Source organism: Saccharothrix sp. ALI-22-I, assembly GCF_001984175.1.
Taxonomy (GTDB): Bacteria; Actinomycetota; Actinomycetes; order Mycobacteriales; family Pseudonocardiaceae; genus Actinosynnema.
Genome location: NZ_MTQP01000067.1, coordinates 169,708 through 226,306, shown reverse-complemented (window position 1 = coordinate 226,306; position 56,599 = coordinate 169,708). Strand labels below are relative to the sequence as shown.

Here is a 56,599-nt window from a genome sequence, read left to right as displayed (position 1 = left end):
TCTTCAACGCGCCGCTGTTCGCCACGTTCATCCTGGCCATGTTCTGGAAGCGGATGTCGGCGGCGGCGGGCTGGTCGGGCCTGGTCGCGGGCACGCTCGGCGCGGTGGCGGTGTTCGTGCTCGCCGAGACCGGCGTGCTCGACCTGCCGGGCCAGGGCGCCAGCTTCCTCGGCGCGGGCGTGGCGTTCGTGGTCGACATCGTGGTCAGCGTGGCGGTCACCTCGTTCACCCGGCCGGTGCCGGAGGAACGGCTGGTCGGGCTGGTCTACAGCCTGACGCCCAAGGAGGACCGGCGGCACTCCACCACGGGCGAGGACGCCGGGTGGTACCGGTCGCCGCTGCTGCTGGGTGTCGGCGTGCTGGTGCTGACCTTCGTGCTCAACATCGTCTTCGGCTGAGGGAGGTCTGGGTCGTCATGGCGCACAAGGCCGGTCTGTTCGACCTGCGACTGGTGATCGCGGTGCTGTTCGGCATCTACGGGGTGGTGTTGGTGGTGGTCGGACTCGGCTTCACCGACGAGTCCGACCTGGGTAAAGCGGACGGGCTCAACATCAACCTGTGGTCCGGTGTCGGCATGATCGCGTTGTCGGCGGTGTTCACCGTGTGGGCGACCGTGCGGCCCGTCATCATGCCCGACGCGTCGGCGCTCGATGAGTCAGAGCGGGATGTGTCGGCGCCGGATGAGAAGGCCTAACGCCTCGGGTAGACCGGGTTGAACGCCTCGACGGTCCAGGCGTCGAGCCAGCGGACGGCGCGTCGGATGCGGTTGCGCATTCGATGTTCCTCTCGTTGGGTTCAGCAGGGTCACCAGGTTCAGCGCGTTGATCTTCTGAATCGTTCCCGAAGGCCGTCGTGAGGACTGACACAGGGTTCCGGCCACGAATGGCTCAGGCGGTCGCTACCGTGCACGTCGTGCCCCGTCTCGTCGCCGTCCTGAGCGCGATCCTCCTGTTGGCCGGCTGCGCCGGGGCGGATCTGACCAAGCAGCGGTTCCCGCGCACCACCATCCCGGCCAACGCGGAGAACGTCGCCGACCCGTCCGGGACGGGTCAGAACACGCCGTCGCCGGACGGCCAGCCGGTCGACCCGGCGTTCGCGCCGGACAAGCTGCGCCTGACCGACCCGTGCGAGCTGCTCGACGAGGACGTGCTCAAGCGGTTGGGCACGCCGGGCGACGAGTCGCGCAGCGGGTTCAGCCGGTGCTCCAACTTCATGAAGGACAAGGCGGGCAAGGACCTCGCGGTCACCGTCGAACTCGGCCAGACCATGACCAGCGAACTCCAGAAAGCAGACCGGCAGCTGGCCGGTCTGCGCAGCTACGAGCAGACCCTGGAGAACAGCGCCTGCTTCGTCTCGGTGATCACCCAGGAGAAGCCGGGCCTGGGCATCACGGTGCAGATCGGCTACAAGGACGGCGACGCGTGCACGCCCGGACGGGTGGTGGCCGAGTCGGTGGTCGAGCAGGTCAAGGCGCGCGCGGCGACCCGGACGCCCGCCAAGGGGTCTTTGATCACGATCGATCCGTGCGCGTTGCCGGACAAGGCGGCGATCGACGCCGGGGCGGGCGCCGATGCCAGGGTGTACCCGTATGGGCTGCACAACTGCGCCTGGGTGGGGGACGACCGCGAGCTGTCGCTGGGCTTCCGTGAGACGTTCATCCCCGAGGACCGCGAGTTCGACGCCAACCAGACCGAGGTCGACCTGGGCGGCGGGGTCAAGGGGTACCAGGTGCAGAGCAGCACGGCGTTCCCGGCGTGTGAGGTGAAGTGGGTGCAGTTGGTCGGCGACGACAACGACGGCGAGCTGGTCGAGGTGAAGTCCGCCGGGCCGAAGACCAGCCAGTTCGACCGGTGCGCGACGGCTGTGACGTTCGCCAGGACGGTGGTCGGGAAGATCCCGAAGAGCTGAACGGGGGCTGACACCACCCCCAGTTGCCATTACTGTCCAGTAACACCCGCGTTGTGCTTGTGCTTGGAGGGCTCGATGACGCAGACCGCTCCCACCACTCCTGCGCGGGCCGACGACGGGCAGCGGCGGTTCGCCTCGCTCGACCCCCGCACGGGTGAAATCATCGCCCACCATCCGGTGGCGTCGGAAGCCGACGTGCGCGAGGCGGTGCGGGTGGCGCGGGACGCGGCGGCGTTCTGGGCCGAGTTGGGCTTTGACGGCAGGCGCGCTCGGCTGGACGCGTGGCGGCGGCTGCTCGTGAAACGGCTGGACGAGTTCCAGGCGCTGATCAGTGCGGAGACCGGCAAGTCCGCTGACGACGCGCGGACCGAGCTGGCGCTGGTCATCGACCACTTGCACTGGGCGGCCAAGCACGCTTCGAAGGTGTTGGGCAAGCGCAAGGTCTCGTCGGGGATGCTGATGTACAACCACGCGGCGACGCTGGAGTACCGGCCGCTGGGTGTGGTTGGCGTGATCGGGCCGTGGAATTATCCGGCGTTTACGCCCATGGGGTCTATTGCGTATGCGTTGGCTGCGGGGAACACGGTGGTGTTCAAGCCGTCCGAGTACACGCCTGGGGTGGGTGTGTTTCTCGGCTCGACGTTTGCCGAGGTAGTGCCTGAGTTCCCGGTGTTGCAGGTGGTTACCGGGTTTGGTGAGACCGGTGCGGCGTTGTGCACTTCGGGAGTCGACAAGCTGGCGTTTACCGGCTCTACGCCTACAGGTAAGAAGATCATGGCGGCGTGTGCGGCTACGTTGACGCCGGTGTTGTTGGAGTGCGGCGGTAAAGATCCGATGATCGTGGCCGAGGACGCCGATGTGCGGGCGGCGGCTGAGGGTGCGGTGTGGGGCGGGATTTTTAACGCCGGGCAGACTTGTGCTGGTGTGGAGCGGGTTTATGTGGCCGACGCGGTTTACGACGAGTTCATTGCGTTGGTGACGGAGAAGGCGGGGAAGTTGCGGCCTGGTGGTGAGGCGACGGCTGATTTTGGGCCGATCACCATGCCCAAGCAGGTGGAGATCATCCAGTCGCACGTTGCCGACGCGTTGGAGCGTGGGGGGCGAGCGGTTGTGGGTGGGCTGGAGTCGATCCGGCCGCCGTATGTGGAGCCGGTGGTGCTGGTGGACGTGCCTGCGGATTCGACGGCGTCTACTGAGGAGACGTTCGGGCCGACGCTGGTGGTCAACCGGGTTGCGGATGCCGATGAGGGGGTTCGGCAGGCCAACTCGCTCGCGTACGGGTTGGGCGCGACGGTGTTCTCGCGCAACCGGGGTGAGGAGCTGGCGGACAAGCTTCGGTGCGGGATGGTGGCGGTTAATGCGGTGCTGGCTTATGCGTCGGTGCCTGGGCTGCCGTTCGGCGGGGTTGGGGACTCCGGGTTTGGGCGGATTCACGGGGATGATGGGCTGCGTGAGTTCACTTACGCGCATTCGGTGACGCGTAAGCGGTTTGGGGCGTTGCTCAATCCGATGACGTATGACCGTGGGTCTCGGACGATTCGGCGCGTTTTGCGGCTGGTTCGTTTTCTTTACGGGCGGTAGCTCAAGTCCGGCTCGATTTGACATGAGGCCCTTACGGCCGGCCTAAGGCACCCGAACCCATGTCAAATCGAGCCTCGTCGGCCCCCGGCGGTTTGGTGTGGGGTGCGGGGGATTTGGTGGACTCGTTGGCCTGCGGCGGTTTGGGTCCGGTGCCAACTTTTTGTCGACGTCAGATGAGTGGCTGGCCTTGGTCAGCTGCTCGTCAGGGTCTGCTCAAGGTCGTTCAAGACCTTCTCGGCGGCCAGTACGCCTAGGCCTAGGAACCAGGTCTCGTCGGCGACGGGCTTGGCGTGGCCGGCCTTGACTGCGCTCAGCGTCTGCCACAGGGGGCCGCCGAGGACCTGGTCTTGGGCGGTCTTGGTCTGGTCGCCGTAGGTGCCGATGAGGATCCAGTCGGCGTCGGCTTGGGCGATCTGTTCGGTGCTGACCTCTACGGCTAGGTCGTCTGCCTGGCTGGCCTGGGGTTGGGGGATGCCTGCGTCGATCAGGATCGTGCCGATGAACGACTTCTTGGCGTAGAGCCTGGTCCTGCCGGGCATGAAGCGGAGCATGGTGACGGTGGGGCGCTTGCCCGCCTTTTGCTCGATGTTCTCGCCGACCTGCTTGGCGTGGGTTTCGTAGTCGGTGATCAGCTTCTCGGCCTCGGCGGTCTTGTCCAGGGCGGCTGCGTTGAGGCGGAAGTTTTCCTTCCAGGTGTAGCCGGGGCGGGCGGCGAAGACGGTGGGGGCGATCTCCGAGAGCTTGGGGTACTGCTGTTCGGCGCGTAGTTGCGAGCCGATGATCAGGTCTGGCTGGAGCTTGGCGATCGTTTCCAGGTTGAGGCTGGTGATGCCGCCTACGTTCTCCGGGGTGCCCGCTTTGTCGCCGACGTAGGACGGCATGGTGGGGGCGCCGTCGGGGAAGGCGACGCCGACTGGCTTGATGCCCAGTGCGACCACGTTGTCCAGTTCGCCGCCGTCTAGGACGACTACGCGTTCCGGGCGTTTTTCGAGGGTTGTTTCGCCCAAGGCGTGCTTGATCGTGCGGGGGAACTGGCCTGGCTTGGCGTCGGTGCCGAAGCCGGCGCTCTTCTCGCCTGCTTGGCCGAACTCGGAGCCGCCTTGGGCGACTGCGGGCTTGTCGGTCGGGGTGTCGGACTGGCCGCAGGCGGTGAGGGTTAGTGCGGCGGTGAGCAGGACCGCGATCCTGGTGGTAGACACTCTGGTGATCCTCCACTACTCCAGGTCACTGACCTGCTGTTATTAGGGTTGCCTCACCATAGCTTCCGCTTTCCGGGTCGATCGTGGAGGAGTAGTAATGGGTGATCAGCGTCGATCGGGAGGTCACCCGTGAAAAAGATCATCAACGACCCGGCGACCGTGGTGGTGGATGCGTTGCGCGGGATGGCGCTCGCGCACGCCGATCTCTTGGACGTCCAGTACGACCCGGCTGTGGTGGTGCGGGCGGACGCGCCGGTGCCGCGCAAGGTGGCCGTGATCTCGGGTGGCGGGTCGGGGCACGAGCCGTTGCACGGGGGGTTCGTGGGACGGGGGATGCTTGATGCCGCCTGTCCGGGTGCGGTGTTCACGTCGCCTACGCCTGATCAGGTGGCGGCGGCCGTTGCGCGTACGGATGGTGGCGCGGGGGCGTTGTTGATCGTGAAGAACTACACCGGTGACGTGCTGAACTTCGAGACTGCGGCTGAGTTGGGTGCTGCGGACGGCGTGGACGTGCGAACGGTTGTGATCGACGACGATGTCGCGGTCAAGGACTCGCTCTACACGGCCGGGCGGCGTGGCGTGGGTGGGACCGTGCTGTTGGAGAAGATCGTCGGTGCCGCGGCTGAACGTGGGGTCGATCTCGACGGGTGTGAGGCGTTGGCGCGGCGGGTTGTCTCGCAGGTGCGGTCTATGGGGTTGGCGTTGACGGCGTGCACGGTGCCGCACGCGGGGGAGCCGTCGTTCACGCTGGGCGACGACGAGATGGAACTGGGCATCGGCATTCACGGCGAGCCTGGGCGGCGGCGGGTGCCGGTGGGGCCGGCGGATGAGTTGGTGCCTGCGTTGCTGGACCCGATCTTGGAGGACATGCCGCTCGGTGAAGGGGGCCGGGTGTTGCTGTTCACGAACGGGATGGGTGGGACGCCGTTGATCGAGTTGTACCTCGCGCACGGCATTGCGGAGACGCTGCTGGCGGAACGGGGGGTTGCGGTGGAACGGCGGCTGGTCGGGCCGTACATCACCAGTCTGGAGATGCAGGGCATGAGCCTGACCGTGCTCAAGCTGGACGACGAGATGGTGGAGTTGTGGGACGCGCCCGTGCACACGCCGGCGCTGCGGTGGGGCGTCTGATGGAGTGCACGGCGGAGTCTGTCGCGGAGGCGCTGCGGGCGGTGGCGGCGGTCGTGGTCGAGCACCGGGACGAGCTGAACCGGCTGGACCGGGCGATCGGTGACGGCGACCACGGCGAGAACATGGCCCGGGGGTTCACCGCGCTGGTGTCCAAATTGGATGATCATGTGCCGTCGTCGCCGGGTGGGGTGCTGAAGTTGGTGGCCACGACGTTGATCTCCACGGTTGGTGGCGCGGCGGGGCCGTTGTACGGGACGGCGTTCCTGCGTGCGGCCACGTCGGTCGGTGACGTCGCGTCGTTGGACGGTGCGGTGGTCGCGGCGGCGTTGCGGGCCGCGTTGGACGGTGTGGTGGCGCGGGGTAAGGCCGAGCTGGGGGACAAGACGATGGTGGACGCGCTGACGCCGGCTGTGGCGATGGCGGAGTCCGTGGCGGTTGGTGGTGGGGTGGCCGAGGTGTTGTCGGCGGCGGCTGACGCGGCCGAGTTGGGGGCCGACTCGACGGTGCCGTTGGTGGCGCGGAAGGGGCGTGCGTCGTACCTGGGTGAGCGCAGTGCGGGGCATCTCGATCCGGGAGCGCGCTCGACGTCGTTGTTGCTGCGGACGTTCGCGGGGCGTGCGCGGTGATCGGGCTCGTGGTGGTGTCGCACAGTCGGCAGTTGGCGTTGGGCGTGGCCGAGTTGGCCGGGCAGATGGCGCCCACGGTGGCGATCGTGCCGTCCGGTGGGGATGGGGAGGGTGGGCTGGGTACAGATTTCCTGGCTGTTGGGGAGGCGATCGCGGAGGCCGATTCGGGTGACGGCGTGGTCGTGTTGTTCGACCTGGGGAGCGCGAAGATGGTTGCCGACATGGCTGCCGAGGAGGCGGACGGGTCGGTGATGGTCGTGGACGCGCCGTTGGTCGAGGGGGCGGTGGCGGCGGCCGTTCGGGCTCAGGGTGGTGCCGGGTTGGCTGAGGTGGCCGCGGCTGCGGCGTCGGCTGCCGGTGTGTCGTCGGATTCTGGCTCGCCGCCTGTGTTGCGGCTGGTGGGGGATTCGGTGCGGGTCGAGGTGGAGTTGACCAACTCGGTCGGGTTGCACGCGCGGCCGGCGGCGTTGGTGGTGCGGGCTTTGGATCCGTTGGACGCCTCGGTGGTGGTGCGGTTCGGCGAGGAAGAAGCGGATGCGAAGAGTGTGCTGGCGTTGATGGGGTTGGGTGCGCCGGGAGGTGCGCGGGTCGAGGTCGTGGCGAGCGGTGCGGACGCTGCGGAAGCCGTGCGGCGGGTGGAGGAGTTGGCCGCGCGGCAGTTCGGTGAATGACCTGCGTCGCTGGACCGATTACTTGCTCGATACCGATGGTGAAGCTCACGCTAACGACGCGTGACCACCGTGGGATAGTCGCGACAAGTTACCGTCTGGTAGCCACTCCGGTGAGTGGGAGGTAAACAGTGACGCGCCAGTTCAGCACGGTCGGAGTCGTCGGTCTCGGCACCATGGGGGCCGGTATCGCCGAGGTCCTCGCCCGGACCGGCATCACTGTCGTGGCGGTGGACGTGGACGAGGCCGGGTTGGCTCGCGGACGCGGCCACCTGCACCACTCGACGGACCGCGCGGTGGCGGGCGGCAAGCTGTCCTCGGAGGAGCGGGACGCCACGTTGGCCCGGATCTCGTACGCCACGTCGTTGGACGCGCTGGCCGGGGTCGACCTGGTGATCGAGGCCGTGCCGGAGCGGATGGAACTCAAGGCCGCCGTGTTCACCGAGCTGGACCGGATCTGCGGGCCGGACACGGTTTTCGCGTCCAACACGTCGTCGCTGTCGATCACCGAGATCGGTGTCCACACCGGACGGCCGGGCAAGGTCGTCGGCATGCACTTCTTCAACCCCACGCCGGTGTTGAAGCTGGTCGAGGTGATCCGGACGGTCGTCACCGAGCCGGACGTGGTGACCGACGTGGTCGCGTTCGCCGAGGGGTTGGGCAAGACGCCCGTCGTCATCGGCGACCGGGCCGGGTTCATCGCCAACGCGCTGTTGTTCGGGTACCTCAACCACGCGGTGCGGATGTACGAATCCCGTTATGCGACAAGGGAAGACCTCGACGCGGCCATGCGCTACGGCTGCGGCTACCCGATGGGTCCGCTGGCGCTGCTCGACCTGATCGGGCTGGACACCGCGTACGAAATCCTCGACACGATGTACCACCAGTCGCGCAACCGGCTGCACGCGCCGGCGCCGTTGCTGAAGCAGATGATCATGGCGGGCTTGTTGGGGCGGAAGAGCGGGCGCGGCTTCTATACGTATGACGGGCCGGACTCGCCGGTCGTGGTGCCGGACGTGCACACGCCTGTTGCTGCTGCGGACGCCGTGTCGGCGCGGGAGATCCAGCGGGTCGGCGTGATCGGCACCGGCACCATGGCCACCGGCATCGTGGAGGTGTTCGCCAAGCGCGGGTACGACGTGGTGCTGCGGGCGCGGTCGGCGGAGAAGGCTTCCGCGGCGGTGGCCAAGGTGCGCAAGTCGTTGGAGAAGGCGGTGTCGCGCGGCAAGCTCTCGGCGGAGGACCGTGACGCGGCGTTGGCCCGCATTGCGCCCGTCGTCGAGTTCTCGGACTTGGCCGACTGCGATCTTGTGGTCGAGGCGGTGGCCGAGGAGCTGTCGATCAAGAAGACCGTGTTCGAGGCGTTGGACGAGGTGTGCAAGCCCGGTGCGGTGCTGGCCACGACGACGTCGTCACTGCCGGTGATCGAGTGTGCCGCCGCGACCGCGCGGCCCGGTGACGTGGTCGGCCTGCACTTCTTCAACCCGGCGCAGGTGATGAAACTGGTCGAGGTCGTGGAGACCATCTCGACGTCGGCCGAGGTCGTCGCCAGCGCCCGTCGTGTGTGCCTGGACCTGGGCAAGGTGCCGGTGCACTGCGGCGACCGGGCCGGGTTCATCGTCAACGCGCTGCTGTTCCCGTACCTGAACGACGCGGTGAAGATGCTGGAGGCGCACTACGCGTCGGCCGACGACATCGACAACGCGATGAAGGTCGGCTGCTCGTTGCCGATGGGGCCGTTCGAGCTGCTTGACGTGGTGGGGCTGGACGTGTCGCTGGCCATCGAGCGGACCCTGTACCTGGAGTTCCGGGAGGCCGGCTTCGCCCCGGCGCCGCTGTTGGAGCACCTGGTGAAGGCCGGGCGTCTGGGCCGCAAGACCGGCAAGGGTTTCCGCGACTACTCGGTCTGACTCGCCGGTTGTTCCCTGGTCGCTCGCCGGTTGCTCGCCGGTTGTGTGGCCTGATGGTGTGGCGGGATTCGGGGTTTGGCATCGTGGACACCATGCGGCGTGTGGCGATCTCGCTCCTGGTGGTGGCGTTCGGTCTGACGAGCGCTTGTGCGTACACGGTCAACGGCACTCCGTTGGCGGAGCAGGTGCTCGACGTCGACCCGCCGTTCACCTCGGTGCAGCCCACACCGACGGGGTCGGCCAAGCCGTCCAACGAGCCGTCCGGGGCGGTCGGTGACGTGTGCGCGTTGATGGGGTGGAAGGACCTGCCCTACGACGTGCCGGACAAGAACGCGAAGCCGACGGACACCGGGTACGACGACACGTTCGACCAGTCGTGCAAGTGGCAGACGTCGGTCGACTCGCTGGACGTGGGCGTGACGCTCCGGTTCCGCGAGGGGCGGGCGATCACGCTGGAGCAGAGCAACGGCGAGTACGACCTGGCGGACCGGAAGGTGAAGTACTTCGACCGGACCACGGACACGTCCGTGCAGCCGTCGTGCGTGCTGGTGATGGACTACGCCGGTGGCGGGATCGGGATCATCGTGATCGACGGCTCGGCCCGCTTCGGCGGCATCTGCGACCAGGGCAAGAAGGTGGCCGAGGTGCTGCTGGAGAAGGAACCGGCCAGCTGACACCGGCCGGGCTGCCCGGTCACCTGCCTCCGGTCGCCGGTCACCGGCGATCGGTGACCGGCGACCGGCGACCGGTGATCGGCCAGGCTGACCCGCGCCTGATACGCGTCCTGCGAGCCGACATCCCGGCCGCCGCTCCCCGGCCCCGAAGCCATGCGCGGCGGCCGGCGACTTGTCCGGCACCAATCCCTGGCCTGTCCGACCTCGCTGATCCGATCTTGGCCCTCTGGGAGCTGACCTCGGCGCTCTTGGAGGGCTTGCCGTCAGCCGTCAGCCGCAGCAGCCGCCGCCGCAGCACCCACCGCCACCGCCGCCACCGGCGGGAGCGTCGGCTTTGCCGCCGAGGCCGGCCATGGAGAGCAGCTTCACGGTGTCGTCGTGGCCGTTCGGGCACGGCGCGGGGGCGGAGGCTTCGCTCATCGACCGCTTCACGTCGAAGGTCGAACCGCACGCCTTGCAACGGAATTCGTAGGTGGGCACGTCGCTCATTCTCCCCGGCGCGGCGGTGCCAGCACCAGCAAGGGCACCCCAACCGCCGATACCGCGGCGAGCAACGTCAACAACGGCAGGCTGTGCACCCAGCCCAGACCCGCGGCGGCCACGTGGGTGCCGGTGAACGTCGCCACCCACGTCCGCGCTCTCGGTCGCAACCACACCGGAGCCAGTGCGGAAGCGGCTGTGACCAGCAACAACATCGTCGTGCCGAGCAGCACGCCCTGGCTGATCCCGGGTGGCTGACCGACCGGCGCATCGCGCTCCTGGAACACCGGCCGCACCCGGCCACCGGGCGGGACATCCGTAGGCGACGGTTCGACCAGCAGCCCGCGCACCACCGGCAGCAGCGTCACCGCTACTTCCGCCATCAGGAGCACGGTTAACAGGACCCGCTGCCACTTGCTCACCCAGTGGACCGTAGGCGATCGCCCTCGGCGAGCCCGGATACCCTCGCTTCCCGTGCCCCGCCGTAACCGCCCGCGACGCCCCGACGAGCCGTCACCCATCGGTGGGCACGGCTGGGCACGCGCCGAGAGCGCCCCGGACGGCGAGTGGCTGGTGCGCACCGTCTCCGGCGCCGCCACCACCAAGACCTACCGCTGCCCGGGCTGCGACCACGAGATCCGCCCCGGCACCGCGCACGTCGTCGCCTGGCCCGCCGCCGACTACGGCTCGGTCGAGGACCGCCGCCACTGGCACCAGGCCTGCTGGTCGTCACGCGGCCGGAGAGGCCCCACGTCCCGTCGTTGGTGACGGTGTGTGCCCTCCCGGCGTGCCGTCCGGGTGTCCGGTGGGTGGCACGATGTCGCCGTGCGCGACGCCCGTGTGGATCAGACCCGTGTGGATCAGGACGGCCCGATCACTGCCAACACCGTGCTCCCAGCGCGCCGGGAAGCGGTGACGTTGCGGACCGAGGACGGGCTCGCGCTGGTCGGCGAGTTGGCGCTGCCGGTCGACCGGCAACCACGGGCCACGCTGGTGCTGCTGCACCCGTTGCCGACGCACGGCGGGATGATGGACTCCCACCTCTACCGCAAGGCGGCGTGGCGGCTGCCCGCGTTGGCCGACCTCGCGGTGTTGCGGTTCAACACGCGCGGCACGGCCAGTGAGGCAGGGCGCAGCGAGGGCGCGTTCGACCACGCCGTCGGCGAGCGGCTGGATGTCGCCGCCGCTCTGGCGTTCACGGCCGAGCGCGGACTGCCCTCGGTGTGGCTCGTGGGCTGGTCGTTCGGCACCGACCTCGCGCTGATGCACGGGTGCGACCCGGTGGTCGAGGGCGCCGTGTTGATCTCACCTCCTCTGCGGTGGAGCGGGACCGAGCACCTGCGTGTCTGGGCGCGTGCGGGCAAACCGGTGGTGTGCCTGGTGCCGGAGTTCGACACCTACCTGCCACCGGCCGAGGCCAGGCGGCGGTTCGGCGCGGACATCCCGACCGCGGACGTGATCGACTTCCCCGGTGCCAAGCACCTCATGGTCGGGCACGCCGACGAGGTGCTGGACGCGATCGTGTCCGCGGCCGTGCCCGAGGTGCCCACGCCGTTGCCGCGCACCTGGTCCGGCCCCCACGAGCGGCATCAGGTGACCATCGTGGCCTCCTGAAGCCGCCAGACCAGCACCGGACCCAGGGCGGTGGTGGTGTCGCCCACGTGCGCGAAGCCCAGCTTCTCCGCTCTCATCCGGTTCCGGGTTGGGGGTCATGGGGGCGAAGGTAGCGAGGGGGTCCGACAATTTCGGGCATGGAATCTGCTCCGCTTGTCCTGCTGCACGCCTTCCCGCTCGACTCGCGCATGTGGGACGGGGTGCGTGACCTGCTGAAACCGATCACACCGGACCAGCGGGGCGGTGATCGTTCACCCGATCTGGTGGCTGTTGCGGATGACGTGTTGAGGCTGCTCGACGAGCGGGGGATCGAGCGGGCGGTGCTCGGCGGGTGCTCGATGGGCGGGTACGTGGCGATGGCCGTGCTGCGGCGTGATCCGTCGCGGGTGGCGGGGCTGGTGCTGGCCGACACGCGGGCCGGGGCGGACACGGACGAGGCGCGGGCGAATCGGTTGGCGATGGCCGCTCGGGTCGAGGCGGAGGGCCTCGGGTGGGTGCCGGACGCCGTGGTGGGTGGGTTGCTCGCGCCCGGGGTGGACGCGGCGGTGGCCGGGCGGGTGCGGGAGTTGATCCTCGGGCAGGACCCGGCTGAGGTGGCGTGGGCGCAGCGGGCGATGGCTGCGCGGCCGGATTCGGCGGAGGTGCTGTCGGGGGTGGATGTGCCCGCGTTGGTGCTGGTGGGGGAGCACGACGCCCTCACACCGCCCGCGCTGGCCCGGGAGTTGGCGGGGGTGCTGTGGCGTGCGGAGTACGTCGAGTTGGCGGGCGCCGGGCACTTGACGCCGTTGGAGGCACCGGAAGCGTTCGCCTCGGCCGTGGCGGACTGGCGGCGGCGCGTCGGGGTGTGACGGCGGCGTGCCGATCGGTCGACTCACGGGGCGGGGGCGCAGGCCTCACGTGTTCTGAGCGTTGAATTCGGCGGTCCTGAACGTAGGACACGCCTGTTCTGAACGTAGGACACGCGCGTTCTGAACGTAGGACACGCCCGACCTGAGGGTTCGACTCTCGGGGTGGGTGGGGTTAGCGCTTGGCTGTTTGGGGTTTGGGGTTGGGGCGGGCGATTTTTTGGGTGGGGGCGTCCGGGGTCGGCTTTTCGGCTTCGGGGGTGGTGGCTGTTGCTCCGGGGGTGGGGGTGGGGGTGGGGGTGGGTTGTGCAGGTGCGGGCTTGGCGGGGGTGGGGCTGGGGGTGGAGGGGGTCTCGGTTTGGGTGGGTTGGGGGGTGGGGGCGTGGGTGGTGGGGGGCTGGGGGCGTTCTTCTTCCAGTGGGTCCAGGAGGGGGGTTACGTCGTGTAGGGCGGTGCGGACGGAGTGCAGCTGCTGGGAGAGGCGGTTGCGGAGTTGCTTGAGGGCGTCTACCTGCTGGGTGGCCTGGGTGACGCGGCGGTTGGATTCCTCCGTGGCCTCGCGCACTCGGCGGTTCGCCTCGTCGGTCGCCTCCTGGACGCGGGCGGTGGCCTCGCTGATGGAGTCGTGACGGCGGCGGTTGGCCTCTTCGGTGGCCTCGCGCACCAGGCGCTGCGCCTCGGCGTTCGACGCGGCCTTCTCCTGGGCGATCTGGGCGTGGACGCGGGCGGCTTCCTCGGCGGCCTCGCGCACGCGCCGGTCGGCCTCGGCCTTCGACGACGCCTCCTGCTCGGCCAGCGTCTTCATCGACTCGACCCGGCGCGCCGCCATCGCGATCTCGAAGTCCTCCTCCACCGTGGTCCGGCGCTGGAGCGACTCCTGGTCCAACCGGGTGGCCTCGGCACGGGCCTCGCCCACGATCCGGTCGGCCTCGGCGCGCGCCTTCTCCAGCACGCCCCGGTGCTCGGCCTCCATGGCGGTGCGCCGCTGGTCGAGTTCGGCGATCAGGTTCTCGTACCGGGTGCGCAGCACCCCCGCGTCGGACTCGGCCTTGGCGCGGATGTGCCCGCCCTCGGCCTCGGCCCGCGCCTTGATCTCGTTCGCCTCGTCCTGGGCGAGCCGCAGCATCCGCTGCAACCGCTCGCTCAGCCCCTCCAACGTCGTGGGCGGCAACGACAGCCGCTCCACCTGGCCGCGCAGCTCGGCGATCTCCGACCGGGCCGCCTCCAGCTGCCGGGCCAGGTCGTTGGTCTGCGACACCGCCGCGTCCCGATCGGCCGCCAGCAGGCGCAGATCGGAGTCCAGCCGTTCCAGGTGGTCCTCGACCTGGGCGCGGTCGTAACCGCGCTTGACGATGTCGAAGCCGGATCCCAGGGGGACGAGGTCACGGTCGTCGGCGAGGCCCATGCCGTGCACGCTACCCGCTCCCGATGTGCGACCGGCACCTGCCGGCCGCACATCGTGGGTGATTTCGCTTTACACGCCCCGGAAACGGTTGATTTCGGTCAGGTGCGCGGCGCGCAGCTCGTGGTCCCGGACACCCAGGCCCTCCGACGGCGCCAGCGCCAGCACGCCGACCTTGCCCTGGTGGGCGTTGCGGTGCACGTCGTACGCCGCCTGCCCGGTGTCCGCCAACGAGTACACCTTGGACAGTGTCGGGTGGATCTTCCCCTTGGCGACCAACCGGTTGGCCTCCCACGCCTCGCGGTAGTTGGCGAAGTGCGAGCCGATGATCCGCTTGAGGTGCATCCACAGGTACCGGTTGTCGTACTGGTGCATGAACCCGCTGGTGGACGCGCACGTGACGATCGTTCCGCCGCGCTTGGTCACGAACACCGACGCGCCGAACGTCTCCCGGCCGGGGTGCTCGAACACGATGTCCGGGTCGTCACCGCCGGTCAGCTCGCGGATCCGCGCGCCGAGCCGCTTCCACTCGCGCGGGTCCTGCTCGTGCTCGTCCTTCCAGAACTTGTAGCCCTCGGCACTGCGGTCGATGATCAGCTCCGCGCCCATCTTGCGGCAGATCTCGGCCTTCTCCGGTGACGACACCACGCACACCGGGGTCGCGCCGCCGTTGAGCGCGAACTGGGTGGCGTACGAGCCCAGACCGCCGGACGCGCCCCAGATCAGCACGGTGTCGCCCTGCTTCATGTTCGCGCCGTTGGTCGACACCAGCTGCCGGTACGCGGTGGAGTTCACCAGCCCGGGCGACGCGGCTTCCTCCCAGGTCAGGTGGTCCGGCATCGGCATCAGCTGGTTGGACTTGACCAGCGCGACCTCGGCCAGCCCGCCGTAGTTGGTCTCGAAACCCCAGATGCGCTGCTCCGGGTCGAGCATGGTGTCGCTGTGCCCGTCGTGGTGCTCCAGTTGCACGTCCAGGCAGTGCGCGACGACCCGGTCACCGGGCTTCCACGCGTTCACACCGGGGCCGGTGCGCAGCACCACGCCCGCCAGGTCGGAGCCGACCACGTGGAACGGCTGGTCGTGCCGGCCGCCGTACTTCTTCAGGAACGCGAACGTCGGCAGCGGCTCGAAGATCGAGGTCCACACGGTGTTGTAGTTGATGGCGCTGGCCATCACCGCGACCAGTGCCTCACCGGGGCCCAGCTCGGGCGTGGCGATCTCGTCGACGTGCAGCGACTTGCGCGGGTCCTTGTCCTTGGTCGGCAGACCTTCGAACATCTTGACCTCGTCGGCGTGCACCGTCACGCCCCGGTAGCTCTCCGGTACGTCGAGTGATCCGATCGCGTCCAATTCGTCCGCGAGGATCGCGTCGAGGATCTTCTGCACGGCGTTCCCTCCCAATGGGGGCTTTCGGGATGGTGGTGTGGCGCTGGATGAGGTCCACGGAGGTTGCCGGAGGTTACCCACGGGTAACCGATTCAGAACGCGTGCTGTGAGACACCGCACTGCCATTTCGCCCGATCGGGTCACTTGGCCTGATCGGGGCGTCTTGACCGGGCGGCCAACCAAGCGCACCATCGACGTTGTCCGAAGTCACAGGACGGAGGTGCAGGTCATGGCAAAGGCGTGGACCAGGTGGCAGGACTGGGCCGAGGTCGTCATCGGCGTCCTCGTGCTGCTCTCGCCCCTGGTGGTGGAAACCACCACGGGGGCCATGTGGACGATGATCGTGCTCGGCGCACTGATCGCCATCGACGGCCTCGTGTCGCTCGCGATGCCCGGGATGGTGTACGGCGAGTGGTTCCAGATGGTCCTGGGCGCGCTGTTGTTCATCTCCCCGTGGGTGATCGGCTACAGCGAGCTGACGGCGGCTTCGTGGGTGTCGTGGGTCGGCGGCGTGCTGACCGTCGCGGCAGGCGCGATGGCGGTGCCGCTGGCGAACGCGGCGCACGGCGGTCGGATCGCCGGAACCGCGTGAGCAAGTGAGACGACCGGGCCCACGGCGGGAGCCGTGGGTCCGATTACACCGATTACACCGAAAGGCACACCATTGGCAGAGGACTCGTCGGCCCGTGAACGCATCCTGCGAGCGGCCGAGGAGTTGTTCGCCCAGTCGGGCTTCGACGCCACGCCCACCTCGCGCATCGCCGAACGGGCCGCGGTGCCCAAGGGGCTCGTGCACTACTACTTCCGCCGCAAGACCGACCTGCTGGCGGCACTCGTGCAGCGCCTGCCGGACGGGACCGTGGACGCGCGCCGGGTCGTGGTGGTGGGCGACATCGCGGAGAGCCTGCGCCGGCTGGTCGCCGCGCTGGACGCCCGGCTCAACGCGTCACCGCTGCTCAGCCACCTGCTGTGGCGTGAGGCGGACACGCACACGGCGGTCCGCGACGCGCTGCACGACCGCTACCAGTCGGTGGCGCGGCAGATCCGCAACGTCATCATCGCCGCCGGTGGGGCGGCGGTGGCGACGAAGGACGTCGACAGCGCCTCCGCGCTGCTCGCGCTCGCGGTCAGCTACCGGCACTCGGTCGCCCGGCACGCGCCGGACGACGACCGGATGGACCTGGAGCTGACCTTCGTGGCCTCCGCGCTCGAACAGCCGGCGTCGGGTCCGGTCGTGTTCGTGCAACCCGCCCACGAACAGCCCGTACAACCTCAGTGAGCAGGTGACGCGGCCGGTTCCACCAGCTCCACCAGCACGCCGCCCGCGTCCTTCGGGTGTACGAAGTTGACCCGGCTGTCGGACGTTCCGCGCCGCGCCTGCTCGTACAGCATCCGCAACCCCTTGGCGCGCAGCGCCTCGGCGGCGGCGTCCACATCGGACACCCGGTAGGCCAGTTGCTGGAGCCCCGGCCCGGACCGGCCGATGAACTTCGCGATGGTCGATTCCGGCGTCAGCGGCGCGAGGAGCTGCACGGCGGTGCCCGTGCCGTCGTCGCCCGGCGCGCGCAGCATCGCCTCCCGGACGCCCTGCTCCTCGTTGACCTCCTCGTGCGCGACTTCCAGGCCGAAGTGCTCGCGGTGGAACGCGATCGCGTCGTCGAGGTCGGGCACGGCGATGCCGACGTGGTCGATGGCGGTGACGAACCCGCGGAGTTCTTCCATGGCAGCAAAGGGTAGTGACCGAATCGGTGCAGGTCCCGCTGTGCGACGCCTCACACGGCTACTCCACGGTAACCGTGGGTATCGTGGCGTGTTAACAACCGCTTACACGCTCACACCGACCGCTTACACCCGCTGTGGAGGCTGCTGTGTCCGGTTCCGTCATCGTCGCCGGGGCCCGAACCCCGATGGGGCGACTGCTCGGATCGTTGAAGGACTTCTCCGGCGCCCAGCTCGGCGGCGTCGCGATCAAGGCGGCCCTCGAACGGGCCGGTGTCGCGCCCGAGCAGGTGCAGTACGTGATCATGGGCCAGGTGCTGACCGCGGGCGCGGGCCAGATCCCGGCGCGCCAGGCCGCGGTGAACGCGGGCATCCCGATGACCGTGCCCGCGTTGACGATCAACAAGGTGTGCCTGTCGGGTATCGACGCCATCGCGTTGGCCGACCAGCTCATCCGGGCGGGTGAGTTCGACATCGTGGTGGCGGGTGGTCAGGAGTCCATGACCCAGGCGCCGCACCTGCTGCCGAAGTCGCGCGGCGGGTTCAAGTACGGCGACGTGTCGATGATCGACCACATGGCCTACGACGGGCTGTTCTGCGCGTTCGACCAGGTCGCGATGGGGTCGTCGACGGAGAAGTTCAACGCCCGGTACGGCCTGACGCGGGAGGAGCAGGACGCGTTCTCGGCTCGTTCGCACCAGTTGGCCGCCAAGGCTGCGGACGATGGTGTGTTCGCCGAGGAGATCGCTCCGGTTTCGATTCCGCAGCGCAAGGGCGACCCGGTGCTGTTCAGCACTGACGAGGGTGTGCGCGGCGACACCACGGTGGAGACGCTGGCCAAGCTGCGACCGGCGTTCGCTTCCGACGGCACGATCACGGCGGGCTCGGCGTCGCAGATTTCTGACGGCGCGGCGGCTGTGGTGGTGATGAGCAAGGCCAAGGCCGAGGAGTTGGGGCTGACCTGGCTCGCGGAGATCGGCGCGCACGGGGTGGTGGCCGGTCCGGACGCCAGCCTGCATGAGCAGCCCGCGAACGCGATCAAGGCGGCGTGCGCGAAGGAGGGCATCGACCCGGCTGAGCTGGATTTGGTCGAGATCAACGAGGCGTTCGCGGCTGTCGGTGTGGTTTCTACGCGTGAACTGGGGATCTCCGAGGACAAGGTCAACGTCAACGGCGGGGCGATTGCTTTGGGGCACCCGATCGGCATGTCGGGTGCTCGTATCGCGCTGCATCTGGCGTTGGAGTTGAAGCGCCGTGGTGGTGGAGTGGGCGCGGCTGCCCTGTGTGGCGGTGGTGGTCAGGGCGATGCGCTGATCGTGCGCGTCCCTAAGGTCTAGCGGTGTGGTTCGCACTGTTGATGTAGCAGAGCTGGTCGACCGCGCGCGTGAGGGACAACCGCGCGCGGTCGGCCGGCTGATTTCGTTGGTGGAGGACGCCAGCCCGCAGTTGCGGGAGGTGGCGGGCGCGTTGGCGCCGTTTTGTGGGAACGCCCAGGTCATCGGGTTGACGGGGGCGCCGGGGGTGGGGAAGTCCACGTCCACGTCTGCGCTGGTTGGGGCTTATCGCGCGCGTGGGAAACGGGTCGGTGTGCTGGCGGTGGACCCGTCGTCACCGTTTTCCGGCGGGGCTCTGCTTGGTGATCGGGTGCGGATGGGGGAGCACGCCACCGATCCCGGTGTGTTCATCCGGTCCATGGCTACGCGTGGTCACTTGGGTGGGTTGTCTTGGGCTACGCCGCAGGCACTGCGTGTGCTCGATGCGGCGGGTTGTGACGTGGTGTTGGTCGAGACGGTCGGGGTGGGGCAGTCCGAGGTCGAGGTGGTGTCGCTGGCCGACACGACGGTGGTGCTGCTCGCGCCTGGGATGGGTGACGGGATACAGGCCGCCAAGGCGGGCATCCTGGAGATCGCGGACGTGTTCGTGGTGAACAAGGCGGACCGTGAGGGTGCCGACCGGACGGCGCGGGAGCTCAAGCACATGATCTCCATGGGGCGGCGGGACCGGGAGGGGGGTGTGTGGCGGCCTCCTGTGGTCAAGACGGTCGCGTCGCGGTCTGAAGGGCTGGACGGGGTTGTGGACGCCATCGACGCGCACCATGCGTGGCTGGTGGAACGCGGTGAGCTGGAACGACGGCGTGCGACTAGGGCTGCGGGCGAGATCGAGGCCATCGCGTTGGAGCGGCTGCGGTCCCGGATCGGCGGATTGGGTGGTGCGTCGGCGCTCGAAACGCTGGCCAAACGGGTCGTGGCGGGGGAGCTGGACCCCTACGCTGCGGCTGATCGACTGGTCGAGGGGGTGAGCGCGTGATGCCAGGGGGTATGGCGCCGGTGGTGGTGGACATCGGGACGCGGGATACGCGTCGGGTGGTCATCGGTGGTGTGGTGTCGGGCGTGCTGGGTGTGTTGGCGCTGGTGGGGGCGGTGAGCGCGTATTCCGATGGCGAGGGTGTCGGCGGGACGATCGCGCTGGTCATCGGGTTGGGGCTCACCGGTATCGCGGTGGGCGCGGTGGTGAACTGGAAGAGGATTTCTCGGCCTCGGAAGCTCGTGTTCGAGGGTCCTGGGGTGCGGTGGGACGACCCGGCTGGTGCGCCTTGGGCGGTGGCGTGGCAGGAGTTGGGTGCGGTGCGGATCTCGCGGACGCGGGAACGGGTTGTGAACCCGGCTGATGCGATCGTGCGCCGGACGATGGTTCGGCTCGATCTGCTGCCTGCCGATCAGCAGGCGTTTCGGGCGCGGCACGCTGACATGGCGCACCTGGTCCGGGAGGACGGCGCCTACCGGCTTCCGCTGGGTGACGCGGCGGCGTTGATTCCGGTGGTCGAGCGGGCGGTGATGGCGTTCGCGCCGCAGCTGTACCGAGGGGTGCAGGACGAGGGCTTCACGGTCGGGTTGTCGTGAACGCGATTGAGATTCCGTTCGGCAACCGGGCTGAGCGACGGGCAGCGTTGGCGATTCAGCTCGGGCTCACCCTTTTTGGTGCCTTGCTGATGTTCCTGTCCTACGCCGATGGTCATGTGGCGGCGATGGTCGTTGGGCCGCTGGTGGCGCTCGGTGGGCTGGTCGGTGGTGGTGTCTGGCGGCGGCGGGCTCGGGTGCGGCGGCTCATCGTGGAACAGGAGGGGTTGCGTTGGGAGGAGAAGGGCGGGTCTTGGGCGGTGCCGTGGTACGAGTTGGCTGCGGTGGCGCTGGCGGTTAGCGGTGGGGACAAGCGGTCGCTGTGGGTGCATTTGGTTCCGGTGGACCCGCAGGCCTTTGCGGCGACCTATCAGAGCGTGCCGTCCACCGTGCACGGTCACTGGATTCAGTTGGTCGACGACAGCGGGGGCGAGTTGTTGGACCTGGGGTTGCGGCGGTTTGCTCCGCAGCTCTACCGGGGGTTCGTGCCGCACTTCAGCGGTGGTTAGGGCGTCGTTGCCAGGTGTGCCTCGTGTTGGGAGACCGCCTTGCGCCACAGGTGGTCGCGGTCTTCGGGTGGGAGCACTAGGCCGTAGACGTCGGCTAGGGCGGCGAACCAGTCGGACGGGTCGTCCAGCAGGGTTTTGGTGGTTGTCTCTTCGATGCGGGACAGGGTCAGGGCGCGTAGGACGTCCCAGCCCTTGCCGTCCGCGCGTAGTGCGCCGAACGTGCGTACGAAGCCTGACTCCGGTGACGTGGAGAGGTCCACGTGTCGGTCGGCGAAGTGGTCCAGGGTGACCGACTGCGGTGCGAAGTCCATGGCCAGGAAGCTGCCTCGGACGTCGTGCGTCAGGCGCCAACCGCCTGGCGCTACCACCGACGGGCGCAGACCGAAGGTGAACGGGCCCTGTTGGTAGGTGCCCTCACGCAGTGGTAGTGGCGAGTGCAGGCCGTCGCCTAGACCGGCGTCCACCAACCAGGCGTCATCGGAGTCCGGTAGGTCGCGCACGGTGAGGACCAGGTGGTTGCGGGTGATGCCCGGGGTGTCGTCCTCCGTCATCTGGACGCCGCCGGGGTGTCTGGTCACGTGGTAGCCGAGGGCGTGCAGCAGTTCGGCGAAGGCGGCGTTGAGGTGGAAGCAGTAGCCGCCGCGGCCGGCCAGCACGCGTGCCACCGAGTCGTGCGGGTCCAGCGAGGTCATCCGGCCTAGTTGGATTTCGACCGTCTCGTATGGCACGCGCTCCACGAACGCTTGGTGCAAGCGGGTCAACGCCTCGGTGCTGGGGCGTTCGGCGCTGGTCAGGCCGAGGCGGCGGAGGAAGGCGTGGACATCAAGCGCGGCCATGTTGAAAATCCCCCGTCCGGGTGGGTCGGCGAAGCCGGGACTTCCGACTCTAGGCAAGAGCGATCACAGAGCCGAACGTTTTAGCCAGCGACTGGGGGACAAAGGGGCACGATGTACGACTCCGCTGGGCTTCAGGTCCTCTCTCGCGAGGAATGTCTGAAGCTGCTCGGCACGGCTGCCATCGGTCGGCTGGTCTACACGGACCGGGCACTGCCGGTGGTGCACCCTGTCGTGTTCGTGCTCGACGGTGAGCGCGTCGTGCTGCGCGTGCCCGAGGGCAGCGCGACCCTCGTCGCCCGGGACACGATCGTCGCGTTCCAGATCGACGACGTCGCGCCCGACCTGTCCCGAGGCTGGACCGTGATGGCGGTCGGGCACGTCACCGAGGTCGAGGAGGAGAGGCAGCTGCAACGGCTGCGTCAGTTGCCGCTGGCCTCGCGCGGGTACGGCGGGCGCGATCGCTACCTGATCGTCGATCTAGAGGTCCTGTCCGGCCGTCGCATCCCGTAGTGGAAGACGTTAACCTCGGATACCTCCGACCCGGAGGGTGGTCTCGGGTGGCTGGATCCCCGGATGCGAACGCCGCGGTGCGGCTGGACGGCCTGGTGCGCGAGCTCACCGACCGGACCGCCGAGGTGATCGTCTCGCAGGAGCGGCTGCACCGGCTGCTGGCCGCGGTCGTGTCGTTGGCGAGCGATTTGTCGCTGCCGGACGTGCTGCGCCGCATCGTGGAGTCCTCGTGCAGCCTGGTCGGCGCCCGTTACGGCGCGCTGGCCGTGGTCGGGCCGAACCGGCAGCTGCTGGAGTTCACCTTCGGCGACGGCCACCACCACACCGACTTCGAGGGGACCACGTTCGACCCGACCGCGCCCGGTTTCCTGGGCGTGCCGGTGCACGTGCGGGGCGAGGTGTTCGGCAACCTCTACCTGACCGACAAGGAGGGCGGCGCCGATTTCACCCTCGCCGACCAGGAGATCGTGGTGGCGGTGGCCGCGGCGGCGGGTATCGCGATCGAGAACGCCCGGCTCTACGAGCAGTCGCGGCAGCGCGAGGTGTGGCTGCGCGCGTCCAACGAGGTGACGAACGCGCTGCTCACCGGCACCCCGGACCGGGACGCGCTGCGCTTGGTCGCGGTGCGCGCCCGCCTGGCCGCGGACGGCGTGAGCGCGCTGCTGGCGTTGCCCGATGTGCAGGGTCAGCTGGCCGTTCGGGTGATGGACGGCGAGCTGCGCGGGTTCAGCGTGTCCCGCGAGGGCGGTGCGGCCCAGGAGGTGTTCGACACCGGCAAGGCCAAAGTGCTCGACGGGCTGCCCGGCCACACCGACCGGATCGGCCCGGTGGTCGTTGTGCCGCTGGCCGCGGGCGATCGGGTGCTGGGTGTGCTGATGGTCGCGCGGGCCCGTGAGCAGCGGGCGTTCGACGCGTCGGACGTGGCGTTGGTCGAGTCGTTCGCCCGGCAGGCCGCGCTGATCCTGGAGTTCACCCGGGCCACCGGCGCGGGGCGGCGGCTGGCAGTGCTGGAGGACCGCGACCGGATCGCCCGCGACCTGCACGACCTGGTCGTGCAGCGGCTGTTCGGCCTGGGCCTGGGGTTGCAGAGCATGAACGGGCTGGTGGAGCAGCCGGTGGTGGCGCAGCGGCTGGCGGATTTCGTCACCGAGGTCGACCAGACCATCCGGGAGATCCGGCGCACCATCTTCTCGTTGCAGGAGCCGCCCGCCGGCGCGGCCGACCTGCGCACGCAGCTGATGAAGGTCGTGCAGGAGTCGTCCCGGCTGCTCGGCTTCGAGCCCGCGTTCGCCATGGACGGGCCGGTCGACTCGGTGGTGCCCGACCACGTGCGGCCGGACCTGTTGGCCACGTTGCGCGAGGCGTTGGCCAATGCCGCCCGGCACGCGTCGGCGAAGAAAGTCGAGGTGGAGGTCGCGGTCGACCGCGCGGCGACGGAACTTCGGCTGGTTGTGCGGGACGACGGTGACGGACTGCCGTCCCGGCGCGATAGGCACACCGGAGGGCTGGTCAACATGGCGGCGCGGGCCGCCAGGTGGGACGGTTCTTGCGAGGTCGACTCGGCCGAGGGGCGGGGCGTGACCGTGACGTGGTGCGTGCCGTTGGTGTAGGCGTAGAGGCAGGGGAGGGCCATGTCCATTTCGGTGTTGCTCGTCGACGACCACGAGATCGTGCGGCGTGGTCTGCAACAGCTGCTGGCGGTGGAGTCCGACATCGACGTGGTCGGTGAGGCGGAGAGCGCGGTCGCGGCCGTGTCCGCCGCCGCGTTCCACCGGCCCGACGTGGCCGTCATCGACGTGCGGCTGCCGGACGGCGACGGCGTCACGGTGTGCCGGGAGATCCGTTCGACGGTCCAGCCGCCGCCCGCGTGCCTGATGCTGACCTCGTACTCGGACGACGAGGCGCTGTTCGGCGCGATCATGGCGGGCGCGGCCGGGTACATGCTCAAGCAGGTCTCCGGCAACGACCTGGTGTCCGCGATCCGCACGCTGGCCGCGGGCGGGTCGCTGCTGCACTCCGGCGTCACCGCGACCGTGCTGCAACGGCTGCGCGGCGGACCGGTCGAGGACCCGCGCTACGCGGCGTTGAGCCCGCAGGAGCGGCGGATCCTCGACCTGATCGCCGAGGGCCTGACCAACCGGCAGATCGCGAACCGGCTGTACCTGGCCGAGAAGACGGTCAAGAACTACGTCTCCTCGCTGCTGCACAAGCTGGGTTTCGACCGGCGGACCGAGGCCGGTGTCTACGCCGCCCGCAGGCGGCAGAACGGTGGGTCCGGGATCTAGCCCGTTACAGCGGCCAACCGACCAGCATCGGAGTGGTCGCGGCGGCGGGCGCGGTCGGGTCCGGTAGTGGCATACCCGGGCAGGTCAGGTCACGCGGCGGTACCTTCCCGTCCACGATGAACGCTTCCACGATGTCGTCCACGCACGGGTTGCCGAAGCCGTAGACGCCGTGGTCGCCCTCGTCGTTCACGGTGAGCAGCCGTGAGCCCTCGAAGTTGCGGTGGGCGCGCTGGGCGCCTTCCAGCGGCGTGGCCGGGTCGCGCACCGACTGGACCATGAGGATCGGCGGCACGCCCTTGCCGGTCGGCTTCTTCAGCTCCAGCGGCGGCCGGTTCCAGAACGCGCACGGCGCGAGGGTCTGGTAGTAGCCGACCAGCGGGTACTGCCGGCCCAGCCGTTCCGCCTCGGCGGCCAGCGTGGCGCGGTTGTGCTTGAACTTCGTGTCGTTGCACGTGACGGCGTACAGCGTGGCGCTCTGCGCGTCCGGGTACTGGGTCAGGGCTTGCGGTGGCTGCGCCAGTGCCGTGACGCCGGAGTCCACCGCCTGGGTGAGCCAGGCGAGCGAGTCCGCCGCGTCCTGGAACAGCAGCTTGCTGTACTGCGCCTGGATCAGCACGAAGTCCAGGCGGACGCCGTCGACCACGCTCCCGTCCGGCAGCGTCAGCGGGTTGGCAGCCAACTTGGCGCGGGTCGTCTCGTAGACCTGCCGGACCTGCTCACCGGTCGTGCCCAGGTGGTAGACGCTGTCGTACTTGGCCGCCCACGGCAGGAAGTCGGTGCGGAACCGGCGTTCGAAGCCGTAGCCGAAGTTGTCGAAGATGTCCTGGAACGTGCTGGTGAAGTCGGTGTTCGAGTCGAGCACGAACTTGTCCACCCGGTTCGGGAAGTAGGTGGCGTAGTAGGCCCCCATCCAGGAGCCGCCCGAGTAGCCGATCCAGCTGATCTTCTCCCGGCCCAGCAGCCCGCGCAGCAGGTCCAGGTCGCGGACGGTCTGCTCGGTGTTCACCACGCGACCGAGCTCGCCGGAGCGGGTCTGGCAGGCGGTGGCCTGGAGCTCGGCGGCGTCGTAGAGCAGTTCGGTGTTGGCCCGACTGCGGTCGCGCGGGTCGGTGATGGAGGACCAGTAGAACCCGCCGCAGGTGACGTTCGTGCTCGCGCCCGTGCCGCGCGGGTCGATGCCGATGATCTCCATGGTGTCGACCAGCTTGGCGCGACCGGTGTAGATCAGCGGCAACGTCCGGCCGGGACCGCCCGGCCCGCCCGGGTTGGTCAGCGCGGAGCCCTTCTTGGCCACGCCGTCCTTCGACTTGAGCCGGCTCACCGCGATGGTGACGGTGCGGCCGTCGTCCGGCTTGCGCCAGTCGAACGGCGCCTGGAACGTGCCGCACTCCAGGTCGGGGTACGGGATGTCGGCGCATGCCGACCAGGTGATGGTCTGGGCCGTGATGGTGTGGTTCAGCCGTGGCTCCGGCTCGGCCTGCGCGTACGTCGGTAACGCGGCGGCGAGCAGGGCAGCGGATACGGCTGAGGCGAGTCTTACTCGCATGGATGTCCCCCTCCGGTCGAGGCCTCTACTCGACCGCGCCCGTAGGCTGGTGGGCAACCGCAGAACGGCCCTGTTCGGCTCTACGAAAGACTTAAGCCACTCGGGCTCGGAGGAAAGTAAGGTCGCTGGAGTGGGGATTTTCCGGAGGAAGCGGCCTGCCGCGGTCGCCCGCGAGGTGGTGCGGGACCACACCTACGACGACGCGATCCTGGACATCGCGGCGGAGGAGATGGACGCGGGCCACCTGAGGGCGGCGACGACGGTGCTCGCGGAGTGCCGTGACCAGCCCGAGTTGCGGGCGCTGCGGGTCGAGGTGCTGGGCGAGCACGCCATCGGCCACGCCGACGAGCTGCTGGAGCTGGCGAAGAACAACACCGACCCCGACCTGTGGCTGCTGGCCGGCACGGCGTTCATCCGGGAGGCGTGGGCGATCCGCGGTTCGGGGCGGGCGGACAGCGTCGGCAAGGACCGGTTCAAGGTCTTCTTCGGCACCCTCCGCAAGGCCGTCGGCCCCCTCCACGAGGCCGCGAAGCTCCTGCCGCGGGACGCGGTGCCGTGGGCGCAGTTGCAGACGGCGGGGCTCGGCTTGCAGGTGGACCGGGACCAGAAGGACGAGGTGTGGCGGGAGATCGTGGCGCGGTGCGCGACGCTGTACCCGGCGCACTGGACCCGGTTGCAGATCCTGGCCACCAAGTGGGGTGGGTCGGCCGAGGAGATGATGGCGTTCGCCCAGGGCAGCGTCGACGCCGCACCGCCCGGCGACCCGGTGGTGGCGATGCTGCCGTTGGCGCATTTCGAGATCTTCCTGGAGCAGTTCGAGGATGCCGTGCAGTCGCGTTCGGCGTTGAAGATCGCGACGCTGAAGATGCGCTACTTCAGCCGGAACCGCGACGAGATCGCCACGGCGGCGGACAAGTGGGACTCCACCCCCACCAAGCCCCATCCCCGCGCCCTGCAAGCGCACAACCTGTTCGCGGCTGCTTTCGCCCTGGCCGACGACGCGCCCCGCGCGAAACGCCACCTGCTCGGCATGCGCGACCACGTGCACGAGGTGCCGTGGGCGTATGTCGCTTATCTGGCCGATGACCTGGAGAAAGAGTATTCCGAGCTGGCGAACAAGTACCTCTAGGTCCGCCGCCGTTCAGGCACCGATCCCCCGCAGGATCGTGTCGGTGAGTTTGTCGACGTAGTCCGGTTCCGCCTCGGCGGCGCGCACGGTGAGCCGCCAGTAGATCGCCGCGGCGAACAGGTCCAGCGCGATCTCCAGGTCGGTGTCCGCACGCAGTTCGCCGCGTTCGACCGCGCGCTGGAACACCGCCGCGGCGCGCTCCCGCCGAGGCTCGCCGATCATGGTCTTCACGATGTCGCCCAGCTCCGGGTTGCGGCCCATCTCGGCCACCAGGTCGGGCAGGATCCGCGAGAAGCGGGGGTGGGTCAGCCAGGCCATGAGCGCGTCCACCGTCTCGCGCAGGTCGCCCCGCAGTGAGCCGGTGTCCGCGGCCGGGGTCCGCGCCACGCTGAACTCGGAGATCACCGAGATCGCCATCTCCTGCTTGGACGGCCAACGGCGGTAGAGCGCGCTCTTGCCGACTCCCGCCCGTTTCGCGACGGCTTCCATCGACAGCCGGGCGTAGCCGTGCTCGGCCAACTCGTCGAGCACGGCTTCGGTGATGGCCTGGGTGACGCCGGGTTGCAGCACGGCTGCGCCGGTGGGCGTGCGGGGGCTCATCCCCGGATCTTAGCGATTGGACGATACGGACCCGTCCCGTGTACGTTTGGACGGGACGGGACCGTATCGTCCAACCTGAGGAGTAGTCCTTGTGAACGCCAGCGAAGTGGTCGACCACGCTCTGGAACTCCTGCTCGCCAAGGACATGGCGGCCTTCGCCGGGCTGTGGGCGGAGACAGGGGTGATCGAGTTCCCGTTCGCGCCGCCCGGCTATCCGCAGCGGGTCGAAGGCCGTACGGCGATCCACGAGTACGTGCGCGGCTACCCGGACCTGCTCGACGTGCGGGAGATCGCCGACCGGGTCGTGCACCGGACCGTGGACCCCGAAGTGGTGATCGTCGAGTTCGAGGCCGCCGGAGTCGTGGTCGCCACCGGGCGGCCGTACCGGCTGCGCTACATCGCCGTCGTCACCGTGCGGGACGGCGAGGTCCGGCACTACCGCGACTACTGGAACCCGCTGGCCGCGGCCGAGGCGATGGGCGGCTCGGACGACCTGAACGCCGCGTTCTCCGGTGGTGCGCATGCCTGACGTCCTGGTTCTCGGCGCGACCGGCACGACCGGTTCGCGAGTCGCCGCTTTCCTGACCCGGCGCGGTGTTGTGACCCGAGTGGCCACCCGCACGCCGACGGCCGCCGGGCACGTGCGGTTCGACTGGGCGGACCGGGAGACCCATGCGCCCGCGTTGCACGGGGTGTCGGCGGTCTACCTCGTCGCGCCGGTCGCGGAGCCCGATCCCGTGCCGTGGGTGGAGCCGTTCCTGGCGGAGGCCGCCCGCCAGGGCGTCCGGCGGGTCGTGCAGCTCAGCTCGTCCGCGGTGCCGGAGGGCGCGCCGGGACTGGGCGCGGTGCACCGCCTGGTCCGCGCCACCACGCCCGAGTGGGCGGTCCTGCGGCCGTCGTGGTTCATGCAGAACTTCACCGGGGAGCACTCCCTCGCGGCGGACGTGCGCGCCGGTGAGATCGTCACCGCGACGGGCGAGGGCCGGGTGGCGTTCGTCGACGCGACGGACATCGCCGCCGTCGCCGGGCACGCGCTGGTCGACGAGGTGTCGCACAACACCGAGCACGTCCTGACCGGTCCCGAGGCGCTGAGCTACAGCGAAGCCGCCGCGATCGTCGCGCGGCGGATCGGCAGGCCGGTGCGCCACCGGGCCGTCACGGCGGCCGAACTGGCGCGGCACCTCACCGAACGCGGAATGTCTGCGGCTTACGCCGAGGTGCTGGCCGCGCTCGACACCGACATCGGCGCGGGGTCGGAAGACCGGGTCACCGACACCGTCGAACGCGTCACCGGCCGCCCGGCCCGTAGTTTCCGGGAGTTCGCCGAGGCGGAGGTCCGGTGACCGCACCCGGTGGCCGGGTCGTAGTGCTTCACCAACTCTCGTGCGTCCAGCAGCGGTAACGGCATGTCTCAGCTCCTGAGGCTCGACACCGATGGCGGCCTGCACCGGATGGCGACGACGTCGCCGGTCACCACGACCTCACCCGCCGCGTGCGGCACGACCACCGTGCTGCCCCGGTGCACCGCGACGGGACCGAGCGTGCCGGCGCCTTCCAGCACCACGAACACGCCGAACGAGGGCTCCAACGCCGCCGTGCCGGACACGTGCAGCCGGTCGGCGCGGAAGAACGGGTCGGCCTGCGCGTCGAACAGGTTCACCGACTCACCGGTCAACGCCCGCGTCCGCCGCACCAGGTCGTCGGCCGACTGGGCGCGGCGCTCCACGCAGTCCAACGCCTTGTCGTAGCCCAGACCCAGGTGCCCGGCCTCGGCGTCGGCCAGAAAACCCCGCCACTCCAACGTGACGGAGAAATCGGTCGGCTGCTGGAGTTCGACGATGAACACGCCCTCCCCGATCGCGTGCGGCACGCCGGCGGGCACGAACACCGTGTCACCGGGTGAGACCTTCACCGGGTTCAACGCGCCCAGCATCGCCGCCGAGTCCTGAGTGGACACCCACGCGGCGACGACGGCGGCGGGCACGTCCTCGCGGAACCCGATGTAGACCGTCGGGGCCGGCCCCGACGTGCCGATCACGATCCACGCCTCGGTCTTCCCGTGCCGGCACGCCAGGTGCGCGGACGCGAACGCGTCGGACGGGTGGCAGTGCACCGGCAACCGCTGCCCCGCGTCGAGCAGCTTCACCAGCAACGCGGTGTCCCCGCCGAACTCCGCCGCGTGCTCCTCGCCCAACCACGACACCGGGTCCGCCGCCACCGCGTCACGCAACCACCGCCCGTCCGGCAGCCGGGTCAACCCGGCCTCGTCCTTGCCGAACTGCGTGGTGGTCGACGCGACCCAGTCCTCCGGTCCCCGATCGGCCTCGTCCTGGGTCCGGAACGCCGCGATAGCCGCCCCGCCCCGGTAGAACTGCCGCGGCTGGTTCGCCTCCAGCGTGATGGGTTCGGTGTCGGTCATGGTCGTACCTCTCCTGATCCGCGGGCCACCAAACGAACCGGCAGGACGACGCGGCGGGGTGGGGAGCCGTCGCCGTCCAGTCGGGCGAAGAGCAGGTCGGCCGCGGCCTTGCCGAGCGCGCTCGCGTCGTGCGCGATCACGGTCACCGGCGGCGACAGCAGGTCGGCCAACTCGAAGTCGTCGAAGCCCACTAAAGCGGGCCGCACGGAAGAACCCGCCAACGCCCGGACCGCGTGCACGGTGATCCGGTTGTTCCCGGTCACCACCGCGGTGGCCGGGTCGGCGGAGTTCTGCAGGCCCTGCAACGCCTTGCGCACCGACTCCTCGTCGTGCGGCCCCATGACCACCAGCGACTCGTGGTAGCCGATGCCGGTCCGCGCGCAGCCCTCGCGGTAGCCGCGGAGGCGTTCGTTGGCGGTGAAGATGTCCGGCGCGTCACCGAGGAACGCGATCCGCCGATGTCCGAACGACGCCAGGTGCGCCACCGCCTCGACGGTGCCGCCGATGTTGTCCACCAGCACGGTGTCCGCCACGGCGTCACCGGCCGGCCGGTCCAGGAACACCACCGGCGTGCCCGCGCGCATCTCCGGCATCAGGTACCCGTGCTGCAACCCGGCGGGCACGATCAGCAGCCCGTCCACCCGCCGTGAGCAGAACTCCAGCGACAGCTCACGTTCCCGCACCGGGTCCTCATCGGACGATCCGGTGATGACCAGCCGCCCGCGCAGCCGCGCGATCTCCTCGACCGCGCGCGTCACGCCCGAGTAGAACGGGTTGCCGACGTCCTCCAGCACCAGGCCGATGGTGCCGGTGGACGAGCCGCGTCGCAGGTTGCGGGCGCTGAGGTTGCGCCGGAAGCCGAGCTGGTCTATTGCCGCGAGCACCCGTTCGGCCGTCGTCGGGTGCACACCGGCCTCGTCGTTCACCACGCGTGAGACGGTCTTGATGCTGACGCCCGCCAGCCGCGCCACGTCGTTCATCGTGGCCCGCCGCACCTTGCGGGCGCCTGCCGCGCCGTTCGGGGACAACGTTGTCATAGTGGCCGAATCACACACCCCGACCCCACGTATGTCAACGACTCGAACTGTCTCAAAACGGACAACCATCGGCCTCGGGGTTGACACCACCCCCGCACTCTCCGCAAGTATGCGATTACGGTTAGTGCGCCGCATGATCCTGGCGTCCCTGGTGGTGGCGGTTATGGTGAGTCCCGTGACGGCAACGGCCCAGCCCGAGCAGTTCGATCCCGTCGAGTCGGTGAACACGTTCATCGGCACCAAGGACGACGGGAACACGTTCCCGGGCGCGTCGATGCCGTTCGGCATGGCGCACTCCAGCCCGATCGGCTCGCACTACGCCGGTTACCGCTACGACGACCCGGTGATCCGCGGGTTCGGGCACTTCTTCCTGTCCGGCGCGGGCTGCTGGGAACAGGGCGGGTTGGTGTCGATCCTGCCGACCACGGGCCTGCCGGGCAGCTTCGACCACCGCTCCTACGGCGTCGGGTACACGCACGACGGCGAGGTCGGCAAGCCCGGCTACTACCGCGTCGGCCTGGCGTCCGGCATCACCGCGGAGTCGACGGCGACGACCCGTTCCGGCGTGGAGCGGTTCACGTTCCCGGACGGTGTGACGCCGCACGTGCTGGTGAACGTGGGCCAGGCGAACGACAAGGAGCCGGTGTTCGCCAGCGGCATCCGGGTGGTGGACGACCGGACGTTGGCCGGGACCGTGGTGTCGCAGGCGTTCTGCGGCGGCAAGCCGTATACGACGTACTTCACCACCACGTTCGACCAGCCGTTCAAGACGACCGGCAACTGGGGCGGTGCGGACGGTGGCGCGGGGCTGCGCGGCCAGTGGGTGACGTTCGACGGCGGCCCGGTCACCGCGGCCACCGCGATCTCGCACGTGGACGCCGAAGGCGCGACGAAGAACCTCGGCGAGGCCAAGGGCAAGTCGTTCGACACTCTCCGTGCGGCGGCTCAGGCGGCGTGGCGCGAGGAGTTGTCGAGCATCGAGATCGAGACGGCGAACGCGGCCGACCGCACCGTCTTCTACACCGCGCTCTACCACGTGCTGTTGCAGCCGTTGACGGGCAATGACGTGGACGGCCGGTACCGCGGGTTCGACAACCAGGTGCACCGGGCCGACGGCTGGACGTACTACGAGTACTTCTCGCTCTGGGACACCTACCGGGCGCAGAACCAGTTGCTGGCGCTGCTGCGGCCGGGGCGGGCGAAGGACATCGCGCGGTCCGTGCTGGCGATCCACGAGCAGGGCGGCTGGCTGCCCCGGTGGGCGTACGCCAACCAGGAGACCAACACCATGACCGGCGACCCGGTCACCCCGTTCCTGGTGGACCTGTGGCGGTTCGGCGCTCTGGAGGGGTTGGCGGAGCAGGCTTACCGCGCGTTGTGGCAGAACGCCACCTCCGTGCCGCCGGCGTCGTCGCCGTTCGAGGGACGGGTCGGCAACACGTCGTACCTGGCGAACGGTTTCGTGCAGTACGACAAGGACTTCCCCAAGAAGGGGCAGGACGTCGATCCGCACCACGGCGCGTCGGCGACGATGGAGTACGCGTTGGCGGACTGCTCGCTGTCGATCATGGCTGACGCGCTGGGCCACGAGGACGACGCGTCGGTACTGCGCGGACGTGGGCTGAACTACCGGGTGCTGTGGGACGGCACGGTGTCGGACCGCGGTTTCACCGGCTTCCCCCGGCCCAAGCTGGGCAACGGCGCGTGGCTGACCCCGTTCACGCCGCAGGGCCAGGACGGGTTCCACGAGGGCACGGCGTGGCAGTACCAGTGGCTGGCGCAGCAGGACGTGGCCGGACTGGTGCAGCGGCAGGGCGGCAAGGACGCGTCCCTCGCCCGGCTGGACGACTTCTTCGCCTACCCGGACCTGGTCGCGGACCCGGCCAGGACGGTCCGGGAGAAGTGGGTCGTCGGGCCGTACAACTACTACAACCAGTACCGCTACAACCCGAACAACGAGCCGGACCTGCACGTGCCGTGGATGTACGCGCTGGTGGGGCAGCCGTGGAAGACGTCGGCGGTGGTGCGTGCGGCGCAGACGTTGTTCGTGGACGCGCCGAACGGCGTGACCGGCAACGACGACCTGGGGCAGATGTCGGCCTGGTACGTGTTCAGCGCGCTCGGCCTGTACCCGGTGACGCCGGGCACCGGGCAGTTCGTGCTGAACGCGCCGAGGTTCAGCCGGGCGGTGGTCCACCTGGAGAACGGGCGTGACATCACCATCACCGCCGCCGGCGCGGACTCGACCAAGCTCCAGTACGTGCAGTCGCTCCGCCTCGGCACCGTGTCACGTGACAAGGCCTACCTGGACTACCAACAACTCCGGCACGGCGCGCACCTCGACTACCGCCTGACGACGGACCCGTCCAAGGCGACGTGGGCTACCGGTTCGGCGTCGGCGCCGGCCTCACTGTGCACAGGTGAGTACGTCTCGTAATCGGAGGCACGCGCACAGCTACCACCCGATCGACCGAAAGTCGCAATCCTCGATCTACTTTGGTAGTCGAACGACGAAAGCACCGCAGTCGGGCCGCACGCCGTAATAGCGTGCCGCTATGACTGGGGCACGCATTCCGGCCGTTGTGGCTGCGGACATCCGAAAGAGCTACGGCGAGCTGAAAGCGGTGGACGGCGTCTCGTTCACCGTGGCCGAAGGGGAGTTCTTCGGCATCCTGGGGCCGAACGGCGCAGGCAAGACGACCACGCTGGAGATCGTCGAAGGCCTGCGCAAGGCGGACACCGGCCAGGTCACGCTGCTCGGCGAGAACCCGTGGCCGCGCAACCCGAAGCTGCTGCCGAGGATCGGCGTCCAACTCCAGGCATCGAGCTTCTTCGAGAAGTTGACGGCGCGTGAACAGCTCCAGACATTCGGGTCGCTCTACGGCGTGAGCAGACAGAGAGCCGACGAGATGCTGGAGCTCGTCGGCCTGTTGGACAAGGCGGACGTGCAGGAGAACAAGCTGTCCGGCGGGCAGCGGCAGCGGCTGTCGATCGCGTGCGCGCTGGTGCACGACCCGGACATCGTGTTCCTGGACGAGCCGACCGCCGCGCTGGACCCGCAGGCCCGCCGCAACCTGTGGGACGTGTTGCGCGCCATCCAGGCCAGGGGCAAGACCATCGTCTACACCACGCACTACCTGGACGAGGCCGAGATCCTGTGCGACCGGGTGGCGATCATGGACCGGGGGCGCATCCTCGCCATGGACGCGCCCGCGACGTTGGTCCGCGGTCTCGACGCGCCCACGCACGTGGTGCTCCAGAAGGGTCTGCTGACGCGTGAGGCGGCCCGTGGCATCACCGGGGTCGAGGACGCCCAGGAGGACGAGGTCTCGTTGACCATCTCCACCCGCAAGCCCGCGCCGGTCCTGTCGGCGCTCGCCGAACGCGGCACCTTGGACGGGCTCCAGGTGCGCACGGCCACGTTGGAGGACGTGTTCCTGGATCTGACCGGACGGGAGTACCGCGCATGACCGCGTTCCGGAGCTTGTCGACAGCCATGATCAAGGGGTTCCTGCGGGACAGGATGACGTTGTTCTTCGTCTTCCTGTTCCCGTTGATGTTCCTGGTCGTGTTCGGGCTGCTGTTCAGCGACCCGGGCAGTGACAAGACGAAGATCGGGACGGTCGGTGACGGGCCGGTGCTGTCGGCGTTGGAGCAGACCGGCGCGTTGGAGCTGGAGAAGTACGGCGACTCGGCCACCGCGCGGCAGAAGGTGAACGACGGCGACCTGCCGGCTGTCGTGGTGGTGGACGGCGATCAGGTCGAGGTGGTGTTCGCGGCCAGCGACCAGGTCGCGGCGGGCACCGTGATCGGGATCGTGTCCGGTGTGGTCGACAAGATGAACCTCACGGCGGCCGGCGTGCCGCCGCGGTTCACGGTGGAGGCCACTTCGGTGGAGGACGCGTCGCTCAAGCCGATCCAGTACCTGACGCCGGGCATCCTGTCGTGGGCGATCTCGATCTCGGGTGTGTTCGGGTCGGCGCTGACCATGGTGTCGTGGCGGAAGAAGCAGGTGCTGCGGCGCATCCGGCTGGCTCCGGTCAGCACGACGACCGTGCTCACCTCCCGTGTGCTGGTGAGCGTGGGCACCGCAGTGGCTCAGGGCATCGTGTTCGTAGCCGTCGCCATGCTCCCGCTGTTCGGCCTGCAACTGACCGGCCAGTGGTACCTCGCGCTGCCTCTGCTGGTGCTCGGCACCATGGCGTTCTTCGCGATCGGGATGCTGGTCGGGGCGTTCTGCAAGACCGAGGAGGCGGCGTCCGGCGCGGCGAACCTCATCATCATGCCGATGGCGTTCCTGTCCGGCACGTTCTTCCCCGTGGAGAACGCCCCCGCCTGGCTGCAGGCCGTCTCCAACGCCTTCCCGTTGCGCCACATGAACGACGGCATGCTGGACGTCCTGGTACGCGGCAAGGGCATCGAAGCCCTCCTGCTCCCCTCCGCCGTCCTGATCGCCTTCACCCTGACCATCGGCTTCATCGCCGCCCGAGTCTTCCGCTGGGAAGACTGAACCCCGCGTGTCCAACCTCCAGAACGCGCGTGTCCAACGTTCAAGTCGCGCGTGTCCAACCTCCAGAACGCGCGTGTCCAACGTTCAGAACACCCGAGTTGAACACTCAGGTTCGCGCGGATGTCGCCGAACGTGGAGGTCGTGCGTTCTGAGCGCTCAACTCGCGCGTTCTGAGTGTTGGACACGCGCGTTCTCAAGGTTGGACACGCGTGTTCTGAGTGTTGGACACGCGGGTGGGGGAGGCCGGAAGGGGGGTGAGGGGGGTCACTGGCCACAATGGGGGCATGTTCAGCAGCGCTGTTGGTCGGTTTCGGGTGTTCGCCTTGGCCGAGGCGGTGTCGTGGGCCGGTCTGTTGATCGGGATGTTCTTCAAGTACGTCGTGGTCGAGAACGAGATCGGCGTGAAGATCTTCGGGCCGGTGCACGGTGTGATCTTCGTAGGGTACGTCCTGGTGACGTTGATGCTGGCGCAGCGCTGGGACCGGCGGACGCTGATCCTCGGCTTGGTCGCGAGCATCCCGCCGTTCGGCACGGTGGTGTTCGAGCGCTGGGCGAACCGGACCGGGCGGCTGGACGAGGTCCAGGGTGAGGTTCAGGGCGAGGTTCAGACCGCCAAGGACTGAGCGCGCTCCAACTCCGCCTCCGGGTCACCGAGGTGGTAGACGCGTTCGCTCGGCTCGATGTTGTCCAGGAACTCCTGGTACACCAACGCACCCACGAGGTGTGACGCCGGGCGGGCGTGCCGCAGCGCGCTCAGCGGATCGCTCGACGGGTAGTGGCTCAGCCACGCCTCCACCCACGCCCGTTCGATCGCCGGGCGGAACTCCGGTGCCACGAACCCGATCAACCGCCCGGCGTCCAACGCCGGGTGGCCCCAGTGCGCGTCACCCCAGTCGAGCACGACCCCACCGGAACGCCAGTTGCCCGGGTGGAAGTCGCCGTGCAGCAAGGTGTCCGGCAACCCGAAGTCGGGCACCCGCACCCCGCGCACCCGCAACCGCGGCTCACCCGCCAACGCCGCCTGCACCGCCACCCACCGCGGCACGATCCGCGAGATCACCTCGTCGCTCGGCCGCCAGCAGTCCACCCCGGACGCCTCCGCGAGCAGAACCCGACCGGGTTCCGACGCGATCAGCACGGGAGCCAAGGACGGGTCGACCGACGCCACCAGCCTGATCACCGCGGCCTCGTCCGCCATGAACGGCGGCGTGGCCTTGGCCCACACCGTCCCACCCGCGGTCGGCAACCGGTACAGGCACGACAGGTTCCACGTCTTCACCTGCACGGCCGGACCGGTCACGTCGACGTGCCGCCGCGCCCACTCCACCAACGCGGCCGGCCCACCCGGACGCGCCCACGGCAGCCGCAGCGGGTGGTCCGGGAACTCGTGCTGCTCGGTGATCGACAAGCCGTCCGGCACCCGGTCGGCCTCCACCTGGTACGTCACCACGCCGTCACGCATAGCCGGGGCAGTGGTGCCGACCAGTCGCAACACGCTCGTCGTCACGCCCAGCACCCGGTCCAGGTGCCCGGTCACCGGCTCGACGTCGTTCCACCACGGGCTGTCCACCGTGAACGGCTCGGTCTCGCCCACGTACCGGCCGCCGACCGTCACCAGAGCCCTGATCTCCCGCACGCGTGCAGCGTGACGAAACCACCGGACCGCTGTCGAACGAATTCAGTCCTCGAAGTCGCCGACCGCGCGCCGGACCTTCGCCAGCAGGTCGGTCAGCTGCTCGGTCTGCCGGTCGGTCAACCCGCGCAACCCGAACTCGACGCTCGTCACGGCTTCCGTGGCGGCCTCACGCCGGGCGTGCCCGGCCTCGGTGATCTCCACCAACGTGGTGCGCCGGTCGGTGGGGTGCGGGTTGCGGCGCACGAGCCCGTCGGCTTCCAACCGGTCCACGATGTTCGTGACGCTGGTCGGGTGCAGCTGGAGGCGTTCGCCCATGACCCGCATCGGCAGGCTGCCCGTGCGGGCGAACGTCAACAGCACCAGCGCCTCGAACCGCGCGAACGTCAGCCCGTGCGGTTTGAGGGCGGCGTCCACGGCGGACTGGATGATCTGCTGTACTCGCATGACGCTCGTGACCGCCGCCATCGCCGTCGACGGTCCGATCCGCTTCTCCCACAGCTCGGCGGCGCGCGCGATGGGGTCGAACGGCAGCGGCTGGGACGTCATGCGCCGAAGCTACCAGTGAGTACCCGTCCAGCAGGAGGCAGCAGTGCTCGTCGCGTTCAGTGTCAGCCCGCTCGGCGGGGAGTCCGACGGGGTGGCCGCGGCCGTCGCGGAAGCCGTGCGGGTCGTCCGCGAGTCCGGCTTGCCCAACGAGACCAACGCCATGTTCACCCTGGTCGAGGGCGAGTGGGACGAGGTGATGGCGGTGGTGAAGAAAGCGACGGAGGTCGTGCAGGCCACCGCGCCGCGGGTCAGCCTGGTGCTCAAGGCGGACATCCGGCCCGGCTACACGGGCCAGCTCACGGCCAAGGTCGAGCGCGTCGAACAGCACCTCGCCGGCGACTAGGTCACGCTCCAGTACGTGCGCGTCGAGCGGCGTCGAGCGGCGAGCGGAGCGGGTTCGGGTTCGGGGCGTCCAATTAAGTTGTTGGGCATGACGCCGAGAGACCTGTGGTTGCGCTTCGAGACCTACCACGACGTCACGTACTTCTCGCCGGAGTCGCGAGCGGTCACCGACGAGTTGGGCTGCAAGGGCGGCTGGATGGGCTACTTCGCCCAGCGCGCGGCACCGCTGGGCGCGGTGCCGCCGGAGATCGTGACCGCCGCCTTCTTCAGCTTCCACCCGCGCATGGTGTCCCGCGCGCTGCCCGACGCGTGGGAGGTGGCCGGCCCCACCAGGTTCCTGGACGCACGCCTGGAGGGCGTCGACCGCGCGCTGCGCCGGATGCTGGAGAGCCTGGACGTCGCCGAAGCCGCCGAACTGGCCGGGCAGGCGGCCGAGGCGGCGCCGTTGCCGGGGCGGGTGCTGGCCGCGGCGAACCGCGCCCTGCCCGTGCCCGACGAGCCGCACCTGGCGTTGTGGCAGGCGTGCACGACGTTGCGCGAATCGCGCGGTGACGGCCACATCGCCGCGTTGGTGGCCGCCGACCTGAGCCCGTGCGAGACGTTGGTGCTGTTCAGCGCGGACAAGGGCCTCGAACCGGCGTACATGCGTGCCGCGCGCGGTTGGTCGGAGGACGAGTGGCGGGATGCCGAAGCGACGCTCACCGACCGCGGCCTGTTCGACGGCGGCCTCACCCCGGCCGGTCGGGCGCTGCGCGAGGACGTCGAACGGCGAACCGACGAGACCGCCACCAGTCCGTGGCAGGTCCTGGGTGACGCGGGCACGGCGCGGTTCGTGGACCTGATGACCCCGATCGCCCGCCGCCTGGGGCACCTGAACGACGCCATGCGGACCAACCCGATGGGTATCGACCCGGTCGCGCAACTCCCCGGCTAGCCGCGCGCGGCTCACGGTCCGTCTCGTGTCAGGATGGAAGGCGTGACAAGGCCAGACCCCCGCAAGAACGCCGCACTGTCCGCCGCGCTGTCCGGGGCGGTCGACCTCGGCGCGCTGAAGGCCCGGGCCGACGCCGCGAGGCAGCGCGCCACCACCACACCCCCGCCGTCCGGTGGCGGGGCCGGAGGTTCGGACGCCGGTCCGAGCCCGTGGGTGCTGGACGTCACCGAGGCGACGTTCCAGTCGGTGGTCGAGCGCTCGATGGAAGTACCGGTCGTCGTCGAGCTGACCGCGTCGTGGAGCCCCGAGGCAGGCCAGCTCTCACCCGTGCTCGAACGCGCCGCCAGGGCGGGCGGCGGCACCTGGCTGCTGGCCAGAGTCGACCTGGACGCCAGTCCGCGCATCGGCCAGGTGTTCGGCGTGCAGTCGGTGCCGACCGTCGTCGCGATCGCCGGCGGCCAGCCCATCGACGCCTTCGCCGGACCACTGCCGGACGCCGAACTCGACCAGTGGATCAACCGCCTGCTGGACGCCCTCCGCGACCGCCTGCCCGGCATCAAGGCCGCGGAGGCGAACCTCGCCGCGCCCCCCGGCGCCGAGCCCTTGGCCGAGCCCGAGGACCCGCGCTTCACGGCCGCCGAGGAAGCCTTCGAGGTGGGCGACTTCGCCGCCGCCGAGGCCGCGTACGAGGCCATCCTGGCGGCAGAGCCGGCCAACGCCGAGGCGAAGGCAGCCCTGGCCCAGGTCCGCTTCACCGCGCGCGCCGAGGCCGTGCCGGCGGACGCCATCACCAAGGCTGACACCAATCCCGACGACCTCGACGCCCAACTCGCCGCGGCCGACCTGGAGTTGGCGACGAACGACGTCGAGCAGGCGTTCAAGCGCCTGGTCGACACGGTCCGCCGGGTGTACGGCGACGACCGCGACAAGGTCCGCGAACACCTGGTGAGCCTGTTCGAACTGTTCCCGCCCGAGGACGACCGGGTCGCCAAGGCCCGCCGCAACCTCGCCAGCGCCCTCTTCTGACCAGCACTTAGAGACCCACCGAGTCCAGACACCCGGTCCAGAGACCGGGTTCAGACATCGACCCACGTACCGAATCGCTGCGCAGGGGTCCTCCGCCCAGGGGGACCCCTGTTTTTAATCCTGCCGCAGCGGACCGACATTCACGGGCGGGTCGGGCGTCGGCTGTGGATAACCGGTGCGCCCGGTCGCGGTTGGTGGATAACTTCACTGCGAGAGCTCTCCGCTGCGAAGTGCCACTGCGCCGGTGCCACTGCGCCGGTGCCACTGCGCCGGTGCGGCTGCGTAAGTGCGGCTGCGCAAGCGCCACCGCGAAAGCGCCACGGGGAGCGTTCAGGGCGAGATCAGCCGGCGTACTTGCGGGTGCACAGGCCCGAGCCCTGGTAGAAGCCGTCCCGGAACGCCTCCACCCGGGCGAACCCGGACGGCACGGTGGTCCCGTTCACGTCCGCCGCGATCAGGCTCTTGTCGGCCAGCAACTCGGCCACCGCCTCGTCCAGGTCGCCGGACGACAGTCGCAGCCGCGCGCTGCTCTGGTTCGTCGCCCCGGCCCACGACCCGGTCAGGCAAGCCGTGCGCAACCCGGCCGCCGGCCCTTCCAGCCCGTACCCGGTCGCCTTCTGGATCGACAGCGCGAACCGCGAAGCGATCTCGGCGAAAGCGGCGAAGTCGCCGATCCCGCCCTTCTGCCCGCGCTTGGGCGGCGTGCCGATCTTCACCAGGTCGACCAGGTCGATGGAGATCGAGTTGGTCGACGGGCAGTACGACGCGGGCGAGGTCTCGGAGACGTCCTGACAAGGCGACTCGGTGGTCGACAACGACGGCGGAGTCGCGCCGGACTGCTTGTAGGCGTCCCGCAACGACTCCTCCAGCGCCTCCAGCGACGCGGGGTCGTCCACCTTCAGGTTGCCCTTGCCCAGCCCGGTGTCCTTCTCCTGCGAATCGAACTTCTGCTGCGTGATCCGGGACTTGATCTCCGCCTCGTCGATCTGCGCGCACCGCTTGGGGTCACCGGCGAACCCGAACTGGAACGCCGCCACCCGGTCGAACGCGCTGCCGTGCGCGCCCTGCTTCTCGGCCGACGTGCCCGCCGCGTCCCGGATGAAGAACATCGTCGCCAGCACCTGGTTCAACCCGGGCCCGGTCGAGATCCGGAAGTGCTTGGCCTTCCCCTCGGCCACCCACCGGAAGAAGTTGCCCGCGTAGCAGTCGGCCTGCTGCTCCTTGATGATCGACGGCGTGGCCTGGGTGACCCCGCCCTCGGCGCCGAGCTTGTACTGGATCGCGTGACCCATCTCGTGCGCCAGCACCGTCACCACCGACATCGGCCCGAACGCGTCGTCCAGCATCGGCAGCAACTCGCCGCGGTCCCAAGCGATCGAGTCGTCCAGGGAGCAGTAGAACGCGTTCGCCACACCAGCGGTGTTCGTGCGGCAGATGTCCACGCCCGCGCCGTTGGAGTCGTAGGACACCAACCGCTTCACCGGCTCGAACTCCTTGCCGAACCGCGCGGGCAGCTGCTCGGCCCAGTACTCCTCGACGTCGGCCAGCGTGTTGATCGCCAGCCGGTCCATCTCGCCGCCGTCACCGTTCTCCACCTGGAGGTCGGCGTCCGGGACACCGGGCTTCGCGCCGCTCTCCCCGGTGGTGATGTCCAACCCGGCCACCTTGGTGACGTCCGGCCGCTCCGACCGACCCGACCCGCTTACGGTCTGGGTGCACGCGGTCAACGCCATCGCGGCGACGAGCGTCGCGGCCACCCATGCTCGTCGAGCCATGCCCAAGCCCCATCCCCAGTCGTGCCGATCCAAGTCCGAACCCTACTTGGCCGGCCGGCGCGGCTAGGCCAAACCGCAGGCTTTGATGCCCTCCAGAACGCCGCCGCGGAACACCTCGACCCGCTTGAACCCGGGTTCGAGCGCCGCCGACCCGGTCGCGTCCCGTGCCGCGTAGTCGTAGGCGAGCAGCACCTGGACGGCTTCGTCCAGGTCACCGGGGGAGAGCCCGAAGCCCTCCTGCCGCGTGAAGACCTCCCGCGTGTACGAGCCGGCCAGGCACAACGCGCTGGTCGCCGCGCCCTCACCCTTGACGTCGGCGCCCACGACCGCCATCGCGGCCAAGCCGTAACGGCTGGCCAGCAGCAGACCCGTGGCGTAGTCGCCGATCTCGGCGTGCAGCTCGGGCAGGTCCTTCTCGACCTCGAACTCCACCGACTTGTCCGCCGGGCAGTACGCCACCGGCCCCTGGTCGCCGGAGCAGTCCGGCTCCTGCTGGGTCGGCGTGGCCTTCGGATCGGTCCACGTCCGGCCCGACTGCGTGACGATGGTCTTGTAGTAGAGGTTCAGGTCGGGGGTGATGTTCTCCAGCATCTCGTCGAACGGCAGGTTGCCGCCCCGGTCGCGGTCGGCGGCGGAGGTGAACGCCTGCTGGGTGAAGACCCGGTTCTCCACCGACATGGCCCCGCAGAACTCGGCGCCCTGCTGGTAGCCGTCCTGGAACGCGGACACCCGGTCGAACGCGTTGCCGTGCGCGGACCGGTCGGTCTGCGAGGTGCCGACCGGGTCGCGGAACGTGATCAGTGCGCCGAGCGCCGCGTCCAGCGTGTCGGAGCCGATGTCCAGGTGCTCGGACTTGCCGTCGTTCACCCACTTGATGAACGTGCCCGCGAAGCAGTCGGCCATCGCCTCGGTGAGGATCGTGGGGAACCGCTCCGGGTTGCGCCGCTCGGCCTCCGGGGTGATGCCCATCCGGTTCTGCACGGCGTGGCCCATCTCGTGGGCCAGCACGATCACCACGGCGGCGTCGCCGAAGCGGTCCTTGAGGACGGGCAGCAGCGCGGCGCGGTCCCAGGCGATGGCGTCGGCGCTGGGGCAGTAGAAGGCGTTGCCCTCGACGTCACTGGCCTTCTCGGTGCACGGCGGCGGCTTGGCCGACGGGTCGGCGGTGTCCACCGAGTAGATGCCGCCTTCCAGCTGCTGCCACGGCTTGTCGAACGCGTCCGGGAACGCTTCCTCCCAGAACTTGTCGATATCGGTGATGGCGGTGGCCGCGAGCTGGTCGATGGGGCCGCCGTCGGTGCCCCGGATGAACCCCGGGTCCACGGTGCCCTTGGTGACGGCCTCGCCCGCCAGTGGTTTGCCCGGCACCAGCTGGGTGCACGCGGTCATCGTGACCAGCACTGTCGCCAGCAGGACCAATCGAGCCGATGCGAGCCGCATTCGTTCATTGTGCCTGCTGCGAACCCCTACGGTGGGGTGCTTGACGCCTAGCCCGGAAAGTTCCGGCTGGTGGTGCCCCGCACGGCCCAGGCCCGGGCGGTGAGCGGGATGGAGCCGTCGGCGCGGGTGGGCAGGCGGGTGCGCAGCAGGTCGCGCAGGGCGCGGCGGCGGTCCTCGGGCAGGGACGCGGTGTAGCGGGGCGCCGGGCCTTGGCCGCCGAGGAACGGCCGCCAGTAGTCGTCGAAGTCGGCGAACACCGTCGGTACCTCCAGCAGCCGGACCTCCACCGCGTCCAGGCCCGCATCGGTCCACAGCGCCCGCAGGGGTTCCGGCCGGCACAGCGGGAAGCGCCGGCCCTCGTCGAGGTCGGTCGCGGCGGGGTCGAGGTCGGTGGCGACGTCCCAGAAGTACCGCGTCATCGCCATGCCCTCGGCGTAGTCCCAGACGTAGGCGGCGACGACACCGCCGGGCGCGGCGACCCTGGCGAACTCGGCCACGGCCCGTGCCGGGTCGGGCACGAAGTTGAGCGCCAGGCCGCTGACCACGGCGTCGAACCGGTGGTCGGGCAGGGGCAGGGAGCGGGCGTCACCGAGGTGGAAGGCCGCACGCGGGTCGGTGATGCGGGCCGAGGCGGTGTTCAGGAACCCCTCGGACGGGTCGACCCCGACGACCTCGGCAGGCTCCGCGGCCCCGAGCACGGTGGTCGCCAACGCCCCGGTGCCGCAGCCCACGTCCAGCCAACGCCGCCGCGCCGGCACCTGCAGCCAGCGGAGGAACAGGTCCGCCACAGGCAGGCTCCAACGCCCGACATACGCCTCGTACGCCGCACCAACCGCCCACACCTCTTGTGTCACCGGCCGAGGATCGCACGCCTGGCCCACCGCCACGACACCATCGTCAGGAACGTTGTGGATCTGTCGGGCGAGCCTCATCGTGCTGTGGAGGTCGGCGGCAGGGTGCTTGAAGCCGCCGGCAGGGGTCCCCCCTTGGCGAGGACCCCTGCCGGAGCGTGCTGTCGGTGAGCCGTTGCCGGCCCGGTCAGTCGTTGTCGAGGTCGTTCAGGCTGTCCGGCGCCACGGTGGTGTCCGGGGCCAGCCAGAGCACGCCCGCCGGCGGTAGTTGGAGCACGGCGGAGGCCGGGCGGCCGTGCCACGGGTGTTCCTCGGCCAGCACGCCACCGAGGTTCCCGACGCCGGACCCGCCGTAGACCTCCGAATCCGTGTTCACCACCTCACGCCACCGCCCCGCCACCGGCAGACCCACCCGGTAGTCGTGGTGCGGCATGCCGGCGAAGTTGGCCACGCAGGCGAGCACCGAGCCGTCCGCGCCGATCCGCAGGAAGCTCAGCACGTTGCCCGCCGAGTCGTTCGCGTCGATCCACGAGAACCCCTCGGGCTTGTTGTCCACGCTGTACAGCGCCGGCGAGGACTTGTAGACCCGGTTCAGGTCCGAGATCAGCCCGTGCACGCCCCGGTGCAGCGGCTCCTCCATCAGGTGCCAGTCCAACGGCCGGCCCTCGGACCACTCGTCCCGCTGCCCGAACTCGCCGCCCATGAACAGCAGCTGCTTGCCGGGGTGCGCCCACATGAACGCCAGCAACGACCGCAGCCCGGCCGCCTTGTTCCAGTCGTCGCCGGGCATCCGCTGCCACAACGACCCCTTGCCGTGCACGACCTCGTCGTGCGACAGCGGCAGCACGAAGTTCTCGCTCCACGCGTACACCAGCGAGAACGTGATCTCGTTGTGGTGGTACGCCCGGTGGATGGGCTCACGCGACAGGTAGTGCAGCGTGTCGTGCATCCACCCCATGTTCCACTTGAACCCGAAGCCCAGGCCGCCCAGGTGCGTCGGCCGCGTGACGCCCGGCCACGCCGTCGACTCCTCCGCCACCATCAGCACACCGGGGTGCCGCTTGTACACCGTGGCGTTGAGCTCCTGGAGGAACCGCACCGCGTCCAGGTTCTCCCGGCCGCCGTACTGGTTGGGCAGCCACTGGCCTTCCTTGCGCGAGTAGTCCAGGTACAGCATCGACGCCACCGCGTCGACCCGCAGGCCGTCGATGTGGAACTCCTCGATCCAGTACAGGGCGTTGGCGACGAGGAAGTTGCGCACCTCGTTGCGCCCGAAGTCGAACACCAGCGTGCCCCAGTCGGGGTGCTCGCCCCGGCGCGGGTCCTCGTGCTCGTACATGGCGGAGCCGTCGAACTTCGCCAGCGCCCACGAGTCGCGCGGGAAGTGGGCGGGCACCCAGTCCATGATCACGCCGACGCCGCGCTGGTGCAGCATGTCGACGAAGTGCCGGAAGTCGTCCGGCGAACCGAACCGGGACGTCGGCGCGTAGTACGACGTCACCTGGTAGCCCCACGACCCGCCGAACGGGTGCTCGGCCACCGGCATCAGCTCCACGTGCGTGAACCCGGCGCTCACCACGTAGTCCGCCAGCTCCGTGGCCAGCTCCCGATAGCCCAGGCCCGGCTTCCAAGAGCCCAGGTGCACTTCGTACACCGAAACCGGGGCGTTGATCCACTGCGTGGCGTCGCGCTTGGCCTGCCACTCCACGTCACCCCACGAGTACGCGGACTGCGTGACGACCGAAGCCGTCGCCGGCGGCCGTTCCGTGGCGAACGCCATCGGGTCGGCCTTCTCGTGCCACGCGCCGTCCCGGCCGAGGATGCGGTACTTGTACCGGGCGCCCGCCGGGATGCCGGGGACGAAGATCTCCCACACGCCGGACGAGCCGAGCGACCGCATCGGGTTCGCCCGCCCGTCCCACCCGTCGAAATCGCCGCACACCCGCACACCGCGCGCGGTCGGCGCCCAGACGGCGAACGAGACGCCCGAGACGGCGCCGTTCGGCGTGTCGTAGGTGCGCACCTGCGCGCCCAGGACGTCCCACAGCCGCTCGTGCCGTCCCTCACCGATGAGGTGCAGGTCCAGCTCGCCGACCGTCGGCAGCCACCGGTACGGGTCGTCCACCTCGACGACCGTGTCGCCGTACTCGACCTCCAGCCGGTAGTCGCCGGGGTGTTCGGGCAGGTCACCGGCGAACAACCCGTCGGTGACCCGGTCCAGCTCGAATCGCTTGTCACCCGCCATCACGGCCACCGCGGTGGCTCCCGGACGCAGCGCCCGCGCGACCACGCCCTCGGGGACGTGGTGCACGCCGAGCACCGAGTGCGGGTCGTGGTGCGCCCCGGCCAGCAGCCGGTCGACGTCCTCGGGCGAGATCATGACTGCACCGCTCCCTCTCCAGTGATCCGGGCGATCGACGACAACGGGACCGTCAACCACTCCGGCCGGTTCGCGTGCTCGTATGCGACCTCGTACACGGCCTTGTCCAGCTCGAACGCCCGCAGCAGGTAGCCGCGCTTGCGCGGGTCGCCGACCGACTCCGCCGCCGCCTCCGCGTAGCCCTCGGTGAACGCCGCGCGGTTGCGCCGCGACCACTCCAGCGCCCGCACGGTCAGCTGGTGGTCCTCCGGCTGGCCGACCAGCATCTGGTGTGCCGCGTAGTCGAAGGATCGCAGCATCCCGGCCACGTCGCGCAAAGGCGAGCGCAGCGCCTTCCGCTCCGCGATGGGCGAGCCCGGCTCACCCTCGAAATCGATCAGCAACCAACCGTGCACGGTCCGCAGCACCTGGCCGAGGTGCAGGTCGCCGTGGATGTGCTGGATGGCGATCGCGTCGTGCGTGTCCCTGGCCTGCTCGAACGCCTCCCGCAGCGCGGGCACGTAAGGCCGCAGCTCCGGCACCGCGGCGACGACCTCGTCCAGCCGCGAGACCATCGTCCGGACGGTCCGGTCGATGTCCTCGGCGTCCGCGTGCTGGGTGCCGAGCGCGCGCTCCAGGTCCGCGTGCACCGTGGCTACGGCATGGCCGAGCCGCTGCGCCTCGCCGGCGAAATCGCCGCCCACCTCGTCGGCGTGCAGATCGGCCTCGGCCATCAGGTCGCGCACGCTCGTGGTGGCCATCGCCCAGCCGTCCACCGCGTCGGGCATGAACTGCTGGAGCATGCCGACCGTGGTGGTGTGGCCGTCCAGCCGGCCGGTGATCGACCCGAGCGGCTGGGCGATGTGCTCGCAGCCGACCCGGTGCAGCGCGCGGTGCAACACCAGGTCCGGGTTGTCTCCGAGGGTCAGCTTGCGGAACAGCTTGAGGATGTACTGGTTGCCGAACACCAGCGACGTGTTGGACTGCTCGGAGGTGATCGGCCGGCCGCGCAACCCCGTCTGCAGCTCCACGTCCGGCTCGTGCGCGAACGTCAGACCGTCGATCTCGGCGCCCTCGGCCATCAGGTCGAGCAGCGTGCCGGTCAACTCCGGCACGGAGGTCGCGTCGAAGTGCTCCACGTGGTCGGTGACCAGCAACTGGTACGGCTCGCGCCGGTCCGGCTGCTCGACCTCGACCACCAGGTGCACCAGCACCGGCTCCTCGGCCCGCAGCACCGACGTCCGGAGTGGACGGATCGAGGTGACCGGCCGGTCCTTCCCGCCGAACCACCGCTGTGCGGGCAGCCACCCGGGGAGTTCGGTCATCACCTTGTCGACCAGGTCGTGCGGTTCGGTCACGTCCCTCACCTCGCCTCGCTGTCGTCGTCGGCTTCCGCGAGCTGGAACCAGTAGAAGCCGTGACCGGGCAGGGTGAGCAGGTAGGACAGATCGCCCACAGTGGGGAAGACCACCCCGCCGGTCAACTCGACCGGCCTGCTGCCGCGGTGCTCGGACAGGTCCAGCTCGACCGGCTGCGGGAACCTCGACAGGTTGTTGACGCACAGCACGACGTCCTCGTGGCCGTCGGGCCGCCGCCACCGCCGCCGGTAGGCCAGCACGCTCGGGTTGGAGCCGCCGAGATCGGTGAAGTCGCCCTCCGCGAACGCGTGGTGCTGCTTGCGCACCTCGATCATCCGCCGGGTCCAGTGCAGCAGCGAGGACTGGTTGTTCAGCTGGGCCTCGACGTTGAGCCCCTGGTAGCCGTACACCGGGTCCATGATCACAGGCAGGTAGATCCGGCCGGGGTCGCAGTTGGAGAACCCCGCGTTGCGGTCCGGGGTCCACTGCATGGGCGTGCGCACCGCGTCGCGGTCGCCCAGCCAGATGTTGTCGCCCATGCCGATCTCGTCACCGTAGTAGAGAACGGGCGATCCGGGCAGGGACAGCAGCATCGCGGTGAACAGTTCCTGCTGGTTGCGGTCGTTCTCCAGCAGCGGGGCCAACCGGCGTCTGATGCCGATGTTGGCCTTCATCCGCGGGTCCTTGGCGTACTCCGCGTACATGTAGTCGCGCTCTTCGTCGGTCACCATTTCGAGCGTCAGCTCGTCGTGGTTGCGCAGGAAGATGCCCCACTGGCAGCCGTCCGGGATCTGCGGCGTCTGGGCCAGGATCTCCGAGATCGGGAACCGGGACTCGCGCCGCACCGACATGAAGATGCGCGGCATCAGCGGGAAGTGGAACGCCATGTGGCACTCGTCGCCGCCGACCTCGGCGTTGCCGAAGTACTCGACCACGTCCGACGGCCACTGGTTCGCCTCCGCGAGGAGCACCCGGCCGGGGTACTCGTCGTCCACGACCTTGCGGCAGCGCTTCAGGAAGTCGTGCGTGCGCGGCAGGTTCTCGCAGTTCGTGCCCTCCTGCTCGAACAGGTACGGCACGGCGTCCAGCCGGAACCCGTCGATGCCCAGGTCGAGCCAGAACCGGAGCGTGTCCAGCATGGCTTCCTGCACGTGCGGGTTCTCGAAGTTCAGGTCGGGCTGGTGCGAGAAGAACCGGTGCCAGTAGAACTGGCCGCGCACCGGGTCGTAGGTCCAGTTGGACGACTCGGTGTCCACGAAGATGATCCGGGCGTCCGCGTAGCGCTGATCGTCGTCGCCCCACACGTAGTAGTCGCCGTACGGCCCGTCCGGGTCCGTCCGCGACTGCTGGAACCACGGGTGCGCGTCACTGGTGTGGTTGAGCACCAGGTCGGTGATCACCCGGATGCCCCGGCGGTGCGCCTCGTCCAGCAGGTACACGAAGTCCTCGACCGATCCGAACTCCGGCAGCACCGCGCGGAAGTCGGAGATGTCGTACCCGCCGTCGCGCAGCGGCGACGCGTAGAACGGCGGCAGCCAGAGGCAGTCCACGCCGAGCCACTCCAGGTAGTCCAATCGGGACGCCAGGCCCCGCAGGTCACCGGTGCCGTCGCCGTTGGAGTCGCTGAACGCGCGGACCAGCACCTCGTAGAACACCGCGCCTTTGAACCAGTCTCGTTCGCGCGGCACGAGTTTGGCCGACCGGAAGTCCTCGGCCTGCGGCTCCACCAGCAGGCCGTCGGCGCCGATGGCCTCGCCGGTGTGCGGCACGTTCTCCAGGCCTACCAGAGCGGCGTCGGGTCGGGCCTCTTCTTGCATGTGTGCTCCACCTCGTCCCACCTCATTGGGGGTGCGTTCGATCGTCCCTCGTGCTCTTCGGCGGGCGCGGGGACTCGGTAAAGGGGACCGGGCTGGGTTTTCGCTAGCTGCTGAACCTGCGCTGCACGCCCACGATGTGCGCCGGAGCGCGCCAGGGTTCCAGACGTACGTAATTGGCCTGACCCCAGTCCCAGGTCTCCCCGGACACCTCGTCGTGCGCGATCAGCCGCTCGTGCCAGTCGACACCGAGCGCGGGCAGGTCCAACCAGACGGTGCCGTCCTGCGCGTCGTGCGGATCCAGGTTGATCACGACGACGACCGTGTCACCGGTGCCCGGGTCCTGCTTGGAGTACGCGATCAACGCCGGGTTGTCGACGTGGTGGAACCGGAGTGTTCGCATCTGCTGCAACGCCGGGTGCGCCCGGCGGATCGCGTTCAGCTTGCGCAACCACGGTTCCAGCGACCGGCCCTCGGCCACCGCCGCCGCGTAGTCACGGGGGCGGAGCTGGTACTTCTCCGAGTTCAGGTACTCCTCGCTGCCCGGTCGGACGGCTTCGTGCTCGAACAGCTCGAAGCCCGAGTACACACCCCAGGTCGGCGCCATCGTCGCCGCCAGCGCCGCGCGCAGCGCGAACATGCCCGGACCGCCGTGCTGGAGCGATTCGTGCAGGATGTCGGGGGTGTTCACGAACAGGTTGGGCCGCGCTTCGTCCCAGTGCTCGACCAGTTCGGTGCCGAACTCGGTCAGCTCCTCCTTGGTCGTGCGCCAGGTGAAGTAGGTGTAGCTCTGCGTGAACCCGAGCTTGGCCAGGCCGTAGAGCCTCGCCGGACGGGTGAACGCCTCGCTGAGGAACAGCACGTCCGGGTGGCGGTCCTTGACCGCCCAGATCAGCCACGCCCAGAAGTCCGGCGGCTTGGTGTGCGGGTTGTCGACCCGGAAGATCTTCACCCCGTGGTCCACCCAGTGCAGGACGACGCGCAGCACCTCGTTGTAGATGCCCTGCGGGTCGTTGTCGAAGTTGACCGGGTAGATGTCCTGGTACTTCTTCGGCGGGTTCTCCGCGTAGGCGATCGTGCCGTCCGGGCGGGTGGTGAACCACTCCGGGTTCTTCAACACCCACGGGTGGTCGGGCGCGCACTGGAGGGCCAGGTCGAGCGCCACCTCCAGGTCGAGTTCCCGGGCGCGGGCCACGAACGCGTCGAAGTCCTCGATCGTGCCCAGCTCGGGGTGGATCGCGTCGTGCCCGCCCTCGTCCGCGCCGATGGCCCAGGTCGAGCCGGGGTCGTCCTCGGTGGCCACGAGCGTGTTGTTCGGGCCCTTGCGGTTGATCCGCCCGATGGGGTGAATCGGCGGGAGGTAGGCGACGTCGAAGCCCATGGCCGCGATGCGGTCGAGTTCCCTGGCCGCGGTGACGAACGTGCCGTGCACCGGGACGCCCGACTCGTCCAGGCCGCCGGTGCTGCGGGGGAAGAACTCGTACCAGGACCCGAAAGTCGCTCGCTTCCGGTCCACCCACACCTTGCGCGGCTTGCCCTTGGTGATCAACTCGCGCACCGGGTGGTCGTGCATGATCTGGCGGACGTCGGTGGCCAGGGCGGGGGCGACCCGTTCGGCCAGGGGACGGTGCTCGTCGCGCAACGCGCTCGCCGCGTTGGCCAGCAGGGGCTTGTCCTTGCGCCGGTCCGGGCGGCGGCTGACGCGGTCGAGCAGGCGCGCGCCGGTCTCCAGGTCGTTGGCCAGGTCCTCAGGCCCCTGACCTGCGGCGATCTTGACCTCGACGGTGTGCTCCCAGGTGGCCCAGGGGTCACTCCACGCGTCCACGCGGAAGGTCCAGGGGCCTTCGGCGTCGGGGACGATCGTGGCGGCCCAGCGGTCCAGGCCGACGCCCAGAGGCACCATGCGTGTTTGTCTGGCGACCCGGTCGGTCGGTCCCCGCCACGCGACCGTGGCGGCGACGGCGTCGTGGCCTTCCCGCCACACCGTCGCCTCGACCGGAACGTGCTCGCCGACCACGGCCTTCGCCGGGTAGCGACCGCAGCTCACGGTCGGGGAGACATCGTCGATTCCGAGTCGTCCGCTCATCCGCAGCAGCGCCCCTCTCACTGGTGTGACGCTTGCACGTTCAAGTCTGCCCGCAGCGATCGGGACGGCCGCCACTGGGACTCCTGCCTGGTCTTCCTACCCGTTCTGATTGGATTGCACACTTTGGTGACGGCGTCCGTCTCGCGATGGGAGATCACATTTCCATCTCTTGATCGTTACCGTTCCGTTGTCAAGCCAGTCTCGTTCGGGTGGTGATCGAGCCAATCGGTCACTGTCCGCGATGGCCCCGATCTGTCATGCGGGACGATCATCGCAGGTGATAGTGGCGTCCGGGTTGTCGTTGCGAGTCCACTTGGTATCGGCTGCCGGTCTGCACTTGACTGACGCGGGTGAACCTCGGCTGGGCGCGGTCCAAGCGGTTTGAGCGGGTGTACCGGGAGTACGTGCGCGCGAGTCTGCGCTACATCGATCTCAAAGGGCTCGTCGTCGTCGGGTTCCACACCCCCGAATTCGAGGACGTCTTCGTCGACGTCGGCCTCGTCCACCAGACACCGCACAACGCGCCCGCCGGTGTCCTCGCCCGGCTCCCGACTGACGACCGGCTGCCGATCACCGAATTCCTCGACCGACCGCTGCCCGCCGTGCTGGCGATCATCGGCGTGCCCGGCAGCGGGAAGACGACCCTGCTGCGCCACCTCGCCCTGACGATCAGTCGCTCGAACGGCCGCAGGCGGGTGCCGATCCTGCTCTACCTGCGCGACCACGTCACCGCGATCACCCAGGACCCCGAAGTCCCGCTCACCACTCTGCTCCGGGTCAAACTCGGCCGCTACGGCACGCAGGAACCACCGGGCTGGTTCGAGCACCGCCTCGCCGAAGGCGCCTGCACGATCCTCCTCGACGGCCTGGACGAAGTCGCCCGCCGGCACGACCGCCGCCTGGTCGCCGACTGGGTCGAACGCCAGACCCGCCAGTACCCGGAGAACGACTTCGTCGTCACGTCCCGCCCGCACGGCTACCGCTCCACGCCCGTCGCGGGCGCCCAGGTCCTCCAGGTCCGCAACTTCACCGACGAGCAGGTCACCAGGTTCGTCCGCAACTGGTACCTGGCGATCGAGAAGCTCAGCACCCAGGCCACCGGCGAGGCCGTCCGACTCCGCGCCGAGCAGGCCGCCGACGAACTGCTCACCCGCCTGCACTCGAACCCGGACCTCTACGACCTCACCGCCAACCCGCTCCTGCTGACGATGGTCGCCAACGTCCACCGCTTCGGCAGCAAGCTCCCCGACAGCCGCGCCGAGCTGTACCGGGAGATCTGCGAGGTCGTGCTCTGGCGCCGGCACGAGGCCAAACGCCTGCCCGTCCACCTCGACGGCGACAAGAAGGAAGTGCTCCTCAGAGGCCTCGCGCTCACGATGATGCAACGCGGAGTGCGGGACGTCTCGCGCGACACCGTGCTGAGCGACTTCAAGCCGGCCCTCAGCCGGATGGCCACCAACCTCACCGAAGAGGCACTGCTGGAGGACGTCACCTCCAGCGGCCTGCTCGTGGAACGTGAAAGCGGTTTGTATTCATTCGCGCACTTCACCTTCCAGGAGTACCTGGCCGCCGCCCACATCCGCGAAAAGGGCCTCGGTCACCTCCTGGTCGACGAAGTCGACAACGACTGGTGGCGTGAAACCACCCTCCTCTACGTCGCCCGCGCCGACGCCGACCCGATCGTCGCGGTCTGCCTGTCCTCCGGCACCGTCACCGCCCTTTCCCTGGCCTTCGACTGCGCCGAACGAGCCGCCGAACTCGCCCCTCGCCTGCGCAAACGCCTGGACGATCTACTGGATCCCAAAACCGACGACCCCGAACGCCGAAGGCTCATCGCCGGAGTCATGCTCACCCGCCACCAACGCGAGAAGATCCAGGTCCGCGACGGCATCTTCATCGGCACCAAACCGATCACCAACGTCCTCTACGCCCTCTACCGCGAGCACGAGTCGAACGAGTACGAGTCGGACGGCGAGCCGGTGCTCGGCATGGACGGTGCCGACGCGCTCCGGTTCGGCGAGTGGGCCAACACCATCTCCCGCGCATACCGCCTGCCCCGCCGTGCCGAACTCGACCACCCGGCCGTCCAGCGCGCGCTGTCCCGTCCGCCGCTCCGCTCGGTGTGGCTGGACGAAGCCGAACTGTGGACACCGCCAGGCACGCCACACCCCCACGGCGTGGACTCGAAGACGCTGATCGAACACATCGCCGTCGACATGAAGTGGATCTACAGGCCGTCGGCGTCGGGAGGACAGCGCCCCGCGCGCGAGAACGCGCTGCGAGCGATCCTGATCAGGCTGCACATCGAACTCGACCGCCCGGTGGTCGAAGCGTTCGCCAACCGCAGCCGCGTCGACACGCGGGACTTCGTGTTGTCGCCGTACCGGCTCGTGCAGCACGCACGCTCCGCGAGGCTGAACTACACGTTCGGCGTCCGCAGCGGCCTGGGGCGTGAGGTGGCGAACGTCCTGTGGGACCTCGGACAACCCTTCTTCACCGGCGAGCAGCCGATGACCGCGGACCTCGCCACCACGCTCCGCATCGGCGCGCTCTGCCTGGCCATCGAGGCCGACGACAGCGCCGCCACCGAGGTCGCGGACGACTTCCGGGCCATCGCCGCCGGCGTGACGCTCCTCGAACGGCGTGCCGACGGCCGCGCGCCCGTCAGCGAGACGATCATCCTCGCGACCGACCGGCGTAACGGGTGAGACCGTCTCGTTAACGTTTGCGGACTGCGTACGAAAGAACACCTGTGAGTACGTAAGCCCAGGTCGGGCTGTATCGGTCCCTGCATCGGTTCGGGTGGCCGTTGCTCGGCACCGCTGGATGGGGGATAAGGTCCGACGCCATGCGAGCACTTCGCCGGTTCACCGTCCGAGCCAGCCTGCCCGAGCCGTTGGCGGCCCTGGGCACCCTCGCCACGAACCTGCGCTGGACGTGGCACCAGCCCACCCAGGACCTGTTCGCGTCGGTCGACCCGGAACTGTGGGTGGACAGCGGCGACCCGCTGCGCCTGCTGTCCGTCGTCGCCCCCGAACGCCTCGACGCCCTGTCCCGGGACGAGCAGTTCCTCGCCCACGCCCGCGCGCTGGCCGACGACCTGCACCGCTACACCACAGGTCCACGCTGGTTCCAACGCCGCCAGGACGAGGTCCAGCAGCGTCGTGAGCACGGGAACTACGACCTCCAGCCGCTGCCGAACGCGATCGCCTACTTCTCCATGGAGTTCGGCGTCACCGAGGCCCTGCCGAACTACTCCGGCGGCCTGGGCGTGCTGGCGGGCGACCACCTCAAGGCAGCCTCCGACCTGGGCGTTCCGCTGATCGCGGTGGGTCTGCTCTACCGGTCCGGCTACTTCCGGCAGGCGTTGAGCCTGGACGGCTGGCAGATCGAGCACTACCCCGTCCTCGACCCGCGCGGCCTGCCGCTGGAACTGCTCACCGAGCCGTCCGGCGCGCCGATCCTGGTGCACGTCGCCATGCCCGGCGACCGCGTGCTGCGCGCCAAGATCTGGAAGGCCCAGGTCGGCCGCATCCCGCTGCTCCTGCTCGACTCCGACGTCGAGGAGAACGACGAGGACCTGCGCGGCGTCACCGACCGCCTCTACGGCGGCGACCAGGACCACCGCATCCGGCAGGAGATCCTGGCGGGCGTCGGCGGCGTCCGGGCCGTGCGCACGTACTGCGATCTGACCGGCCACGCCGCGCCCGAGGTGTTCCACACCAACGAGGGCCACGCCGGGTTCCTCGGCCTGGAGCGCATCCGCGAGTTGGTCACCGGCGAGGGCCTGGACTTCGACCAGGCGTTGGCGGCGGTCCGCGCGGGCACGGTGTTCACCACGCACACGCCGGTCCCGGCGGGTATCGACCGGTTCCCGGTGGACCTGGTGCAGCACTACTTCGGCCCCGAGACGCTGCTGCCGGGCGTGAACACCCAGCGCATCCTCGCCCTCGGCGCGGAGGAAAACCCCGGCCTGTTCAACATGGCGCACATGGGACTGCGGCTCGCCCAGCGCGCGAACGGCGTGTCCAAGCTGCACGGCACGGTCAGCCGGGACATGTTCCGCGCCCTGTGGCCGGGCTTCGACGCCTCCGAGGTGCCGATCGGCTCGGTCACCAACGGCGTGCACGGCCCGACCTGGGCGGCGACCGAGATGAGCCGGCTGCTGGGTGAGTCGGAGGACTCCGGCGTGGGCCTGCGCGGGTTCGAGCCGGTCACCGACCAGCGGCTGTGGGAGCTGCGCAACGACCTGCGCTCGAAGCTGGTCCAGGAGGTCCGCCGGCGCACGCGCGCGTCCTGGTTGCAGCGCGGCGCGTCCGCGTTGGAGCTGGGCTGGACCGACTCGGTGTTCGACCCGGACGTGCTGACCGTCGGCTTCGCCCGCCGCGTGCCGACCTACAAGCGGCTCACGCTGATGCTGCGCGACCCGGAACGCCTGCGCGCGATGCTGCTGCACCCCGAACGGCCGGTGCAGCTGGTCGTGGCGGGCAAGTCGCACCCCGCCGACGACGGCGGCAAGGCGTTGATCCAGCAGATCGTGCGGTACGCCGACGACGCGGGCGTGCGGCACCGGATCGTGTTCCTGCCCGACTACGACATGTCCATGGCCCGGTACCTGTACTGGGGCTGCGACGTGTGGCTGAACAACCCGATGCGCCCGCTGGAGGCCTGCGGCACGTCCGGCATGAAGTCGGCGCTCAACGGCGGGCTGAACCTGTCGATCCGCGACGGCTGGTGGGACGAGCTGTACGACGGCAGCAACGGGTGGGCCATCCCGACCGCGGACGGCATCACCGACCCGACCCGGCGGGACGACCTGGAGGCCGCCGCGCTCTACGACCTGCTCGGCAGCCAGGTCGCGCCGCTGTTCTACGACCGCGGCGAGGACGGCGTGCCGACCCGGTGGCTGGCGATGGTGCGGCACACGTTGGCGTCGCTCGGGCCGGCGGTGCAGGCGTCGCGGATGGTGCGCGAGTACGTCGAGAACCTGTACGCGCCCGCCGCGTCGTCG

The 56,599-nt window shown here is 69.5% G+C and carries 53 protein-coding genes (2 of these 53 running past the window's edge); 33 read left to right on the top strand and 20 right to left on the bottom strand.

The annotated features are described in order from the left end of the window. The 4 genes from ALI22I_RS33375 to ALI22I_RS33360 all read left to right on the top strand — a co-directional run. Positions 1–398, top strand: the 3' portion of a protein-coding gene (locus tag ALI22I_RS33375; protein ID WP_077009544.1) for a sodium:solute symporter family protein. It extends 1,288 nt beyond the left edge of the window; the window shows 398 of its 1,686 coding nt (coding positions 1,289–1,686); its start codon lies beyond the left edge, outside the window; it ends in the stop codon at positions 396–398. Positions 399–415: 17 nt separating this feature from the next. Then, the gene (locus ALI22I_RS33370; RefSeq protein ID WP_077009543.1) at positions 416–694 is read left to right on the top strand and encodes a hypothetical protein; all 279 of its coding nucleotides are present in this window, start codon (positions 416–418) and stop codon (positions 692–694) included. 218 nt (positions 695–912) lie between these two features. Continuing rightward, a complete protein-coding gene (locus ALI22I_RS33365; RefSeq protein ID WP_143532566.1) occupies positions 913–1,908 on the top strand; it encodes a hypothetical protein in 996 nt (331 codons plus the stop codon). 75 nt (positions 1,909–1,983) lie between these two features. Continuing rightward, positions 1,984–3,489 carry an aldehyde dehydrogenase family protein gene (locus ALI22I_RS33360; RefSeq protein ID WP_077010115.1) on the top strand — a complete coding sequence of 502 codons (1,506 nt, stop codon included), beginning with the start codon at positions 1,984–1,986 and terminating at the stop codon, positions 3,487–3,489. Positions 3,490–3,680: 191 nt separating this feature from the next. Here ALI22I_RS33360 and ALI22I_RS33355 read toward each other — a convergent pair whose 3' ends face one another. Further along, on the bottom strand, positions 3,681–4,688 hold the full coding sequence (locus ALI22I_RS33355) for an ABC transporter substrate-binding protein (protein ID WP_238598714.1): 1,008 nt from the start codon (positions 4,686–4,688) through the stop codon (positions 3,681–3,683). Between the two features lie 129 nt (positions 4,689–4,817). Here ALI22I_RS33355 and dhaK point away from each other — a divergent pair, with 129 nt between their 5' ends. The 5 genes from dhaK to ALI22I_RS33330 all read left to right on the top strand — a co-directional run bounded on the left by dhaK (position 4,818) and on the right by ALI22I_RS33330 (position 9,697). Beyond that, entirely contained in the window at positions 4,818–5,819 is a 1,002-nt protein-coding gene (dhaK, locus tag ALI22I_RS33350; RefSeq protein WP_077009540.1) for a dihydroxyacetone kinase subunit DhaK, read from the top strand. Continuing rightward, positions 5,819–6,445 (top strand): dihydroxyacetone kinase subunit DhaL, encoded by a 627-nt coding sequence (gene dhaL, locus ALI22I_RS33345; protein WP_077010114.1) that lies wholly within the window; start codon positions 5,819–5,821, stop codon positions 6,443–6,445. Before dhaK ends, dhaL begins: the two co-directional genes overlap by 1 nt. Further along, positions 6,442–7,116 (top strand): dihydroxyacetone kinase phosphoryl donor subunit DhaM, encoded by a 675-nt coding sequence (gene dhaM / locus ALI22I_RS33340; RefSeq protein WP_077009539.1) that lies wholly within the window; start codon positions 6,442–6,444, stop codon positions 7,114–7,116. Before dhaL ends, dhaM begins: the two co-directional genes overlap by 4 nt. Before the next feature lie 128 nt (positions 7,117–7,244). Beyond that, entirely contained in the window at positions 7,245–9,023 is a 1,779-nt protein-coding gene (locus ALI22I_RS33335; protein WP_077009538.1) for a 3-hydroxyacyl-CoA dehydrogenase family protein, read from the top strand. 92 nt (positions 9,024–9,115) lie between these two features. Then, positions 9,116–9,697: a DUF3558 family protein gene (locus tag ALI22I_RS33330; protein ID WP_077010113.1), complete on the top strand. Its 582-nt coding sequence runs from the start codon at positions 9,116–9,118 to the stop codon at positions 9,695–9,697. A 270-nt stretch (positions 9,698–9,967) separates the two neighbouring features. Here the strand turns inward: ALI22I_RS33330 and ALI22I_RS33325 are convergent, their stop codons facing one another. Together ALI22I_RS33325 and ALI22I_RS33320 are read right to left on the bottom strand one after the other, a co-directional pair. Beyond that, the gene (locus ALI22I_RS33325; protein WP_077010112.1) at positions 9,968–10,177 is read right to left on the bottom strand and encodes an FmdB family zinc ribbon protein; all 210 of its coding nucleotides are present in this window, start codon (positions 10,175–10,177) and stop codon (positions 9,968–9,970) included. Between the two features lie 5 nt (positions 10,178–10,182). Continuing rightward, the gene (locus tag ALI22I_RS33320) at positions 10,183–10,599 is read right to left on the bottom strand and encodes a hypothetical protein (protein WP_077009537.1); all 417 of its coding nucleotides are present in this window, start codon (positions 10,597–10,599) and stop codon (positions 10,183–10,185) included. 52 nt (positions 10,600–10,651) lie between these two features. Here ALI22I_RS33320 and ALI22I_RS33315 point away from each other — a divergent pair, with 52 nt between their 5' ends. From ALI22I_RS33315 to ALI22I_RS33305, 3 genes are all read left to right on the top strand, one after another. Beyond that, complete coding sequence (locus ALI22I_RS33315) at positions 10,652–10,945, top strand: hypothetical protein (RefSeq protein WP_077009536.1); 294 nt, start codon at positions 10,652–10,654, stop codon at positions 10,943–10,945. Positions 10,946–11,002: 57 nt separating this feature from the next. Further along, positions 11,003–11,791 carry an alpha/beta hydrolase gene (locus ALI22I_RS33310; protein ID WP_238598713.1) on the top strand — a complete coding sequence of 263 codons (789 nt, stop codon included), beginning with the start codon at positions 11,003–11,005 and terminating at the stop codon, positions 11,789–11,791. A 137-nt stretch (positions 11,792–11,928) separates the two neighbouring features. Beyond that, positions 11,929–12,639, top strand: a complete 711-nt coding sequence (locus ALI22I_RS33305) for an alpha/beta fold hydrolase (protein ID WP_077009535.1) — start codon at positions 11,929–11,931, stop codon at positions 12,637–12,639. 172 nt (positions 12,640–12,811) lie between these two features. Here ALI22I_RS33305 and ALI22I_RS33300 read toward each other — a convergent pair whose 3' ends face one another. Both ALI22I_RS33300 and ccrA read right to left on the bottom strand, forming a co-directional pair. Next, a complete protein-coding gene (locus tag ALI22I_RS33300) occupies positions 12,812–14,041 on the bottom strand; it encodes a chromosome segregation protein (protein WP_077010110.1) in 1,230 nt (409 codons plus the stop codon). Between the two features lie 69 nt (positions 14,042–14,110). After that, a complete protein-coding gene (ccrA, locus tag ALI22I_RS33295) occupies positions 14,111–15,424 on the bottom strand; it encodes a crotonyl-CoA carboxylase/reductase (protein ID WP_077009534.1) in 1,314 nt (437 codons plus the stop codon). Positions 15,425–15,653: 229 nt separating this feature from the next. On the opposite strand from ccrA, the gene ALI22I_RS33290 reads away from it, so the two are divergent. Both ALI22I_RS33290 and ALI22I_RS33285 read left to right on the top strand, forming a co-directional pair. Continuing rightward, positions 15,654–16,016 (top strand): SPW repeat protein, encoded by a 363-nt coding sequence (locus ALI22I_RS33290; protein WP_077010109.1) that lies wholly within the window; start codon positions 15,654–15,656, stop codon positions 16,014–16,016. Positions 16,017–16,088: 72 nt separating this feature from the next. Continuing rightward, complete coding sequence (locus tag ALI22I_RS33285) at positions 16,089–16,703, top strand: TetR/AcrR family transcriptional regulator (protein WP_077009533.1); 615 nt, start codon at positions 16,089–16,091, stop codon at positions 16,701–16,703. Here ALI22I_RS33285 and mce read toward each other — a convergent pair. Further along, positions 16,697–17,146, bottom strand: a complete 450-nt coding sequence (mce, locus tag ALI22I_RS33280; protein ID WP_077009532.1) for a methylmalonyl-CoA epimerase — start codon at positions 17,144–17,146, stop codon at positions 16,697–16,699. The genes ALI22I_RS33285 and mce overlap by 7 nt on opposite strands. 146 nt (positions 17,147–17,292) lie before the next feature. Between mce and ALI22I_RS33275 the strand changes: the two genes are divergently transcribed. Genes ALI22I_RS33275 through ALI22I_RS33260 form a run of 4 tightly spaced genes read left to right on the top strand, consistent with a single transcriptional unit; the run spans position 17,293 to position 20,549 of the window. Then, positions 17,293–18,480: an acetyl-CoA C-acetyltransferase gene (locus ALI22I_RS33275; RefSeq protein ID WP_077009531.1), complete on the top strand. Its 1,188-nt coding sequence runs from the start codon at positions 17,293–17,295 to the stop codon at positions 18,478–18,480. Between the two features lie 4 nt (positions 18,481–18,484). Then, positions 18,485–19,450: a methylmalonyl Co-A mutase-associated GTPase MeaB gene (meaB, locus tag ALI22I_RS33270; RefSeq protein WP_077009530.1), complete on the top strand. Its 966-nt coding sequence runs from the start codon at positions 18,485–18,487 to the stop codon at positions 19,448–19,450. Beyond that, complete coding sequence (locus tag ALI22I_RS33265; RefSeq protein WP_238598712.1) at positions 19,450–20,043, top strand: hypothetical protein; 594 nt, start codon at positions 19,450–19,452, stop codon at positions 20,041–20,043. The genes meaB and ALI22I_RS33265 overlap by 1 nt, the downstream gene beginning before the upstream one ends. Beyond that, positions 20,040–20,549: a hypothetical protein gene (locus ALI22I_RS33260; RefSeq protein ID WP_077009528.1), complete on the top strand. Its 510-nt coding sequence runs from the start codon at positions 20,040–20,042 to the stop codon at positions 20,547–20,549. Before ALI22I_RS33265 ends, ALI22I_RS33260 begins: the two co-directional genes overlap by 4 nt. On the opposite strand, the gene ALI22I_RS33255 is transcribed toward ALI22I_RS33260, so the two are convergent. Next, positions 20,546–21,385: an arylamine N-acetyltransferase family protein gene (locus ALI22I_RS33255; RefSeq protein WP_077009527.1), complete on the bottom strand. Its 840-nt coding sequence runs from the start codon at positions 21,383–21,385 to the stop codon at positions 20,546–20,548. The two genes, ALI22I_RS33260 and ALI22I_RS33255, sit on opposite strands and share 4 nt — an antisense overlap. Before the next feature lie 111 nt (positions 21,386–21,496). Here ALI22I_RS33255 and ALI22I_RS33250 point away from each other — a divergent pair, with 111 nt between their 5' ends. The 3 genes from ALI22I_RS33250 to ALI22I_RS33240 are packed head-to-tail and all read left to right on the top strand — an operon-like array spanning position 21,497 to position 24,180. Next, on the top strand, positions 21,497–21,895 hold the full coding sequence (locus ALI22I_RS33250) for a pyridoxamine 5'-phosphate oxidase family protein (RefSeq protein ID WP_077009526.1): 399 nt from the start codon (positions 21,497–21,499) through the stop codon (positions 21,893–21,895). Positions 21,896–21,942: 47 nt separating this feature from the next. Further along, a complete protein-coding gene (locus ALI22I_RS33245) occupies positions 21,943–23,505 on the top strand; it encodes a GAF domain-containing sensor histidine kinase (protein ID WP_077009525.1) in 1,563 nt (520 codons plus the stop codon). A 21-nt stretch (positions 23,506–23,526) separates the two neighbouring features. Further along, positions 23,527–24,180 carry a response regulator gene (locus ALI22I_RS33240; RefSeq protein WP_077009524.1) on the top strand — a complete coding sequence of 218 codons (654 nt, stop codon included), beginning with the start codon at positions 23,527–23,529 and terminating at the stop codon, positions 24,178–24,180. A 4-nt stretch (positions 24,181–24,184) separates the two neighbouring features. Here ALI22I_RS33240 and ALI22I_RS33235 read toward each other — a convergent pair whose 3' ends face one another. Then, the gene (locus tag ALI22I_RS33235) at positions 24,185–25,726 is read right to left on the bottom strand and encodes an alpha/beta hydrolase (protein ID WP_077009523.1); all 1,542 of its coding nucleotides are present in this window, start codon (positions 25,724–25,726) and stop codon (positions 24,185–24,187) included. 130 nt (positions 25,727–25,856) lie between these two features. On the opposite strand from ALI22I_RS33235, the gene ALI22I_RS33230 reads away from it, so the two are divergent. After that, on the top strand, positions 25,857–26,855 hold the full coding sequence (locus ALI22I_RS33230; RefSeq protein WP_238598711.1) for a hypothetical protein: 999 nt from the start codon (positions 25,857–25,859) through the stop codon (positions 26,853–26,855). 12 nt (positions 26,856–26,867) lie between these two features. Here ALI22I_RS33230 and ALI22I_RS33225 read toward each other — a convergent pair whose 3' ends face one another. Next, positions 26,868–27,455 (bottom strand): TetR/AcrR family transcriptional regulator, encoded by a 588-nt coding sequence (locus ALI22I_RS33225; RefSeq protein WP_077009521.1) that lies wholly within the window; start codon positions 27,453–27,455, stop codon positions 26,868–26,870. Positions 27,456–27,546: 91 nt separating this feature from the next. Between ALI22I_RS33225 and ALI22I_RS33220 the strand changes: the two genes are divergently transcribed. Both ALI22I_RS33220 and ALI22I_RS33215 read left to right on the top strand, forming a co-directional pair. Continuing rightward, entirely contained in the window at positions 27,547–27,984 is a 438-nt protein-coding gene (locus tag ALI22I_RS33220; protein ID WP_077009520.1) for a nuclear transport factor 2 family protein, read from the top strand. Then, positions 27,977–28,798 (top strand): NmrA family NAD(P)-binding protein, encoded by an 822-nt coding sequence (locus ALI22I_RS33215; RefSeq protein WP_077010108.1) that lies wholly within the window; start codon positions 27,977–27,979, stop codon positions 28,796–28,798. Before ALI22I_RS33220 ends, ALI22I_RS33215 begins: the two co-directional genes overlap by 8 nt. A gap of 68 nt (positions 28,799–28,866) precedes the next feature. On the opposite strand, the gene ALI22I_RS33210 is transcribed toward ALI22I_RS33215, so the two are convergent. Together ALI22I_RS33210 and ALI22I_RS33205 are read right to left on the bottom strand one after the other, a co-directional pair. Then, on the bottom strand, positions 28,867–29,874 hold the full coding sequence (locus ALI22I_RS33210; protein ID WP_077009519.1) for a class I mannose-6-phosphate isomerase: 1,008 nt from the start codon (positions 29,872–29,874) through the stop codon (positions 28,867–28,869). Beyond that, positions 29,871–30,854 carry a LacI family DNA-binding transcriptional regulator gene (locus tag ALI22I_RS33205; RefSeq protein ID WP_077010107.1) on the bottom strand — a complete coding sequence of 328 codons (984 nt, stop codon included), beginning with the start codon at positions 30,852–30,854 and terminating at the stop codon, positions 29,871–29,873. The genes ALI22I_RS33210 and ALI22I_RS33205 overlap by 4 nt, the downstream gene beginning before the upstream one ends. 166 nt (positions 30,855–31,020) lie before the next feature. On the opposite strand from ALI22I_RS33205, the gene ALI22I_RS33200 reads away from it, so the two are divergent. The 4 genes from ALI22I_RS33200 (at position 31,021) to ALI22I_RS33185 (ending at position 36,044) form a co-directional block, all read left to right on the top strand. Then, positions 31,021–33,348, top strand: a complete 2,328-nt coding sequence (locus ALI22I_RS33200) for a GH92 family glycosyl hydrolase (RefSeq protein WP_077009518.1) — start codon at positions 31,021–31,023, stop codon at positions 33,346–33,348. Positions 33,349–33,466: 118 nt separating this feature from the next. Continuing rightward, a complete protein-coding gene (locus ALI22I_RS33195; RefSeq protein ID WP_077009517.1) occupies positions 33,467–34,381 on the top strand; it encodes an ABC transporter ATP-binding protein in 915 nt (304 codons plus the stop codon). Beyond that, a complete protein-coding gene (locus tag ALI22I_RS33190; protein ID WP_077009516.1) occupies positions 34,378–35,421 on the top strand; it encodes an ABC transporter permease in 1,044 nt (347 codons plus the stop codon). The genes ALI22I_RS33195 and ALI22I_RS33190 overlap by 4 nt, the downstream gene beginning before the upstream one ends. A gap of 284 nt (positions 35,422–35,705) precedes the next feature. Beyond that, complete coding sequence (locus ALI22I_RS33185; RefSeq protein WP_077009515.1) at positions 35,706–36,044, top strand: DUF3817 domain-containing protein; 339 nt, start codon at positions 35,706–35,708, stop codon at positions 36,042–36,044. Here the strand turns inward: ALI22I_RS33185 and ALI22I_RS33180 are convergent. Beyond that, positions 36,026–37,057, bottom strand: coding sequence for a phosphotransferase (locus ALI22I_RS33180; RefSeq protein ID WP_202971131.1), 1,032 nt, complete (start codon positions 37,055–37,057; stop codon positions 36,026–36,028). The two genes, ALI22I_RS33185 and ALI22I_RS33180, sit on opposite strands and share 19 nt — an antisense overlap. Before the next feature lie 42 nt (positions 37,058–37,099). Then, the gene (locus ALI22I_RS33175) at positions 37,100–37,603 is read right to left on the bottom strand and encodes a MarR family winged helix-turn-helix transcriptional regulator (protein ID WP_077009514.1); all 504 of its coding nucleotides are present in this window, start codon (positions 37,601–37,603) and stop codon (positions 37,100–37,102) included. Positions 37,604–37,646: 43 nt separating this feature from the next. Between ALI22I_RS33175 and ALI22I_RS33170 the strand changes: the two genes are divergently transcribed. From ALI22I_RS33170 to ALI22I_RS33160, 3 genes are all read left to right on the top strand, one after another. After that, the gene (locus tag ALI22I_RS33170) at positions 37,647–37,946 is read left to right on the top strand and encodes an MTH1187 family thiamine-binding protein (RefSeq protein WP_077009513.1); all 300 of its coding nucleotides are present in this window, start codon (positions 37,647–37,649) and stop codon (positions 37,944–37,946) included. An 87-nt stretch (positions 37,947–38,033) separates the two neighbouring features. Then, a complete protein-coding gene (locus ALI22I_RS33165) occupies positions 38,034–38,879 on the top strand; it encodes an SCO6745 family protein (RefSeq protein WP_077009512.1) in 846 nt (281 codons plus the stop codon). Between the two features lie 42 nt (positions 38,880–38,921). Continuing rightward, a complete protein-coding gene (locus tag ALI22I_RS33160; protein WP_077010105.1) occupies positions 38,922–39,905 on the top strand; it encodes a tetratricopeptide repeat protein in 984 nt (327 codons plus the stop codon). 341 nt (positions 39,906–40,246) lie between these two features. Here ALI22I_RS33160 and ALI22I_RS33155 read toward each other — a convergent pair whose 3' ends face one another. From ALI22I_RS33155 to ALI22I_RS33125, 7 genes are all read right to left on the bottom strand, one after another. Next, entirely contained in the window at positions 40,247–41,680 is a 1,434-nt protein-coding gene (locus tag ALI22I_RS33155; protein WP_077009511.1) for a neutral zinc metallopeptidase, read from the bottom strand. Positions 41,681–41,743: 63 nt separating this feature from the next. Beyond that, positions 41,744–43,120, bottom strand: a complete 1,377-nt coding sequence (locus ALI22I_RS33150; protein ID WP_077009510.1) for a neutral zinc metallopeptidase — start codon at positions 43,118–43,120, stop codon at positions 41,744–41,746. Positions 43,121–43,167: 47 nt separating this feature from the next. Further along, positions 43,168–43,974, bottom strand: coding sequence for a class I SAM-dependent methyltransferase (locus tag ALI22I_RS33145; protein WP_238598710.1), 807 nt, complete (start codon positions 43,972–43,974; stop codon positions 43,168–43,170). Between the two features lie 184 nt (positions 43,975–44,158). Beyond that, a complete protein-coding gene (glgB, locus tag ALI22I_RS33140; RefSeq protein ID WP_077009509.1) occupies positions 44,159–46,351 on the bottom strand; it encodes a 1,4-alpha-glucan branching protein GlgB in 2,193 nt (730 codons plus the stop codon). Beyond that, the gene (locus ALI22I_RS33135; protein ID WP_077010103.1) at positions 46,348–47,688 is read right to left on the bottom strand and encodes a maltokinase N-terminal cap-like domain-containing protein; all 1,341 of its coding nucleotides are present in this window, start codon (positions 47,686–47,688) and stop codon (positions 46,348–46,350) included. Before ALI22I_RS33135 ends, glgB begins: the two co-directional genes overlap by 4 nt. Before the next feature lie 5 nt (positions 47,689–47,693). Continuing rightward, positions 47,694–49,505, bottom strand: coding sequence for a maltose alpha-D-glucosyltransferase (gene treS, locus ALI22I_RS33130; RefSeq protein WP_077009508.1), 1,812 nt, complete (start codon positions 49,503–49,505; stop codon positions 47,694–47,696). Between the two features lie 103 nt (positions 49,506–49,608). Further along, positions 49,609–51,588 (bottom strand): alpha-1,4-glucan--maltose-1-phosphate maltosyltransferase, encoded by a 1,980-nt coding sequence (locus tag ALI22I_RS33125; RefSeq protein ID WP_077010102.1) that lies wholly within the window; start codon positions 51,586–51,588, stop codon positions 49,609–49,611. 350 nt (positions 51,589–51,938) lie between these two features. Here ALI22I_RS33125 and ALI22I_RS33120 point away from each other — a divergent pair, with 350 nt between their 5' ends. Together ALI22I_RS33120 and glgP are read left to right on the top strand one after the other, a co-directional pair. Continuing rightward, positions 51,939–54,296 (top strand): NACHT domain-containing protein, encoded by a 2,358-nt coding sequence (locus tag ALI22I_RS33120; RefSeq protein ID WP_077009507.1) that lies wholly within the window; start codon positions 51,939–51,941, stop codon positions 54,294–54,296. Between the two features lie 140 nt (positions 54,297–54,436). After that, positions 54,437–56,599: the 5' portion of an alpha-glucan family phosphorylase gene (gene glgP / locus ALI22I_RS33115; protein ID WP_077009506.1), read on the top strand. 408 nt of this gene lie beyond the right edge of the window; the window shows 2,163 of its 2,571 coding nt (coding positions 1–2,163); its start codon is at positions 54,437–54,439; its stop codon lies beyond the right edge, outside the window.

Bases quoted from the DNA above. Each gene is read 5' to 3' on its own strand.
- ALI22I_RS33370 (WP_077009543.1), top strand. From the start codon at position 416: ATGGCGCACAAGGCCGGTCTGTTCGACCTGCGACTGGTGATCGCGGTG.
- ALI22I_RS33360 (WP_077010115.1), top strand. From the start codon at position 1,984: ATGACGCAGACCGCTCCCACCACTCCTGCGCGGGCCGACGACGGGCAG.
- dhaL (WP_077010114.1), top strand. From the start codon at position 5,819: ATGGAGTGCACGGCGGAGTCTGTCGCGGAGGCGCTGCGGGCGGTGGCG.
- ALI22I_RS33330 (WP_077010113.1), top strand. From the start codon at position 9,116: ATGCGGCGTGTGGCGATCTCGCTCCTGGTGGTGGCGTTCGGTCTGACG.
- ALI22I_RS33305 (WP_077009535.1), top strand. From the start codon at position 11,929: ATGGAATCTGCTCCGCTTGTCCTGCTGCACGCCTTCCCGCTCGACTCG.
- ALI22I_RS33300 (WP_077010110.1), bottom strand. From the start codon at position 14,041: ATGGGCCTCGCCGACGACCGTGACCTCGTCCCCCTGGGATCCGGCTTC.
- ALI22I_RS33290 (WP_077010109.1), top strand. From the start codon at position 15,654: ATGGCAAAGGCGTGGACCAGGTGGCAGGACTGGGCCGAGGTCGTCATC.
- mce (WP_077009532.1), bottom strand. From the start codon at position 17,146: ATGGAAGAACTCCGCGGGTTCGTCACCGCCATCGACCACGTCGGCATC.
- ALI22I_RS33265 (WP_238598712.1), top strand. From the start codon at position 19,450: ATGCCAGGGGGTATGGCGCCGGTGGTGGTGGACATCGGGACGCGGGAT.
- ALI22I_RS33255 (WP_077009527.1), bottom strand. From the start codon at position 21,385: ATGGCCGCGCTTGATGTCCACGCCTTCCTCCGCCGCCTCGGCCTGACC.
- ALI22I_RS33250 (WP_077009526.1), top strand. From the start codon at position 21,497: ATGTACGACTCCGCTGGGCTTCAGGTCCTCTCTCGCGAGGAATGTCTG.
- ALI22I_RS33240 (WP_077009524.1), top strand. From the start codon at position 23,527: ATGTCCATTTCGGTGTTGCTCGTCGACGACCACGAGATCGTGCGGCGT.
- ALI22I_RS33235 (WP_077009523.1), bottom strand. From the start codon at position 25,726: ATGCGAGTAAGACTCGCCTCAGCCGTATCCGCTGCCCTGCTCGCCGCC.
- ALI22I_RS33225 (WP_077009521.1), bottom strand. From the start codon at position 27,455: ATGAGCCCCCGCACGCCCACCGGCGCAGCCGTGCTGCAACCCGGCGTC.
- ALI22I_RS33215 (WP_077010108.1), top strand. From the start codon at position 27,977: ATGCCTGACGTCCTGGTTCTCGGCGCGACCGGCACGACCGGTTCGCGA.
- ALI22I_RS33210 (WP_077009519.1), bottom strand. From the start codon at position 29,874: ATGACCGACACCGAACCCATCACGCTGGAGGCGAACCAGCCGCGGCAG.
- ALI22I_RS33205 (WP_077010107.1), bottom strand. From the start codon at position 30,854: ATGAACGACGTGGCGCGGCTGGCGGGCGTCAGCATCAAGACCGTCTCA.
- ALI22I_RS33200 (WP_077009518.1), top strand. From the start codon at position 31,021: ATGCGATTACGGTTAGTGCGCCGCATGATCCTGGCGTCCCTGGTGGTG.
- ALI22I_RS33195 (WP_077009517.1), top strand. From the start codon at position 33,467: ATGACTGGGGCACGCATTCCGGCCGTTGTGGCTGCGGACATCCGAAAG.
- ALI22I_RS33190 (WP_077009516.1), top strand. From the start codon at position 34,378: ATGACCGCGTTCCGGAGCTTGTCGACAGCCATGATCAAGGGGTTCCTG.
- ALI22I_RS33185 (WP_077009515.1), top strand. From the start codon at position 35,706: ATGTTCAGCAGCGCTGTTGGTCGGTTTCGGGTGTTCGCCTTGGCCGAG.
- ALI22I_RS33175 (WP_077009514.1), bottom strand. From the start codon at position 37,603: ATGACGTCCCAGCCGCTGCCGTTCGACCCCATCGCGCGCGCCGCCGAG.
- ALI22I_RS33165 (WP_077009512.1), top strand. From the start codon at position 38,034: ATGACGCCGAGAGACCTGTGGTTGCGCTTCGAGACCTACCACGACGTC.
- ALI22I_RS33155 (WP_077009511.1), bottom strand. From the start codon at position 41,680: ATGGCTCGACGAGCATGGGTGGCCGCGACGCTCGTCGCCGCGATGGCG.
- ALI22I_RS33150 (WP_077009510.1), bottom strand. From the start codon at position 43,120: ATGCGGCTCGCATCGGCTCGATTGGTCCTGCTGGCGACAGTGCTGGTC.
- glgB (WP_077009509.1), bottom strand. From the start codon at position 46,351: ATGATCTCGCCCGAGGACGTCGACCGGCTGCTGGCCGGGGCGCACCAC.
- treS (WP_077009508.1), bottom strand. From the start codon at position 49,505: ATGCAAGAAGAGGCCCGACCCGACGCCGCTCTGGTAGGCCTGGAGAAC.
- ALI22I_RS33125 (WP_077010102.1), bottom strand. From the start codon at position 51,588: ATGAGCGGACGACTCGGAATCGACGATGTCTCCCCGACCGTGAGCTGC.